Source organism: Mycobacterium sp. ST-F2 (assembly GCF_001905655.1).
In the GTDB taxonomy this organism is placed as follows: Bacteria; Actinomycetota; Actinomycetes; order Mycobacteriales; family Mycobacteriaceae; genus Mycobacterium.
On sequence record NZ_JMHT01000061.1, the window covers coordinates 1 to 56,327 of the forward strand.

57 protein-coding genes (1 of these 57 running past the window's edge) are annotated in these 56,327 nt (G+C 65.9%); 25 read left to right on the top strand and 32 right to left on the bottom strand.

Features of this window, described 5'->3' with window-relative positions; genetic code table 11:
• Positions 1-27: 27 nt before the first annotated feature.
• Complete coding sequence (locus EB75_RS28950; RefSeq protein ID WP_286150273.1) at positions 28-156, bottom strand: ADP-ribosylglycohydrolase family protein; 129 nt, start codon at positions 154-156, stop codon at positions 28-30.
• Between the two features lie 88 nt (positions 157-244).
• Between EB75_RS28950 and EB75_RS20910 the strand changes: the two genes are divergently transcribed.
• Both EB75_RS20910 and EB75_RS28955 read left to right on the top strand, forming a co-directional pair.
• Complete coding sequence (locus EB75_RS20910) at positions 245-907, top strand: NUDIX hydrolase (RefSeq protein ID WP_073697190.1); 663 nt, start codon at positions 245-247, stop codon at positions 905-907.
• A gap of 281 nt (positions 908-1,188) precedes the next feature.
• Positions 1,189-1,539, top strand: coding sequence for a hypothetical protein (locus EB75_RS28955; RefSeq protein ID WP_142239739.1), 351 nt, complete (start codon positions 1,189-1,191; stop codon positions 1,537-1,539).
• A 29-nt stretch (positions 1,540-1,568) separates the two neighbouring features.
• Here the strand turns inward: EB75_RS28955 and EB75_RS20920 are convergent, their stop codons facing one another.
• The 6 genes from EB75_RS20920 to EB75_RS29380 form a co-directional block, all read right to left on the bottom strand.
• Positions 1,569-2,573 carry a hypothetical protein gene (locus tag EB75_RS20920; RefSeq protein WP_073697192.1) on the bottom strand — a complete coding sequence of 335 codons (1,005 nt, stop codon included), beginning with the start codon at positions 2,571-2,573 and terminating at the stop codon, positions 1,569-1,571.
• Positions 2,566-2,979, bottom strand: a complete 414-nt coding sequence (locus EB75_RS20925) for a helix-turn-helix domain-containing protein (RefSeq protein WP_073697193.1) — start codon at positions 2,977-2,979, stop codon at positions 2,566-2,568. The genes EB75_RS20920 and EB75_RS20925 overlap by 8 nt, the downstream gene beginning before the upstream one ends.
• Entirely contained in the window at positions 2,948-3,469 is a 522-nt protein-coding gene (locus EB75_RS28960; protein WP_073697194.1) for a hypothetical protein, read from the bottom strand. The genes EB75_RS20925 and EB75_RS28960 overlap by 32 nt, the downstream gene beginning before the upstream one ends.
• A 181-nt stretch (positions 3,470-3,650) precedes the next feature.
• Positions 3,651-4,178 (bottom strand): GNAT family N-acetyltransferase, encoded by a 528-nt coding sequence (locus EB75_RS20935; protein WP_073697195.1) that lies wholly within the window; start codon positions 4,176-4,178, stop codon positions 3,651-3,653.
• Positions 4,179-4,188: 10 nt separating this feature from the next.
• Complete coding sequence (locus EB75_RS20940) at positions 4,189-4,491, bottom strand: type II toxin-antitoxin system TacA family antitoxin (protein ID WP_073697196.1); 303 nt, start codon at positions 4,489-4,491, stop codon at positions 4,189-4,191.
• Between the two features lie 288 nt (positions 4,492-4,779).
• Entirely contained in the window at positions 4,780-4,920 is a 141-nt protein-coding gene (locus EB75_RS29380; protein ID WP_166428199.1) for a hypothetical protein, read from the bottom strand.
• Between EB75_RS29380 and EB75_RS20945 the strand changes: the two genes are divergently transcribed.
• From EB75_RS20945 to EB75_RS20960, 4 genes are all read left to right on the top strand, one after another.
• Entirely contained in the window at positions 4,919-5,575 is a 657-nt protein-coding gene (locus EB75_RS20945) for a DUF2510 domain-containing protein (RefSeq protein ID WP_073697197.1), read from the top strand. The two genes, EB75_RS29380 and EB75_RS20945, sit on opposite strands and share 2 nt — an antisense overlap.
• A gap of 65 nt (positions 5,576-5,640) precedes the next feature.
• A complete protein-coding gene (locus EB75_RS20950) occupies positions 5,641-5,979 on the top strand; it encodes a hypothetical protein (protein ID WP_073697198.1) in 339 nt (112 codons plus the stop codon).
• Between the two features lie 66 nt (positions 5,980-6,045).
• Positions 6,046-6,498: a hypothetical protein gene (locus EB75_RS30055; RefSeq protein WP_286150274.1), complete on the top strand. Its 453-nt coding sequence runs from the start codon at positions 6,046-6,048 to the stop codon at positions 6,496-6,498.
• A 294-nt stretch (positions 6,499-6,792) separates the two neighbouring features.
• Positions 6,793-7,602, top strand: a complete 810-nt coding sequence (locus EB75_RS20960) for a hypothetical protein (protein WP_073697199.1) — start codon at positions 6,793-6,795, stop codon at positions 7,600-7,602.
• Positions 7,603-7,636: 34 nt separating this feature from the next.
• Here the strand turns inward: EB75_RS20960 and EB75_RS20965 are convergent, their stop codons facing one another.
• Positions 7,637-8,839 (bottom strand): Fic family protein, encoded by a 1,203-nt coding sequence (locus EB75_RS20965; RefSeq protein WP_073697200.1) that lies wholly within the window; start codon positions 8,837-8,839, stop codon positions 7,637-7,639.
• Positions 8,840-9,031: 192 nt separating this feature from the next.
• Positions 9,032-10,972, bottom strand: a complete 1,941-nt coding sequence (locus EB75_RS20970) for an SEC-C metal-binding domain-containing protein (RefSeq protein WP_073697201.1) — start codon at positions 10,970-10,972, stop codon at positions 9,032-9,034.
• A 36-nt stretch (positions 10,973-11,008) separates the two neighbouring features.
• Here EB75_RS20970 and EB75_RS20975 point away from each other — a divergent pair, with 36 nt between their 5' ends.
• Positions 11,009-12,022, top strand: a complete 1,014-nt coding sequence (locus EB75_RS20975; protein ID WP_073697269.1) for a hypothetical protein — start codon at positions 11,009-11,011, stop codon at positions 12,020-12,022.
• A gap of 189 nt (positions 12,023-12,211) precedes the next feature.
• Here the strand turns inward: EB75_RS20975 and EB75_RS20980 are convergent, their stop codons facing one another.
• Positions 12,212-12,454, bottom strand: coding sequence for a hypothetical protein (locus EB75_RS20980; protein WP_142239740.1), 243 nt, complete (start codon positions 12,452-12,454; stop codon positions 12,212-12,214).
• A gap of 232 nt (positions 12,455-12,686) precedes the next feature.
• Between EB75_RS20980 and istA the strand changes: the two genes are divergently transcribed.
• Entirely contained in the window at positions 12,687-13,928 is a 1,242-nt protein-coding gene (istA, locus tag EB75_RS20985) for an IS21 family transposase (RefSeq protein ID WP_073697203.1), read from the top strand.
• The gene (gene istB / locus EB75_RS20990) at positions 13,928-14,731 is read left to right on the top strand and encodes an IS21-like element helper ATPase IstB (RefSeq protein ID WP_073697204.1); all 804 of its coding nucleotides are present in this window, start codon (positions 13,928-13,930) and stop codon (positions 14,729-14,731) included. The genes istA and istB overlap by 1 nt, the downstream gene beginning before the upstream one ends.
• Positions 14,732-14,779: 48 nt before the next feature.
• Here the strand turns inward: istB and EB75_RS28965 are convergent, their stop codons facing one another.
• From EB75_RS28965 to EB75_RS21010, 5 genes are all read right to left on the bottom strand, one after another.
• A complete protein-coding gene (locus tag EB75_RS28965) occupies positions 14,780-14,983 on the bottom strand; it encodes a hypothetical protein (RefSeq protein WP_142239741.1) in 204 nt (67 codons plus the stop codon).
• Between the two features lie 114 nt (positions 14,984-15,097).
• The gene (locus EB75_RS20995; RefSeq protein ID WP_142239742.1) at positions 15,098-15,622 is read right to left on the bottom strand and encodes an Imm61 family immunity protein; all 525 of its coding nucleotides are present in this window, start codon (positions 15,620-15,622) and stop codon (positions 15,098-15,100) included.
• A 9-nt stretch (positions 15,623-15,631) separates the two neighbouring features.
• Positions 15,632-18,226 carry a glycohydrolase toxin TNT-related protein gene (locus tag EB75_RS21000; RefSeq protein ID WP_073697206.1) on the bottom strand — a complete coding sequence of 865 codons (2,595 nt, stop codon included), beginning with the start codon at positions 18,224-18,226 and terminating at the stop codon, positions 15,632-15,634.
• A gap of 3 nt (positions 18,227-18,229) precedes the next feature.
• Entirely contained in the window at positions 18,230-18,517 is a 288-nt protein-coding gene (locus tag EB75_RS21005; protein WP_073697207.1) for a WXG100 family type VII secretion target, read from the bottom strand.
• Positions 18,517-18,819, bottom strand: coding sequence for a WXG100 family type VII secretion target (locus EB75_RS21010; RefSeq protein ID WP_073697208.1), 303 nt, complete (start codon positions 18,817-18,819; stop codon positions 18,517-18,519). Before EB75_RS21010 ends, EB75_RS21005 begins: the two co-directional genes overlap by 1 nt.
• A gap of 252 nt (positions 18,820-19,071) precedes the next feature.
• Between EB75_RS21010 and EB75_RS21015 the strand changes: the two genes are divergently transcribed.
• Positions 19,072-20,028: a mechanosensitive ion channel family protein gene (locus EB75_RS21015; RefSeq protein WP_073697209.1), complete on the top strand. Its 957-nt coding sequence runs from the start codon at positions 19,072-19,074 to the stop codon at positions 20,026-20,028.
• 39 nt (positions 20,029-20,067) lie between these two features.
• On the opposite strand, the gene EB75_RS21020 is transcribed toward EB75_RS21015, so the two are convergent.
• A complete protein-coding gene (locus EB75_RS21020) occupies positions 20,068-20,481 on the bottom strand; it encodes a GreA/GreB family elongation factor (protein ID WP_168176086.1) in 414 nt (137 codons plus the stop codon).
• Positions 20,482-20,652: 171 nt separating this feature from the next.
• Here EB75_RS21020 and EB75_RS21025 point away from each other — a divergent pair, with 171 nt between their 5' ends.
• Both EB75_RS21025 and EB75_RS21030 read left to right on the top strand, forming a co-directional pair.
• The gene (locus tag EB75_RS21025) at positions 20,653-20,868 is read left to right on the top strand and encodes an antitoxin (protein WP_073697211.1); all 216 of its coding nucleotides are present in this window, start codon (positions 20,653-20,655) and stop codon (positions 20,866-20,868) included.
• Positions 20,865-21,248, top strand: a complete 384-nt coding sequence (locus EB75_RS21030) for a type II toxin-antitoxin system VapC family toxin (RefSeq protein ID WP_073697212.1) — start codon at positions 20,865-20,867, stop codon at positions 21,246-21,248. The genes EB75_RS21025 and EB75_RS21030 overlap by 4 nt, the downstream gene beginning before the upstream one ends.
• 172 nt (positions 21,249-21,420) lie before the next feature.
• Here the strand turns inward: EB75_RS21030 and EB75_RS21035 are convergent, their stop codons facing one another.
• From EB75_RS21035 to EB75_RS21060, 6 genes are all read right to left on the bottom strand, one after another.
• Entirely contained in the window at positions 21,421-23,400 is a 1,980-nt protein-coding gene (locus EB75_RS21035) for an OPT family oligopeptide transporter (RefSeq protein ID WP_073697213.1), read from the bottom strand.
• A gap of 145 nt (positions 23,401-23,545) precedes the next feature.
• Complete coding sequence (locus tag EB75_RS21040; RefSeq protein WP_073697214.1) at positions 23,546-24,859, bottom strand: plasmid pRiA4b ORF-3 family protein; 1,314 nt, start codon at positions 24,857-24,859, stop codon at positions 23,546-23,548.
• A 199-nt stretch (positions 24,860-25,058) separates the two neighbouring features.
• On the bottom strand, positions 25,059-26,669 hold the full coding sequence (locus EB75_RS21045) for a peptide chain release factor 3 (protein WP_073697215.1): 1,611 nt from the start codon (positions 26,667-26,669) through the stop codon (positions 25,059-25,061).
• 42 nt (positions 26,670-26,711) lie between these two features.
• Complete coding sequence (locus EB75_RS21050; RefSeq protein ID WP_073697216.1) at positions 26,712-27,905, bottom strand: Fic family protein; 1,194 nt, start codon at positions 27,903-27,905, stop codon at positions 26,712-26,714.
• 85 nt (positions 27,906-27,990) lie between these two features.
• Positions 27,991-29,802, bottom strand: coding sequence for a sulfatase-like hydrolase/transferase (locus tag EB75_RS21055; protein WP_073697217.1), 1,812 nt, complete (start codon positions 29,800-29,802; stop codon positions 27,991-27,993).
• A 195-nt stretch (positions 29,803-29,997) separates the two neighbouring features.
• Positions 29,998-31,821 carry a fatty acyl-AMP ligase gene (locus EB75_RS21060; protein ID WP_073697218.1) on the bottom strand — a complete coding sequence of 608 codons (1,824 nt, stop codon included), beginning with the start codon at positions 31,819-31,821 and terminating at the stop codon, positions 29,998-30,000.
• A gap of 206 nt (positions 31,822-32,027) precedes the next feature.
• Here EB75_RS21060 and EB75_RS21065 point away from each other — a divergent pair, with 206 nt between their 5' ends.
• The gene (locus EB75_RS21065) at positions 32,028-32,411 is read left to right on the top strand and encodes a DUF6153 family protein (protein ID WP_073697219.1); all 384 of its coding nucleotides are present in this window, start codon (positions 32,028-32,030) and stop codon (positions 32,409-32,411) included.
• Positions 32,412-32,459: 48 nt separating this feature from the next.
• Positions 32,460-33,098: a DUF305 domain-containing protein gene (locus EB75_RS21070; protein WP_073697220.1), complete on the top strand. Its 639-nt coding sequence runs from the start codon at positions 32,460-32,462 to the stop codon at positions 33,096-33,098.
• 165 nt (positions 33,099-33,263) lie between these two features.
• On the opposite strand, the gene EB75_RS21075 is transcribed toward EB75_RS21070, so the two are convergent.
• Entirely contained in the window at positions 33,264-35,627 is a 2,364-nt protein-coding gene (locus EB75_RS21075) for a lysylphosphatidylglycerol synthase transmembrane domain-containing protein (protein ID WP_073697221.1), read from the bottom strand.
• Positions 35,628-35,675: 48 nt separating this feature from the next.
• Positions 35,676-37,457, bottom strand: coding sequence for a penicillin-binding transpeptidase domain-containing protein (locus tag EB75_RS21080; RefSeq protein WP_073697222.1), 1,782 nt, complete (start codon positions 37,455-37,457; stop codon positions 35,676-35,678).
• Positions 37,458-37,583: 126 nt separating this feature from the next.
• On the opposite strand from EB75_RS21080, the gene EB75_RS21085 reads away from it, so the two are divergent.
• Complete coding sequence (locus tag EB75_RS21085) at positions 37,584-38,321, top strand: SDR family NAD(P)-dependent oxidoreductase (protein WP_073697223.1); 738 nt, start codon at positions 37,584-37,586, stop codon at positions 38,319-38,321.
• A gap of 73 nt (positions 38,322-38,394) precedes the next feature.
• Here the strand turns inward: EB75_RS21085 and EB75_RS21090 are convergent, their stop codons facing one another.
• Positions 38,395-39,720 (bottom strand): hypothetical protein, encoded by a 1,326-nt coding sequence (locus EB75_RS21090; protein WP_083612479.1) that lies wholly within the window; start codon positions 39,718-39,720, stop codon positions 38,395-38,397.
• Positions 39,721-39,870: 150 nt separating this feature from the next.
• Here EB75_RS21090 and EB75_RS21095 point away from each other — a divergent pair, with 150 nt between their 5' ends.
• The 3 genes from EB75_RS21095 (at position 39,871) to EB75_RS21105 (ending at position 41,622) form a co-directional block, all read left to right on the top strand.
• The gene (locus tag EB75_RS21095) at positions 39,871-40,143 is read left to right on the top strand and encodes a DUF4235 domain-containing protein (protein ID WP_073697225.1); all 273 of its coding nucleotides are present in this window, start codon (positions 39,871-39,873) and stop codon (positions 40,141-40,143) included.
• A 200-nt stretch (positions 40,144-40,343) separates the two neighbouring features.
• Positions 40,344-40,757: a hypothetical protein gene (locus EB75_RS21100; RefSeq protein WP_073697226.1), complete on the top strand. Its 414-nt coding sequence runs from the start codon at positions 40,344-40,346 to the stop codon at positions 40,755-40,757.
• Between the two features lie 61 nt (positions 40,758-40,818).
• Entirely contained in the window at positions 40,819-41,622 is an 804-nt protein-coding gene (locus EB75_RS21105; RefSeq protein WP_083612486.1) for a transglutaminase-like domain-containing protein, read from the top strand.
• A 52-nt stretch (positions 41,623-41,674) separates the two neighbouring features.
• Here EB75_RS21105 and EB75_RS21110 read toward each other — a convergent pair whose 3' ends face one another.
• The gene (locus EB75_RS21110; RefSeq protein WP_073697270.1) at positions 41,675-43,852 is read right to left on the bottom strand and encodes a glutamine synthetase III family protein; all 2,178 of its coding nucleotides are present in this window, start codon (positions 43,850-43,852) and stop codon (positions 41,675-41,677) included.
• 132 nt (positions 43,853-43,984) lie between these two features.
• Entirely contained in the window at positions 43,985-44,764 is a 780-nt protein-coding gene (locus EB75_RS21115; RefSeq protein ID WP_073697228.1) for an alpha/beta fold hydrolase, read from the bottom strand.
• Between the two features lie 90 nt (positions 44,765-44,854).
• Here EB75_RS21115 and EB75_RS21120 point away from each other — a divergent pair, with 90 nt between their 5' ends.
• Positions 44,855-46,609: a GNAT family N-acetyltransferase gene (locus EB75_RS21120; RefSeq protein WP_073697229.1), complete on the top strand. Its 1,755-nt coding sequence runs from the start codon at positions 44,855-44,857 to the stop codon at positions 46,607-46,609.
• Positions 46,610-46,616: 7 nt separating this feature from the next.
• Here EB75_RS21120 and EB75_RS21125 read toward each other — a convergent pair whose 3' ends face one another.
• Positions 46,617-47,756 carry a sensor histidine kinase gene (locus EB75_RS21125; protein ID WP_073697230.1) on the bottom strand — a complete coding sequence of 380 codons (1,140 nt, stop codon included), beginning with the start codon at positions 47,754-47,756 and terminating at the stop codon, positions 46,617-46,619.
• Positions 47,756-48,484 (bottom strand): response regulator transcription factor, encoded by a 729-nt coding sequence (locus EB75_RS21130; RefSeq protein ID WP_083612480.1) that lies wholly within the window; start codon positions 48,482-48,484, stop codon positions 47,756-47,758. Before EB75_RS21130 ends, EB75_RS21125 begins: the two co-directional genes overlap by 1 nt.
• A 138-nt stretch (positions 48,485-48,622) precedes the next feature.
• Between EB75_RS21130 and EB75_RS21135 the strand changes: the two genes are divergently transcribed.
• The 3 genes from EB75_RS21135 to EB75_RS21145 are packed head-to-tail and all read left to right on the top strand — an operon-like array spanning position 48,623 to position 51,346.
• Entirely contained in the window at positions 48,623-48,922 is a 300-nt protein-coding gene (locus EB75_RS21135) for a hypothetical protein (protein ID WP_083612481.1), read from the top strand.
• Positions 48,923-48,969: 47 nt separating this feature from the next.
• A complete protein-coding gene (locus EB75_RS21140) occupies positions 48,970-50,205 on the top strand; it encodes a CaiB/BaiF CoA transferase family protein (RefSeq protein ID WP_073697231.1) in 1,236 nt (411 codons plus the stop codon).
• On the top strand, positions 50,198-51,346 hold the full coding sequence (locus EB75_RS21145) for a thiolase family protein (protein WP_073697232.1): 1,149 nt from the start codon (positions 50,198-50,200) through the stop codon (positions 51,344-51,346). The genes EB75_RS21140 and EB75_RS21145 overlap by 8 nt, the downstream gene beginning before the upstream one ends.
• A 107-nt stretch (positions 51,347-51,453) precedes the next feature.
• Here EB75_RS21145 and dmpG read toward each other — a convergent pair whose 3' ends face one another.
• The 3 genes from dmpG to EB75_RS21160 are packed head-to-tail and all read right to left on the bottom strand — an operon-like array spanning position 51,454 to position 53,536.
• A complete protein-coding gene (dmpG, locus tag EB75_RS21150) occupies positions 51,454-52,461 on the bottom strand; it encodes a 4-hydroxy-2-oxovalerate aldolase (RefSeq protein WP_502689388.1) in 1,008 nt (335 codons plus the stop codon).
• Positions 52,458-52,913, bottom strand: a complete 456-nt coding sequence (locus EB75_RS21155; RefSeq protein WP_073697234.1) for a hypothetical protein — start codon at positions 52,911-52,913, stop codon at positions 52,458-52,460. The genes dmpG and EB75_RS21155 overlap by 4 nt, the downstream gene beginning before the upstream one ends.
• On the bottom strand, positions 52,910-53,536 hold the full coding sequence (locus EB75_RS21160) for a TetR/AcrR family transcriptional regulator (protein ID WP_073697235.1): 627 nt from the start codon (positions 53,534-53,536) through the stop codon (positions 52,910-52,912). Before EB75_RS21160 ends, EB75_RS21155 begins: the two co-directional genes overlap by 4 nt.
• Before the next feature lie 76 nt (positions 53,537-53,612).
• Between EB75_RS21160 and EB75_RS21165 the strand changes: the two genes are divergently transcribed.
• The 3 genes in view from EB75_RS21165 to EB75_RS21175 are tightly spaced (each overlapping or abutting the next) and all read left to right on the top strand, a layout consistent with a single transcriptional unit that may run on beyond the window.
• Complete coding sequence (locus EB75_RS21165) at positions 53,613-55,127, top strand: bifunctional 3-(3-hydroxy-phenyl)propionate/3-hydroxycinnamic acid hydroxylase (protein ID WP_073697236.1); 1,515 nt, start codon at positions 53,613-53,615, stop codon at positions 55,125-55,127.
• Positions 55,124-55,993 (top strand): alpha/beta fold hydrolase, encoded by an 870-nt coding sequence (locus EB75_RS21170; protein ID WP_073697237.1) that lies wholly within the window; start codon positions 55,124-55,126, stop codon positions 55,991-55,993. Before EB75_RS21165 ends, EB75_RS21170 begins: the two co-directional genes overlap by 4 nt.
• Positions 55,990-56,327, top strand: the start of a protein-coding gene (locus EB75_RS21175; RefSeq protein WP_073697238.1) for a VOC family protein. 646 nt of this gene lie beyond the right edge of the window; 338 of the gene's 984 nt are visible here — the first part of the coding sequence; it begins with the start codon at positions 55,990-55,992; its stop codon lies beyond the right edge, outside the window. Before EB75_RS21170 ends, EB75_RS21175 begins: the two co-directional genes overlap by 4 nt.

Below are 56,327 nucleotides of genomic sequence, written 5' to 3' on the forward strand. Positions count from 1 at the left end.
GCCAGTCAGGCCGCGTGACCGAAACTGTCACCTGATCGTGCAGCAGACCCGACGTTCGGGACCGCGGGGCGGCTGGAACTCGTAAGGCGCACCCAGGGCGTCGCCGGCGGCGGTGCCGAGCAGCACCCCTTCAATGCGGTCGTTCAGTGATGCCATGGCGTCCTCCTCGGATCAGCGCGACTATGTAACCACATTTAACGCGATATCGCGCTAATTATTTCTCACGCTACGCTAGGGCACCGACATGAGCCGCAAAACGCACGTAGACACCAGCGGGAATAGCCTCGAGGACTACCCGCGGCCGTCGGTTGCCGTCGATACCGCGGTACTCGCACTCGATCCCGATCTCGGGCTTGTGGTGCTGGAAGTGCTGCGCCCAGACGGCGAACATTGGGTGCTGCCGGGAACTTTTCTCCACGAACACGAGACGCTCGCGAATGCCGTGGAGCGGTCACTGGCGGATAAGGCCAACGTCCGCGGATTGCGGCCGCGGCAGCTTCACGTGTTCGATGACCCTCACCGCGATGATCGGGGCTGGGTGCTGTCGGTCGCGCACATCGCGGTCGTGCGACTCGACCAACTCGTTGGCCTTACACCAGGTGTCACACGGATGGTGCCGGTCGTCCCCACCGGTCGCCTGTACGGCCACGACGACATCGTCGAGCGCGCGGTAGCAGAGTTGCGCAGCCGCTATCGGGATAACGCGGACCCGGACCGTCTGCTCGGTGACACCTTCACGCTGCGCGAGTTGCGGCACGTGCACGAAGTGGTCTCAGGAAAGCGATTGCAGGCGGACAACTTTCGTCGTGCCATGGAGGGTCTGGTCGTCGGTACTGACGAGCTGGCATCTGGTGGCAGAGGAAGGCCGGCCGAGTTGTTCCGCCGCAGGGCCACTGCCGCCGGGTGACCGGCTGCCGTGGGTTCGGGCAATTGCCATCCCGTCAGGCGGCGAGTACTGGCCTGTGCCAGACCGTCGGGGTGCTGCACGCAGCACTGGACTTTCACCAGCATGCCGGCGACACGGGTTGTCCGGTCTGTGGCGGCGGTCAGCTCGATGCTGATTGGGTGGCACGGACCCGGAGCGCTGTCGCCGAAGCTGAAACCGCACTGGCGGAGTACCGTTCTGCAACAGCAAAACTCAAGTCAGCGCGCCAGACTGCGGCCGGTGTGGTCGGTGGGTTTCGTCAGGTGGCCGCTGTTCCCGCCGTCGAGTTGGCCGGGCTCGAGGACTACAACAAAGCTGCCATCAAGGCCGGCGAGGTGCCGACCGACGATCTGGAACTCGCCGATCATGTGGAATCAGTCCTTGTCGACGCAGCCGGTGCCGCGGACGTATTACGTGAACAGGCCGCTGCCGAGCTGTCCCGGCGCGAGGATGTCTGGGCGCCTGTAGCGGAACAGATCGCGGCCTGGGTGCCCGCCGAGCGGCATGCCCGCGAATCCGACGACCAGCTCAAAGTGCTCACCGCGGCCAAGAAATGCCGGACCGCTGAGGTCGAGCATCTCTGCGGGGTGGTGGCGTCGCTGTTGCCGGCGTGATGGTGGACGGCGATATCGTCAACGGCCGGTTAGTGATCTGGCAACAGGGTTGTGTCCATCACGCGTTTCCAGCCGTCGCGAACCTGTTCGGCCGCAGCGATCAGCGCCGCCTCGGCGTTTGACTTGTCGTCGGATCCGGTCGTGCCGTGATTGCCGAGAATGCTTTGTGCCGCTGAGATTTTGCCGTTCAGGTCGTCGACCGCCTCGTTCAACGCGCTGAATGCGTCTGTCATCGCGATTGTCGCGGCGGCTTCGTCAATCTCGGTCAGCATGGCATCGGTGGCGGCGTCGCCGTTGGCCTCACGTAGGTCTTCGACGGACTGACGGATTGACGATTCGCCGTGCCGGCGCACCACGTCCTCCCAGGTCATGTCTTCCGGTGACGGCATATCGGCTATCGCGTCGAGGAATTCGTCGAACTCGGGTACCTGTCCCTCTGCGCCGATGCGGGTAACCAGACCCGTTGACTCGTCGATGAAGAACTCACCGATCTGCTCGGGATCGCCGCTGTCGTTGGTAACCGCCAGGGTGCCGTGCGCAAGCGCAGGCGACGGCTCCTGCTCGACGACGGGTGCGTCGTCAAGTGCGACTCGCAATTCGCCGGCTCGCAGCAATGGCAGTGGTGATGCAGGCACTGCCATCTGGGCTGCGAGTGAGGCAATGGCGGCACGTACATAGGGAAAGACGGTGACGGCACCGGCTTGTTCGATGAACTCTGCGATGAGCGGTCGCTTGCTGGCTGGCAGTGGAGCTGGGAGGAAGAAGACGGCCTCGCCGTCGGCCAGAAAGCTGCAGTACGCATTGCGCGTCTCGACGCGGCATCGCACGCCGAGCTTTTCGTCCTCCAACCGAACAAAGAAACTCACCGCGGCATCGTCGTCGGTCGAACCGGGTGCATGTAGCTCTTCGGGCGGCAAGCCCAGCGCGTGCGGGTCCGGCGTTGTTTCCCGGCGAGCTACAAGATCGTGAATAACGAAGTGGCGCAGTTCCGCAACATCGACTAGGTCTGCTGCTGTCTCGATTTCGTCAGTCACTCGACGTCCTTACGCGCGAACGTTTCTGCATACGTGCCACGTACCGGCTCTCGGTAACTATGGGTTGCGGTTCGCGAACTGGGCGACTGCGGGTACCGCGGGGCAGGGCCGGGCGATCTGGGGTGAGCGGCGTCGCCGAGAGTCGCGTTTCGTACCCAAGCGCGCGGAGATAACGCGCAACCGCTGCGACCTTCATGTTGCCGTCGCCATTGAGCACCTGAGACACACGGCCCTGTGTCACACCGAGCTTCTCGGCGAGTGCTTTCTGGTCGAGCCCGGAGGCTTCCAGCGCCTGATGCAGGAGTCGCATGACTTGACCGGCTAGGTCAGCGGCGGCCAACCCCTGAGCCCCCGCGTCGGTGGCCTGTTCTTCATCAATCAGCGTCAGATTGTCCTGGTTGGTCATGGGCGAGGTCCTCCTCTCTAACTTGCTGAGATTGCCGAAGATCGTGTTTCGGCGTTCTCTGGCTGACCTTCGTGAATGCATGCCCAACGCGGATCAGGTCGTCGAAGTACGGAATCTGCCAGTACTCGCTGTCGGGTGCTTCAGCTTCCTCGTAACGAAGGATCGGCAGTTTAGCGGTGTATCCGCCTTCGCCGTCGGTATCGAAGAATGTCAGTCGCTTGTCGCCGTGGCGGAACTCCCAAACACCGTTATCGAGGGCCTTGACGGCATCTCGGTAGACCGGCTCGCCTGTGTTGGCCCAGTGCCTCATGGCATTGAGAAACCAGTGGTAGTCGGTGATCTGCTCGTCCTGAGCGTCGGCCGATGTCGGGTGCTCCCATATCCCGCTCTTCAAGGAATCGAGGAACTGCGCGGCGGGCGAACTTCCGTCGGCGCGGACCGCGCAGTCAATCTGATGAAATCGCCCTTTCACAATCGCCCGCCTCAGCACGTTCCCCTCCTTGAGTTTAGTGAATGCTAAACCATGGTGCAAGATCCCCGCGTGAACGGCGCGATGGACTTTTCCCGAGCATGACAGCGCCCACCGACATTTCAGTCAGGCCCAGCTCGCGGTCCACCATCGCACGGCGTGCGTCGATCACCTACCGGCAGCTGGGTGCACCGGAGCTCCCCTAGCGGTGCCGCCCGTCGTCCAGCACTGCCGCTGCGATCGCCTTCATCGGAATGAGCAGATGCAGCGGGTCCACTGGGGACTGTACGTATTCCGCATGGTGCAGGTAGAACTCGCGGGCCGCGTCGTCGCGAGCATGAACCAGCAATGCCGGTGCTGCCACTGACTGTGACAACATCAGAACTCGGAGCATCGCATCCCGCAGTAGCCCCCATCCGAGCCCGCGGCCGTGCCATTGCTGGTCGACCGCTAGCCGGGCCAACAGGTAGCACGGGACGGTTGCTGGTGCGGTCTTGGCGATTGCCGGGGGAGCGGAGTCGCGCTCGTATCCCGCGACCGTGATGGCGTAGTAGCCGACGACTCGTCCTTGGTGCGCAGTGATGTAGGTGGTTGCGTTGTTGGCGCGCTGATTCTGCCAGCTGTACTTTCGGAGCCAGTCATCGAGTTCTGTTGCACCGGAGGAGAAGTGGGTCCGGTCGTGGTGCTTGGCAAGTTTCTCGGGCGGAGCTGGCTTGTGTTCGCTGGTCAACGAGCGTCGGTCACTCGGTCGTCGCGAATGGATTTTCGCGCATCAGCAGCCGTCGCAGTTTTGGCATCGGTTGCAGCGGAGCGTCCAGTAGCGCTTCAAATTCGGCCCACTGGTGATCGTCGGCGACGAACCATCGGCGGTCGGCGAGTACGCGCTCCGCGCTGTCGAGGACACTGGCGAGGATGAAGTCGGTGACGGTGGTGTCGGTGGCCTCTGCGGCCTGCCTGATCAACTGCTGCTGGCGCGCGCTGACTCGGACGTTCAACCGCTGGTCGCGCGCGGTTTTCGCGGTGGCGATATCGACCCTGGGCATGAGAACCTCCGTCAGTTCGTATGTACATGGTACATACAAGTTGAGGGAGTGTGTGGTCGAAAATGCCGACGCATGTCATGTTCGACTAGCGAGCTCGGGTCGCTGATGCAGAGTTGGCGGACCGGTTGTTTCGAACAGCGCCGGCCACCCGCGCCTTCGCAATGCCGCACGGGCCAGGGTGGCTGCTACGGGACTGATCCGATTGTGCTCGGTCCGCGACGTCGCCGCTCCGAGATTGCCTCGCGTCGTGCCGATCAGGGCCAAGCTGTCGGTATACGCCCCGCGCGGTTAGGTCTGCCGCCGGGCCGCCACGGCGATCCGCACTCCGAGATCGTCCAGCTCGCCGAGGCCCGCGTCCGGCGGTGCCAGTTGTCGGTGGTCGGTGTCATTCTGTTCGGCTGCTTGAAATGCGCCGAGAGGAACCGACATGCCGAATCACAACTATCCGACCCCCGCGCCGGGTTGGTACCCAGACCCCAGCGGCCAACCTGGCCAGCGCTACCACGACGGCCGACGCTGGACGGAACACTTCGTCCCCACCGCGCCCGCCGCCCCGGCGCCTGCGGTGGCGGTCGCAGTATCAGCCGGCGGTGGACCCAACCACGCGCTGCACGCCATTCTGACCCTCATGTCCTGCGGGCTGTGGCTACCGATCTGGGTCCTGATGGCGATCTTCGGCGGAGCATCCTCCTCGTCGGTCGCGATTGCCAACGGCGGCAATGGCCTTGGTGCCGTGGCGCGTGCCCCGGGGCGGCGCCCTGCAGTCGGAGTGGCTGCGGTCTTCGGCGGCTTATTCCTGCTGGGCACTGCTCACGAGCACCCGTGGCTGTACGGCGTGCTGATCGCTCTGGCGGTGCTGTCGCTGTTCGCTGCCTGGACGCTCAAATCGGCACAAGCGCGCGACGCTGAACTGCGCAGGGAACAGTTCGAGCGGGACATGATCGCCAACCGTGCCGACCGCGAGGACCGCTTCTACGTCCAAGGCGATCCGCGCGGCACCTATGGCGGCTACATGCCGCCGGCATTCCCGGCGGACACCGGTATTCACGGCGATGGCCGAGATTCTGGGTCTGGCGGGCGATGAGGGTGCAGCCCTCCAGCTAATCAATGATGGCCTGAATTGTCGTACCCCCCTGCGATAATTGACTCATGTCGCAAACGATTCACCACCGCCTGCACGTCCTCGAAGCAGCCGATTGGAAAGACGGCGTCATCACGCTCGAGCCCCAGTCGCCCTACCGGCCGTGGCGTTATGCGTTCGGCGAGTCCCGTCCCGGCGACTGTGTTCTGCTGGTGTTGGGGACAGATCCGATGTCGGTACTGACGGTCCTCGGTCGTATCGATCACGAAGGCGGATTCGGCGGGGCGCTGGTGGATGGCACCTCGCGATACCTGGCCCGCCTCGTGGATTTGACCACATTGGCGATGATGCTCGATCTCAGCGATCCGTTCGAGACGTGGCGCTTCGATGACGACGACGCCGAGTAGCTGATCCTCGCGTTACACGAGAGTCGGGTACGCGGAGGCATCCACTATCGATGGGGACACTCATCGGTGGTCGCGGCACGAAATCTGTTGTCCTTCAATGGTAAATGCGATGGCTGTGGTCAAGAGATCGACTTGACCGATGTTGACGCGCGGGACGAGATCCACGTCTATACCGTCGACCCGCTGCAGCGTCCCGCGGCACCTTCGCCGATCCGGACGTCGAACGGCCCAAGCGGACAGACGTACCGCGGCTGGCTGCGGCATTCAGCAGACGACTGGCCGGCGGTGCTCTGCCGTCGGTGCTGGGACCGGATGTGCAACGGCACCTACCGGTCTTTCATCGATTTTCGGTTCGCCCAGAACCCCGGCTGTCCTCGGTGTGGTGGCCAGCGGACTCAGGTGATTCGCTACGGCATGGTGATGAGCCCGGACGAATGGGCACCGTGGCTCGATATGGGCGGGTGCTGCAGGAAAGACGAGAAATGGCATTGCGAGCCGTGTGGTCATGAATGGTACTGAGGGGGCGGTTCACCGTTCGTTGGGTCGCGACGCACATTGCGGTGTGGGCAGAAACGCCGGGGACCTGATAGATCCCTCGTGATCGCGGTAGCCCCCCCGCGTCCGCGCAACCCGACTTGTCGGTGAGCTGTGTCATTCTGTTCGGCTACCTGGAACGCGGGTAGCGACAGTGAGTGCGAGACAGGTGTGCACCATGTTGATGAGGACGGCCGTGGTGGCTGAATCGGCCCGATTGGTATCCGGCCGTGCGTGCCCAGGGAGTGACGTTCACTCCCGTGCAGACGTGGGTGCCCGATGAGCAGCAAGCGTTCATCTGATGGGTCGAATGCCTTGGGCGGCTTCATCTTCTTCGTCATTCTGCTCGTTGTGATGATCCCCAAACCGGTCTGGATCGCCTTCGGGGTCATCGCCGCCGTCGGTGTTGTGATCTGGGTTGTCTACGCGCTCGTCGCGGCTGCGGACAAGCACCGCATCGAGGCCGAGGAACAGGCCCGCGTCGAACAGGCAGCACGGGCCGCGGCCGCCAAACGTCAACGGGAAGAACAGGTCCGCAAGGAAGAACAACACCGCGTCAATACGCTGGGCAAACAGAACGCCGCGCTTGTGGAATCCGCGCTCAGCGCAGTGAAGCGGATAGCCGCGTCCGAGGCCGCTCGCGCCGGATGGTTGGGGGAGGTCGACTTCAGCGTCGATATCAAAGGGATTACCGACAACTTCACGAAGGCGTACGCCCTGCGCAAGGTGGCGAACACGCTGTCGGCGTTGGACAAGCCAACGAGCGAGGACCGAAACATCTTGGCGGAAGCCAAGAGCACCATCGCAGGTCTGGAAGCCGCTGCGACCGAGCGGGTGGAGCTCATTGGCAAATGTGCCATGGAAGCGCAACGTATCGACAAGTCGTTGCGCACCGAACGTGAGGATGCTCGGGTTGCCGAGCAGCGTGCCGAGCTGCACGCGAAATTGAGCGCCATGCTGTACGGGATCGAGGCCACTCAGGATGTCGGCCCAACGGATTCGGCGGTGGATGCGGTGATGGCGCGGGTGCAGGCCTACCGGGAGATCAAGAACCGGATTCTCGTAGCCCGCGGTGATGGGGCCGCGTAGCCGTAGTCTCGAACCGTCCCGGGCAGTGGGAGCGCTACCGACGGGCGGACGACGCGATCCGCACCCCAAGATCATCGAGTTCGTCCAGGACCAGGCCGGCGCCCCACACTTGGTTCCGCTTGCGCTCCGTCAAGGCCCGGAGCACACCGGCGTCGCGGAGCCGGCCAATCGCGTCGAACACGCTGCTACGGGGAGCGTCGACCAGTGCGATCGCATCATCGGAAGACATGATGGGAGTTCCCGGCAATAGGGCCAGCATCTTGGCGATGGCGCTGCCGGCGCGCATCGGTCCGGTCAATTCCCGCCAAGCGCTTGGGATTTCGCGAAGACGGTCCGCGGTGGTCCGCGACTCGGCGGCAGCGATCCTGGCCGAACGGGTAATCGTGCCGAGCAGGGGAGCGAGCTCGCCTGAGCGGTAGCTGCCCAGGACGTCGAAGTAGTCCTCGCGTCGGGCGACCAAGGCCGACGCGAGTGGCACCACAACGCGAGTCGTTGCCCCCCTGCGTCGCAAAATCGCGTTGATGAGGGCACGGCCGATGCGGCCATTCCCGTCGGTGAACGGGTGGATCGACTCAAACTGCGCATGTGCGACCGCGGCCTGCAACAGTGCCGGCATGTCGTTGCGACGGGTAAAGGCGATGAGGTCGTCCATATACCCGGGCACGGTTTCTGGGGGCGGGGGGATGTAGAGCGCGCCTCGTGGTGAGAAGTCGCTTCCGCCGATCCAGTTCTGCACGGTACGGAGTTGGCCCGCGGACGAGGACTCCAACGGATCGTCGCGCATGAGCGCCGCGTGCGCCGAGGTAATGGAGGACAGCCCGATGTGCTCTGCTGTGCCAACCGTCCCGATCATGTCCTCCAGCGCAGCGGTCGCCGCGGCCATGGCAACAGCAGAGGAGTTCGCACGGACGCCATGCAGTGCGCGGGCGTAATCGTCGACGCTTGCTTGGATCTGCTCGATCTTCGACGACGCTACCGACTCAGTACGAAGCAGCAGCGTGTTCAACGCGGAGAGATCATCAGCGTGACTGCTATCGAGTTTGGTGATCTCGGAGGTGGCCGCCTCCAGATCGGCTGCGGTCTCGGAGTCGAGGGCTACGGTTCGATCCGCAATGAGCGGAGGTAGCGAGACTGTGATCGAGCGGAGCGTCCGATCCTCTCGCGTACCACTGCGGTGCGTTTGTGCCCACGGGCGCGCTTCTTGGTCATGCGGTGGCCACGGTGTCGCTGGCTCCATGCGTCTCCTAACTCGGACTAACTGTATCACTAATCCGAGTTATGGATAAGAAGTCGGATTATTGACCAGGTTGGTCCGGGCGCACACCACGCCGCAACGCCGCGCGTGCGAGTGTGGCGGCCATCGGACTGATCCGGTTGCGCTCGCCTCGCGACGCCGGGCGGTCGGCATGACGAGGATTTCGAGAGTTGCCTAGACGTGCGTCGGCCGGGTGAAGAACGCCACCAGCTCCACCGGTGACGGCTCGCTGTCGAGCAGCTCGATCAGTTCGTCGACGTGGTGCGGCTGCACCTCGATGACGGCCCCGACGAGTTCCAGACCGTCGCCGACCGGAAGCGCTCGGCCACACAGGAACTGGCCAACTCTCAGCTGTGCGCCGAGCGCGCCACGGCCCAGCTCCAGCGCGACTTTGCGCCGCAGATCGTGAACGGTCACATGATCGTCGATGCTGTCGACGGCGTACACCGATCGCTCTTCGTCTACCCAGGCTTCCAGCAGTTCGCGCTCGTCGTCCGGCAACAGCACCCCACGTTGCTCCAGGAACTCCGCGAACCCGCCGCCTTCGACCAACACGCTGTCCATGACAAGGGGGTCGGACCTCAGCTTCTCGGCCAGCTCCTCGTCGTGGCCGGCGGGCAGTGCGCGGATCAGCCGCACCGCGGCCAGCAGCTCCTCCCAGTCGGCGGTGAGCACGTGCTGAGCAGCCTTGGCGTACAACCAATCTGAACGTTCCGGCAGCGACTTCCCTTCGCGCCCCAAGTGGCACTTCTTGTACTTGCGGCCGGACCCGCACCAGCAGGCATCGTTGCGCCCGATGTCCGTGCGCGGCGCTGCGACGTAGCCTTGCAGCAACCGGACCAGATAATCGTCGGGATCAGCGCCGGCACGCCGTAGCAGCGACAGCCCACGTTCGGCCTGCCCGCGGTCGGAGGCGAACCGGGCCAAGTCGAACAGTGCCAGTGTGCAGTTCGGATCCATCGTCTCGATGGCCAACAGCTCGCGTTCGGCCTCCTCGACATCGCCGAGCCGCTCCAACGCCGCCGCGCCCAGCCACCGGCAATTCGCCTGGGCCGCACGCGGCACGTACTGCAACAGCGTGTCCGCCAGCATTCCCAGCGCGGCTGCACCGATGCGCCCAGACTCGGTCGCCTCGCGAAACAGCACTTCCGCGAGCACCGGGTCGGCGAGCTTGGCACCGAACTCGGTGTAGGCCCCGGTGAAGACTTCCGCCGTCTCGGTGTCATCGTCGTCGGTCTCGAATTCGGCGCCGGTGTCATCGAGGTCCGGATCTTCAAGCGCTAGCTGGAGCGAGCTGTGGACCAGCAACAGCGAGCTGACGGCCAGCGCATCGTCGGCCGAGAGTTCGTACTCGTCCGCCAGTGCACGGAGTTCCGAATCGAAACGCCAAGCCCCGAAATCGAATTCGCCCAATGCGACCAGGTGTTCGTCGCGCGTCATCCCGGCCGCGTCGATGATGTCGCTCAATGGCGCCAACGGTTCGGTGAACAACGTCGGGTCCTGACTGCAGGCGGCCCACGTCACCGATTCGACCTCGTGGGGATCGTCGGGCTCGAGCACTGCCGCCATCAGGGCGCCGGCGTTCGACTCCGCGACAGCGTCGACCTTCTCGACCGTCAACCCGTCCACGGTGGCGCGGACGCCGACCAGGTCGCCCTCGGACACGCCGAGGGTATGCAGCGTCCCGACAGTCAGGATCAGCACACCGAACTGGTCGCCGCCGTCGTAGGTGATGCGGCCGGCCTCGATCAGGTCGTCGCGGTTGTGCGTGACGCGGGGTGCCAGCGGGTCCGCACTGGCGGCCAGATTCGGGCTGCCGGACCACGCCACCGCTTCCAGGTCGGGCGTGACCGTCAGCACGTCGTCCGCGATCTCACCGGCGCTGAGCCGGTGGGTGAACACCTTGCCGGCCAGCAGCGCGGGTAACCAGACGGTGCGCTCGTCGGGGAGAAAGCCTTGCGGTGCGTCGTAGGCGGAGCTGAACTCGTCCAGGACCGACTCCGGATCAGCGACGCCGGCGGCCTGGAGCTTCTGCACGATGTCGTCGTCGCTGAGCGGGCCGTGCTCGGTCAACAGCTTCACCACGGGATGCGTCGCGTCGAGGGGTTGTGGCATACCCGAACGATAGTGCCGCTGTGCCACGATGACGCCATGCCCTCCACTGATTGGTTTGAGCGCCTAACCGGCTTCGCTGAATCCGACTACGACAGCACCCGGTCGCGACTGAGTGTCGACGGGAACCAGCTCGTCTCGTCGGTGAACGGCGCGCGGTACGTCATCGGGACGCTGCGGACTCCGAGCCTGGCTGAGTTGCGCACGACGGTCGCGATTCCGGACCGCGGCCGCACCACCGTCACCTGCACGGTCGGCGACGTCGGCGCGATGCATAACGAGCCGGAGTTCGAGGGCGCGCTGTTCCAGGTGGCGTCGCAGTTCAACCTGCTGGAGATGACGCACTACACCGTCACTCCCGAGGATGGGGTGACCCGCTACGCCCACGACCACACGCAAGGCCCTGCGTGTGCGCTCGCGGCTGGTGCCGGGGCCATCTACCGAAACTACTTTGCTCCCGTGAACGGAGTGCGGGGGCAGACCGCCGAGCGTCAGTTGAACATGCTTGAGCGAATGGGGCTTTCGCTGTCCGAGCACCTCGGTGTCCCCGTGTTGTCGCTGTGGCGCATGGAAAACGGGTACGCGCTGTGCACCGCGGACGGGCTGACTGCGATCGCTGACGCGCTTGTCTCGCCGGAGACGCGCGATGCTCTTGCGGGGGAGCTGGCCATCGGCCTGCATCTCGGCGTGGAGGTGACGGCGACACCGCGTAAGCCGGGGCAGGTCGTCTCTCAGGCGTATTGCTCGGCGCTTCCCGTCGCCTATTCGAATGTGCCGCGACGGCACTGGGAGGCATTCGCGCGATTAGTTCTGGAATCCGCTTATGAGGCAACCTTTTTGGCGGCTGTCGAGGCGGCAGCCAACGGCGGATCGAACATTGTCCTGTTGACCCGGTTGGGCGGGGGAGTGTTCGGCAATGACGACGAGTGGATCGACACCGCCATCCTCAAGGCGCTGAAGATCGTGGAACCTGCCGGCCTCGACGTTCGGCTGGTGAGCTATGGCGGCGTCCACCCGAATATGCGTGCCATAGCTGAGCGCTGGGTCGCGTAACTCGGCGCGGATGGCTGCTGGGTTGCTCAGGCGAGACGGGTTGTCCTGGACTTGGATGTCGGTCAGTTCGTCTGGATCGACCAGACCAATCCAACCCGTGTCCTCTGAACCAGCCGTTAGGGAGTATCCGGCGAGCTTGGCCAGTCTTGCGGCTCTTGAGAAACAGACATACCCGGTCTTCCGTGCCAGCTACAGCTTCGATAGCACTGATTCGGGCATGCCGGCGAGCAACTGGGCGTCCAGTTCGTCGTAAGTCAAAGGCAGTAAATGATTTTCGGGCTGTACACCGCCCCTGCGCAAGATGAAGTACTTGCTGGGGTCCGACTTCAGCTGGAATTTGGACACGAATTTCCCGAGTGATGTCTGCTGGACGCGCGGGTCCAGTCCGGCGTCCTGCCACGCCCACATGGTCGGGTCCAGTCGACTTGACATTCGGAGGTAGTCGCCGATGTGCCAGAGGATGTATTTCCCGGCATCATCGGCGTCAGTGAAGAATCCCGATAAGCCCTCGCTAGGTGCGTTCCGGCGCTCAGCGGTAGCGGTCAGGACGTTGAACCCTCCGTCGTGTCAGCGGCACGTGAATTCTGACCCCGGCGCGGCAACTGAATTTTGACCCCCTGGTCCGGTGGCCTGGCTCTAGTCGAGCCAGGAGGGCCAGAAGGGAATGTTGTCTGTGGAAGATTGGGCGGAGATTCGCCGTTTGCACCGGGCTGAGGGGTTACCGATCAAGGTGATCGCTCGGGTGCTGGGCATCTCGAAGAACACTGTCAAAGCGGCGCTGGCTTCTGATACGCCGCCGAAATATGAACGGCCGCTGCGGGGTTCGGTGGTCGATGAGGTCGAGCCGCGGATTCGCGAATTGTTGCAGGCCTATCCGCGGATGCCGGCGACGGTGATCGCCGAGCGGATCGGTTGGACCCGGTCTATCCGGGTTTTGTCGTCGCGGGTGGCCGAGTTGCGGCCGGTGTATCTGCCACCGGACCCGGCCTCGCGGACCGCCTATGTGGCCGGGGAGATCGCGCAGTGCGATCTGTGGTTCCCCGAGGTGTCGATACCGGTCGGGTTCGGCCAAACCCGCACCGCGGCCCGGTTGCCGGTGCTGACGATGATCAGTGCGTACTCGCGATGGCTGATGGCCATCTTGATCCCGACTCGGCGTTCTGAGGATCTGTTCGCCGGCTGGTGGGAGCTGATCTGCCGACTCGGGGCGGTGCCGCGAGCGCTGGTCTGGGACGGCGAAGGCGCGATCGGCCGGTGGCGGGGCGGACGGGTCGAGCTGACCAAAGAATGCCAAGCGTTCCGCGGGGTACTGGCCACCAAGGTCATTGTCTGCAAGCCCGCCGACCCGGAAGCCAAAGGCCTGATCGAGCGGTCCCACGACTATCTGGAGCGCTCGTTTCTGCCCGGGCGGACCTTCGCTTCTCCGGCCGATTTCAACACCCAGATGACCGACTGGCTGGCGGTGGTGAACACCCGCACCCGCCGCGCTCTGGGGTGCGCACCGACCGAGCGGATCGACGCGGACCGAGCAGCGATGCTGGGGCTGCCACCGGTGGCCCCGGCTACCGGCTGGTCCTCATCGTTGCGGCTGCCGCGCGATCATTACGTCCGCTTGGACGGCAACGACTATTCGGTGCACCCTGCCGCGGTGGGGCGTCGGGTGCTGGTGCGCGCGGATCTGGATCGGGTGCAGGCGTTCTGCGATGGGCAGACCGTCGCTGAACACACCCGTATCTGGGCCACCCACCAAACGATTTCCGATCCAGGGCATGTGGAGGCGGCAAAGATATTGCGGCACAGACGAACCCAAATCTCACCACCGCCGATGGAGTCAGAGGTGCCGGTGCGGGACCTGTCGTCCTACGACGCGGCGTTCGGCGTCGATCTCGATGGCGGGGCCGCTTGATGGCCACCACCCACAACGCCGGCCCCGGCCGGGACGTGACCGCCGAACTGGCCTACCTGACGCGGGCCTTGAAGGCACCCACGCTGCGGGATTCGATCACGCGACTGGCCGATCGGGCCCGGACCGAGAACTGGACGCACGAGGAGTACCTGGCCGCGTGCCTGCAACGTGAAGTCTCGGCGCGCGAATCCCACGGCGGCGAAGGGCGCATCCGCGCCGCCCGGTTCCCCGCACGAAAGTCGTTGGAGGAGTTCGACTTCGATCATGCGCGCGGACTCAAGCGCGACACCATCGCGCACCTGGGCACCCTGGACTTCGTCACGGCCCGCGACAACGTCGTGTTCCTGGGCCCGCCCGGTACCGGCAAGACCCATCTGGCGATCGGACTGGCGATCCGGGCCTGCCAGGCCGGGCACCGGGTCCTGTTCGCCACCGCCGCCGAATGGGTGGCACGACTGGCCGAAGCCCACCAGGGCGGGCGCATCCAGCACGAGCTGACCCGACTGGGCCGCTACCCGCTCATCGTCGTCGACGAGGTCGGCTACATCCCGTTCGAACCCGAGGCCGCCAACCTGTTCTTCCAACTGGTCTCCAGCCGCTACGAACGCGCCAGCCTGATCGTCACCTCCAACAAAGCCTTTGGCCGCTGGGGTGAAGTATTCGGCGACGACGTCGTCGCCGCAGCCATGATCGACCGCCTCGTGCACCACGCCGAAGTCATCACCCTCAAAGGAGACAGCTACCGACTCAAAGACCGAAACCTGGGCCGCACACCTACCGCGGCCACCACCACCGAGGAATAATCACCAACCACACCGGCAGGGGGTCAGTTTTCACCTGCCGCCAGGGGGTCAATTTTCAACCGCCGCCGACACGTCGGTTGGCTCCACGATGTACGCCGTCCAGTCCGGATACGGATATCCCTCACGGAGATGAAGTCGATCCGATTCCCAAACGGGTGCATTACCCGCAGGCCGCCCTGCACAGGCGTAGATGCGTTGCCACTTCTCGTATCGGTTGACCAGTTCTCTCAGCCGATCGTCCATTTCAGTCATGCACTCCACGCCTTGACGATCCTGCGAAAGCGTGGGTAGGGATGCCCATAGTCCTCATGCGGAAGGCTCCAAGCCGATCCCACTGAACTGGATCGAAAAGATGCTCGGCACCAGTTAGTCGAGGACGCTGAAAAGCGGCTCTCCGCCCTCGTTGGTAAATGAACGCATAATCTCTGCTGGCGGTACACTCAAATAGGTCGAGAGTGGAACAAGATCGCTTGCAGCTGAGATCTCCCCGCCGCTCGAAACCGCCACGACAGTGCCATCAGGATTGATAAGCACGTACCGATCGACGCCGTCAATCTGACGCGTTGCCAGTTGATATCCGGTCGCAAGTTGCTCAGGCGATATCGGTGTGTCCAGCAGGGGCATGCCGCGATTGGACCTCATGGTGTTGCCGAACCAACCGAAAAAGAATCTCTCGACTACCTCAATGGTTCTACCAGCGAAATAGAAATACTCCGGTTGGAGACGGTCGGAGCAGGTGACGTTGATCCAACCATCTTGAGCCTCTTTGATGAAATATCGGATCTCACCGCCCTGATTCCAGAACATATCCGCGGGGCCGTCCGAGGAGTCAACACTCAGCGAGTAGCCAGCGAGCTTCGCCCAATCTTTCAATTCTTGGGAAATAGACATGGTCCTCACTTATCGCTGTCCCAGTATGCGGAGTCGGCGCAATTCATCGACTGGCTTAACCATGCCCCGATCATCTAATATCCGAACTTGAAGGCTGCCTCCGGGCTGTCCAAGGCCGGGCGCAATTTCTGATACCTCTACCTTCCATCCCGGAGGCAGGCTTTGCAGTGTGTAGCTGTTGTAGGGCGACTTGAGCGAATCAACATGCAGCGCTCTCTCTTCCCATGACGCCGGTTGGCCATCCTCCATAACACCGAGATACTTGCCATTCTCGCCGACCCGGTCAAGAGCATCACCGTAGTGCTTGATGTATTGATCGAGATCGTCGAACGCGACCTTCGTGCCTGGTACTGCTCCGTCATTCGCTGGAAAGTTGTTCCAGTGTTGTCCGGTCGGACCTTCCATATTGAATCGTTCTGCGTATTCCTGCGCGCTGTAAGCATGACCGTTCGGATCGCGGCCGAAGGGTGCGTCAGGGTCACGAATCAAGTCCTGCACCTTGGGATTAACGTTCGCGGGGTCCACCGGGTCGTTGTCGAACGGCCAATGATGCTCCAATGGTTCCCCGTAGTGCGGATCCAAGGGTCCGTCCGGCAGGCGGTTCCAGCCATCGCCAGATTGCTCACCGGAGTGCACGGGGTCGTGTCCATTGCCCCCTCCGTGTCCGCCGTCGTTGACGTGCGAACCGGATCCGCCGTGGTCACCGCCCGAATGTGGACCGTCTGTACGGTGATCGCTCGCGCCTGGGTGCGAAGGCTCGTGGACGGAACTGTTTGGCTCGCTGTGGACTTCGGGACCGGGTGACGGAGAGTGCGTGGGCTCATGCGTGGCTGGGGGTACTGGCTGCGCAGGTGGGGGCTCCGCGTGCGGAGAGGGTTGGGCTTCAGGGTGAACCGGCGCTGTTGAATGCGGCTCGGCAGGAGTTCCGGCGCTGTGCTCGATTGGGGCCTGAGTATGCGGGTCGCTCGGCGCGGTCGGCTCGGCTGCACGCGGTGCGGGTGTGTCTGCTTGTGGCGCCGGCTCTACCTTGGGTACCGGCGCTGCCTCCGGTTTCGGTGCAGCAACCGGAGGCTCGACCGGTGCCTTCCCCGCAGCGGTCGGCCCAGGAGCCGCCTCGGGCACACCAACCGTGTCTAGGCTCTTCGTGATGTTTCCCGCCCTGGTTGCCACCTCGTCGGCCGCGGCAGCGGCCGCGCCACCCCGAGACGCGACCGCACCGGCATCGCGCGCCACGGTCCCACCCGCCCGAGCCTCTGCCGCACCGACGCGCGCCGCCCCGCCGGCAGCGTCGGCTGCTGGTGCCGCCTCGCCCACGCCGGGAATGGCGAGTGTCCCGAGTTGTGCTGCGTTGAAACCGACTGCGCGGAGTGGGTGACCGTTCTTGAAGTCCTCGACGTCGAACATCGACTTGCCGAGGTTCGTCAAGTCCTTGCGGATGTCAGGGTCCGCCAGCGCGAACGGAGCGGTCAGGGGGTTGCCGGCCAAGGCCATCTCGCCCAGCGTCTTGGCGGTGCCTTCCCAAGCCTCGGCCGCGCCTTCGGGGTCGTAGAGAAAGCGGTCCGGCGAGAGTTGGTCGAGCCCTTGCGCGGTCTGGGCCACGAATTTGAAGCCACCTTCTTCGAGGTCGGCCAGAGCGGTGAAGTTCATCGCCAGCACGCCACCGACCTCTGGGCCGAACACCTCGACGAACTCCTTGTTCGCCCAGTTTTCAAGCTTGGTGGTCAAGCCATCGAGGTCGTTGATGCCTTGGCTGACAGCCTGATCCATGGCGTTGGCTTCACGCTTCATGTTGTTCAGGACCGTGTCGATGTCGTGGGCGATCTGCTTGATCTTGTCGAGGGGATTGTCACCCTCGAACATGCCTCCGATGGTGCTGAGAATGCCGCTGGGACTGAGCTGGTGGAGCAGATCGCGAATGGCGTTCTGCGCATTCTCGACAGTGGTTGCGAATGAATCGATCTGGCCGGCCAGCGCCTGTGCCTGCGTGTCGATGTTCGTCAGTCCGCCGCCGATGTCGTTGGCGGCCTTTTGCATCTGCGGCGCTTCGGGTATCTGGAATCCGCCCAAAGTTGTTCCCGCAGCGGTCATTGCGCCCGAACCGCCACTGATCGACGAGCCGAAGGTCCGCCATGCCGCGGCTGTCGCGCGCATCTGCGCGGGATCGCCGTCCGGCCATAACCCGCCGACAAAGGCCTCAACCAGAGTCCAGCCGAGCGGGGCAGCGACGGCACCGCCAAATACCGACGGCACGGCCGGTGCCGAGTATTTTCCGGGATCGCCCGGTTTCGGCACGGGCGACTCGCCGCCCCCGACCGTTGAGTGGGCGTTCGCCGTTCCGTAGTTGTAGGCCGACATTTGGATGCCCTGCCCGGTGCGACGCGACGCGTTGACCGCCGACGCAGCCGAATGCAGCAGTGCGAGGGCAGCGTTGTTGTAGCTGCGAGAGAAAACCAGCGCCGCGGCGTCGTGACCGAAGCCGGACTCGTGCCCCGACAACGCGGCGGTCAGCGTCGAGATGGCGCTGGTGACGGCGTTGGATTCAGCGCCGACTGACGCCCCGGTCGAGTTGAGCGCCGTCGGATCGACCGTGATCGGGCTGGTCACAGGTCAAGACCACATCTGCTGGTTCTTGCTCGCAGCGGACGAGTAGTTCTCGTGAGCACCCTCCGCGATCTGCCGGAGTCGCGCGAGTGCTTCCCGCATTTCCCGGGCGCCCTCGTCCCACTGCGCCTGCGCTGACCGTTCCGCCTCACCGGCGTCGCCGTACCAACTGGAGCCCAGTCGGGCGACCGAACCGGCCGCGTGCGCCAGATGCGCTTCCAGGTCGCTGTCGAACGCCGTCATACGGTCGATGACCGCGGCCAGTGCCGCGGGGTTGACGCTGAACTCGCTCATCAGAGGCCCGATCCCGCGATCTGGCCGGCACCTGAGGAGTCGGTGCTCGTGTAGCGGGCCGCGGCGTCGTTGAGCAGGGCCGACATCCGCGTCAGGCCGGTGACCACCTGCGTCGCACCTTCATGCCATTCCTTCCACACGTCCCCGTATGCGGACGCCGCCGAACCCGTCCATCCGGTGCCCATCAGACCGGCAACTTCGCTGTCGAGGGAACCGATTCCGGACCGGAGACCGTCGGCGACGGTGGACAGTTCGTGCGACACCGCGACCAGTTCCGACGGTTCGACCTGTAGTTCGGCCATGCGACACCCCCAACGCGATTGGCTTACGGTTGGAGCTTACCGAGCCTGACCCGGGGGCGACCGACGCGAATTTCCTTGTCGTTCACAGGTTTCAATCAGCGTTCTGCCAGAATGCGGGCAGAATTGTGAGCCGGGCAACGACCAGCCCCATCTACCGACTGGATCTCTCGGGCGCACAAAGCCGCTGGTCCGGGCTGCAGCCGCGAATAGCCGTGGCCAGGTATTTCGACGACCTCTCGTAGGGTCGAAACCGTGCATGTCTACCAACTGGCTTTCGAATGGACGGAAACGAACCGACACTGGCTGATCGAGGTCCCGATCCGCATCGTGTCCTACGGCGTCATCGCCCTCATCGCCCGGTTGGTGCTGCACCGCCTGATCGACAGCGCCACCACCGGCCGGGCCGGCAAGGCTGCGGCCGTCGACGAGGAGTCGCAGGCCAGCCGTCCGCCGCTGCTGCGCTACCTGCGCGACCGGACGGCCTCGTCGAACGCGCGCAAGGCCGCCGAACGGCGCCGCCAGCGCGCCCAGACCATCGGCTCGGTACTGAAGTCGACGGTCTCGATCCTTCTGCTCGTGTGGCTGGTCCTCGCGATCCTCAGCGTGCTGGGCGTGAACATCGCGCCGTTCATCGCCTCGGCCGGTGTGGTCGGCCTCGCGATCGGTTTCGGCGCGCAGAACCTGGTCCGTGACTTCGTCAGCGGCATCTTCATGCTGCTCGAGGATCAGTACGGCGTCGGCGACAATGTCGACCTCGGCGACGTCACCGGCGAGGTGCAGAGCGTCGGCCTGCGCATCACCACCGTGCGCGGCAGCGACGGCACCATCTGGTACGTCCGCAACGGCGAGATCAAGCGCGTCGGCAACATGAGCCAGGACTATGCCGTTGCGCATGTTGAGGTTCCGGTCGCCCTGACCGCGGATCTCGACCGGGCCGAGCTGGTGGCCATCGAAGCGGCGGAGGCCGCGATCATCGACCCGGCGATCGCCGCCCACGTCTTGGATGATCCGGAAATGCTTGGCGTGCACGAGCTCTCGCCCGATCTGCTCACCCTGCGCATGTCGGTCAAAACCCGGCCGAACATGCAGGGCCCGGTGCAGCGCCGGATCCGCCGCGCGATTCTGCGCGCCTACGACGAACACGACATCGCGCTGCCGTACCCGCAGGGGCGGATTCACGCGGTGGTGGGCGGCCGGCCTGCGGATTAGTGCCCTGGGCTCCCCGAACAACATTGGTCGGGGAGCGGACTAGAGGCCCGCCCTCGGATCCACGTTGTCCACGGCCAAAACCGTGATCGCCATGGCTCGTCCGGATTCTGTCACGTATCTGCGGGTTTCGCCGACGTGAGTGGCAACGAGCGCTCTCCCGAGCGGGCAGTCGATCGAGCAGGTGTCGCCCAGCGCCTTGGCATGGGCGGGAAGGACGAGCTGGAAGACGTCGGTGTCGTCCGGGTCGCCGTTGAACGACACGGTGACCCACGCGCCCGGCACGGCCTGTCCGTCGAGGATCAGTTGGTCGCGGGCGTCGATTCTGTTGGTGGATGTGGATTCTCGCGGGTGCCGGTCGGCGATGACCGCACCGTGTTGTTCAGCAGCATTCGGTGACACCGGGTGTGGGGGCGGGACCCTTGACGCGGTGTTCGGGTGAAGTACAGCGTCCACACTCTTACTATCGGTCGCCGCGCCGGTCGCGACCGCGTCACACGAACTTGTTTGCCGTGATGTCACGTGATGTACGTCCGCGTGTCAGGGGCTAGTGGGCCACCAAATCAGCTCTTGCGATCTGCTAGCAAAATGCAAGCAATTCGCATGCAATCTGGGTACAATGGTCGCATGCGGACACTGCATCTACGTAACGTCCCTGACGATGTCATGGATCGACTCGAACGGATGGCGCGCGCAGCGAGCACTTCGGTGACAGCGGTCGCGATCCGTGAACTCGATGCTGCGACACGTCGAGTGGACAATGCAGCGTTGCTCGCCACGTTGCCCGATCTCGACATTCCGACGGAGACCATCGTCGAGCAGTTGGAGTCCGAACGCCGATGATTGTCGTCGATGCATCGGCGGCTGTCTCTGCGCTGCTGCACGATGGTCAAGCGCGTCGATTACTTGCTGACGAACCAATTCATGCGCCGCACCTGGTAGATGCGGAAGTAGTAAGTGCGTTACGTCGTCAGGTTGCCGGCGGACTGCTGACATCAAAACAGGGCCGCCAGGCGCTGCATGTCTGGAGCAGGCTCGGGCTGATCCGTTACGCCGCTCCGCCTCTCCTGGAACGCATCTGGGAACTTCGAGAGGCTGTGACGGCCTACGACGCGATGTGCGTCGCCCTCGCTGAGAACTTGGACTGCGCCCTGGTGACCGCGGATGCGCGGCTGTCAGGGGCCAACGGGCCACGGTGCACCATCACGGTCGTACCACGCTAGGAGATGCGTCGTCGGGGTATTGGCCCTCCTGTGGCACATGTGATTTGGAGCGGTCAAGGATCCTTGACCGCTCCAAATCGAACATGTCAGGAGAGCTCGCCTGGCACGCAGCGGGCGTGCGCAGGGATCGCGAAAACCGAAGCGGTGACGCGCCAGGCGCACGCTCGAGCGATCAGCTCACAGCAGAGACCGGCTCGCTATCCGCAATCTTCTGCGTCCGCTTGTACATCCACGTCAACGCCGCCGCGAAAGCCACGACGCCGATCACTTCAGAAACAGACCCGTTGAAACCAGAGAACACCGCAAACGGCTCGTCGCTACCGGTGCCGGCGACGAACCCGGCGAAGACGACGCCGTACAGGCTCTCGCCGACGATCATGCCCGTCGCCAGCAGCACACCAATCCGCTTCTTGCGCTCGACATCTCCGCCCGTCCGCGAAGCCCAGCGGTTGTAGAAGTACCCGAGCACGGCCCCCAACGGAATGATCAGCGTCAGGCTCATCGGCAGGTACATGCCCATCCCGACGGCCAGCGGCGGCAGGGCGAAACGTGATGTGCGGGTGAGAAACTCGTCGGCCACGATCGCGGCGACCCCGATCGCCGCGCCCAGCCCGATGAGCCCCCAGTTCAAGGATCCGCCGAACACGCCCTTGGCCAGCGACGAGATCAGCGCGGCCTGCGGGGCGGCCAGGGCGTGATCACCAGCACCTGGAGCGCCCAGGAACCCGAACGCACGCTGCATCAGGTTGAGCACCGGCGGGATGATCGCCGACCCGAACACCACGCCAATCACCAACGCCACCTGCTGTTTCCACGGCGTCGCCCCGACCAGCTGACCGGTCTTGAGGTCCTGGAGGTTGTCGTTGGAGATGGTGGCGACACCGAACGTGATGGCCGCCGCGAACAGGGTGAACGCCACCAGCGCGGTCGCTTGGCCGCTGTCGGCGCGCCCGAACACCACCTTGATCAACACCGCGGCGATGAGCACCGTCAGGATGCCGACGCCCGAGATCGGGCTGTTCGACGAGCCGATGAGTCCGGCCATGTAGCCGCACACCGACGCGATGACCATGCCGATGACGAAGATGAACACCAGGCTCGCCACGATGATCCCGGTCGAATGCCCTTGCAGCGCAGTGCCGCGACCGAAATCCCACAGCAGCGCGGCGATCGGCAGCAGCAACACCACGACGGTTCCGATGACCATGGGGAAGGGGATGTCGCGTTCGGTGAGGTCGACGAGTTGGCCCTGCCGCCGGTTGCGCGCTGACGTCAGCGCCTCGGTGATGCCCTTGATGATGGGCCGCAGGATCTTCAGCAGTGTCCAGATGGCGGCGACGGCGATGGCGCCGGCTCCGACGAACCGCACCTCGTGCACGAAGATGCCGTCGATGATGTCGCCGATCGGTTCACTGCCCGTAAGGGCGCCGTTGGTGCGGATGGGCAGCAGTATCCCGAACGAGATGACCAGTCCGACCAGCATCGCGATACCGACCGTCATCCCGATCAGGTGCCCGACACCGATCATGGCCATCGACAGGCCGGCGCTGAACATCGTCCCGCCGGCACCGATACGGGCATACGCGGTAACCGAATTGGCGAGCAGCTTCATGTTGGCCAGCAACCCGAACGCGGCCGAGACCAGCGAGCCGAAGATGATGACGCGCAGCCCGGTGCGGTTGGCTTCCGCGCCGCCAGTGCTGTCACCGACCTTGAGAACCTCGGCGGCGGCGACCCCTTCGGGATACGGCAGGTCTGATCCGGTGACGAGTGCCCGCCGGAGCGGGATGGAGTACATGACGCCGAGGGTGCCGCCGACCGCGCAGACCGCGAGCGTGACCCAGTACGGGAATCCGGTCCACCAGCCGATCATGATCAGCCCAGGCAGCACGAAGATGATCGCGGAGAGCGTGCCCGCCGCGGATGCGATGGTCTGCACGATGTTGTTCTCGACCACGGAGTGGTTGGCGAAGCTGCGCAGCACCGCCATCGAGATCACCGCGGCCGGGATGGACGTGGCGAACGTCAGCCCGACCTTGAGACCGAGGTAGACGTTGGCAGCGGTGAACACCAGCGTGATGACACCGCCGAGCAGGATGCCGCGGACGGTCAGTTCGCGCAGGGTCGGGGTGGCAGGGGTCGCGACGGCCAACTCGTCGTCCTCTCAATTCAGCGCACTACGCCGCGGTCCCACGGCGTTCGGGTTCCTAAACCGTAGGCTCTCGCAGGCCCATGCGTTCGATGGATTGGCCCGAAATTTCGGCGACGGGGTCGAAATCCTTGTTGACGGCCACGTATCAGTGCTGGTGACGCAGGGCCGCACGTGCCAGCGCGGATGCGCCTGAACTGATGCGGCGTTGGTCGGCGCGGGACCGGGGGTGTTTCGCGACGTTGATGAGCGCGCTGTACGTCGGGAGCCGGTAAAGGTCGTAGGACGACACTGGCGAATGGTCCGGGTGGCGCCAACCCAACTCATTGAGCGCTGCCGCGACGTCGTCGAGAGGTAGTGACCCGTCTTGGGCGCCTGCGGCGTAGATGAGCAAGAGGAAGCCGGCGTGTGCCTCGAATGTGTCGTCGTTCGCAGGGGAGAGGCGTGCCGCGAGGTGATCCCACAACGCGGCGGGGTCGCGCTGAGCGCCGGCGCCGGCGCGCGTCAGAAGCAGTGTGCCTTTGTGCTTTCGAAGCAGCCCCATCGATTGCAGTGACTCGCGAAATTCAAGCAGCGGAATGCAATTCACCTCGCGATTTTGCGCACCGTACCAATCGCCCATCGCGGGAACCACTTTCGAAGCAGCCTCAACGTCAGCGGGTTTGAGGTAGCCGGCCGCAGTGAGCGGGATGCCGGCGTTGCCGGCGCGGTTGAGGAACCATAGGTACGCACTCAGGTATTCGGCTGGCTCGTCGACAGTCGTGCTCGTGGAGATCAGTTGTGCTGCCCGGCCGGACAGGCTATCGCCAACCGGACCACCTTGAAGGCGTCGTATCAGATCGATCGCGCGACGGTCGATACCGGTGGCGAACATCGCGAATAGCGGCCCCTCGAGTGCTTGGCGAATCGCGACTGCGTTGAACCGAGCGGGATCGTCGAGGACCCTCGCGAGGTCCTCCGCGTAAGTCAATCCGCCGCAATCTTCGGGCGGGGCGGCGCGCTCGCCGTCTACCAGCGCCGCCGCGGGCACCTCGTCGAGCGCGGTTGCCACCTCCTCGAGGGTGAGCGTGAGATCCCAGTTGTCGCCGTAGTCGTAGACATACTGAAGCTGGTCGCCAGGATTCTGCAGTATCTCGTCCAGGTGCACTTGTGCCGCGGGGAGAGCATCTTCGTCGCCCTCGATCTCCGGGTTCTCCGCGTCGTATTGGCACAGGAACACTTGGCTGTCGGAGTCAAACGCTGAACCGCCCAGCGAGAACCGGTACAGGTGGCGATCTTCCCAGCCGAATGCGGCTTGCAGTGCCTGATGCACCACGTCCAGAGGGAGATCGCTGCGGAGATCCAGTCGACGCCAGATCGGCGGCCGGGCATTGTCGAGGTCAATGCGAACACGGTAGACCGCCTGCTCGGCGCGTCGCGGCCGGCGAAGATCTGGATGAACTGACGGGCGGGGAGCAGGCACGTGCTCACCGTACTGCCGCCGCCGGCTTCGAGTTGCGGCGCGCCGACGCGAGCCGATGACAGTCGTGTCGACCAACTCAGGCGGTTGCCCGCGTGGTGCATGGGACTTGGGTCCCGGTGTTTGTCTGGTGCGCTGAGCGAGCCCGCTATGGGGTGGCCTGCGGCTCAAAGAGATTCGACTGAGCCATGTCGGCCCGAGCCTATCCCTCCGCTGCCGCCACCAGAGACCGAAGCTTGATAGACGGGTTGTCCCGCTGGAAACCTTCGAGCCGCCACGGCGTCGAGAAGAGCACCAGCAGGACGCCGTCGGTGCGGGTCAGCACCTCGCATGACACCTGCTTGCTCATGAACTCGGCGTCTTCGGGCTCGACGATCCGCGCCACCTGGTACGGCAGAGATTCCAGCGTGATGGCCGCCCCGATCTCGGTCTCCATCCGGTGCGAGGCCACCTCGAACTGCATGGGGCCGACGGCCGCGAACACCGGCGCCTGCTCACCACGCTTATCCGAGCGCAGCACCTGCACCACGCCCTCTTGGTCGAGCTGCTCGATGCCCTTGCGGAACTGCTTGTGCTTGCTCGGATCCTTGCCGCGGACCACCGAGAAGTACTCGGGGGAGAAGCTCGGGATCGGCGGAAAGCTCACGGGCACATCGCGATACAGCGTGTCGCCGGGGCGCAGCGCCGCCGCGTTGGCCAGGCCGATCACGTCACCGGGCCACGCGTCGTCCAACGTCGAGCGCTGCTGCCCGAACACCGACTGCGCGTACTTGGTCACAAACGGCTTGCCGGTCCCGGCGTGCGTCAGCACATCACCGCGCTCGAACGTGCCCGAGCACACCCGCGCGTAGGCGATCCGGTCGCGGTGTGAGGTGTCCATACCGGCCTGCACTTTGAACACGAATGCGCTGAACGGCGAATCGACCGGACGTGGCTCACCGGCGACGTCGACGATCGCGCCTGGGGAGGGCGCCAGGTCGACCAGCACGTCGAGCAGCTGGTTGACGCCGAAGTTCAGCGCGGCCGAGGTGAACAGCACCGGCGACGACTCGCCGGCCAGGAACGTCTCGCGGTCGTAGTCCGAGCCGTCCATCGACAGCAGTTCGGACTCTTCGACGGCGGTGTCCCAGTCACCCTCGGCGGCATCGTGCGCCTTGTCGGCGGGAATGTGCTCCTCCGGCGCGGCGGTGGCGCCACCGGCGGTGCGGGTGAAGCGGATGTAGTGGCCCTTGCGGCGGTCCATCACACCCTTGAAATCGCCGGCGATGCCGACCGGCCAGGTCAGCGGCGTGGTCCGCAGCCCGATGCGCTCGTGGATCTCGTCCATCAGCTCCAGCGCGTGCCGGCCCGGGCGGTCCCACTTGTTGATCACCGTGATGATCGGGATGCCGCGGTGCTTACACACCTGGAACAGCTTCAGGGTCTGCGGCTCAAGGCCTTTCGCGGCGTCGATGAGCATGACGGCGCAGTCGACGGCCGTCAGCACCCGGTAGGTGTCTTCCGAGAAGTCGGCGTGGCCGGGGGTGTCGAGCAGGTTGATGACGCAGTCGCGGTACGGGAACTGCAGCGCCGTCGACGTGATCGAGATGCCGCGGGCCTTCTCCATCTCCATCCAGTCCGACACCGTGGACTTGCGGCCCGCCTTGCCGTGGATGGCACCGGCCTCGTTGATCACCCGGGCATGCAGTGCCAGCGCCTCGGTCAGCGTCGATTTACCCGCGTCAGGGTGGCTGATGACGGCAAACGTGCGGCGACGGGCGGCTTCGGCGGCGACCCGGCTGGTAGAGCGGGTTTCTGGGGCGGTGTCGGTCATGGCACCTGAGATGGTATTGGCCCAAGTAGGCAATCGGTAAATCTAGGCGAGCCGGCGCCGCCCAGCACGCTCGGCGAATGCGTCCAGAGCGGCCAATACCTCGGTGGATTGCCACATCCGGTTACGTCCGAAGCCGGTGAATTCCGTGAGTATGCCCGCGTCAGTCAGGGCCCCGATGGATCGCAGCGCATTCTGCGTCGTGACGCTGAGTTCAGCGGCGACGGTTGCGGCATCGACGACGGGCTGCCGAGGCAGAACCTCGATCAGCCGCCATGCTCCCGAACCCCGCCGGGCGCGCAGTCGATCGCTCCAACCATCCCGAATCGTGCGCAGGTCGAGTACCAATTCGCGCCCGTTGGCGATGGCGCTGAGGGCGGCGTGGGCGAGTTTCTCCACGATCGGAGCCGGCTCGCCGCCCCGGTAGGCCGTCAGCGTGTCGAAGTAGCCGTTGGTATCCGTCAGGAGTCCGGCCGAAACCGGGACCGTGACGTTGTTGGCCAGTCCGTGGCGGCGCAACATGGCATGGATCAGGGCGCGGCCGGTACGTCCGTTGCCGTCTGCAAACGGGTGGATGGTTTCAAACTGTGCGTGGGCAATCGCGGCTTGGCTCAAGACCGGGAGTCCGCGGCGGCAGCTGAAGGTGACCAGATCCGCCATCAATTCCGGAACGTGATCCTGGTGCGGAGCAATGTATTTGGCGCCGTGCGGGCTGATCGAATTCCCGCCGATCCAAACTTGCTCGTCGCGCCACCTCCCGGCGATATTGGGTTGGGATGCGGCCAGCAGCGCGTGATGCATCGACAGAATCGCGCTCGCGTCCAAGCGATCGGCGAGCTGGAGCGCCGCCTTCATCGCGGCCACGTTGCCGACGATCTCGGTGGCGTTCCGCTTTTCGGTACTGCCCAGCTCAGCGAGCGCGATCGATTTGGCTCCCGAAGTGAGGTTCTCAATTCTCGAGGACGAGGCCGATTCTGACCGGAGCAGAACCGACGAGAAGGGAGCCACCTCGGCCCCGAGTTCGGAGTCGAAGCGAGCGATCGCCACCGTGGCATCTTCAGCGAGGGCTGTGACGTCGTTGGGCAGTCGTGGGGTCAGCGCGGCGATTGGACTGACAACGGCAGCTCGGTAATGGCCGCGCGCGGCGGTGCGTTGTCTGGCGGGTAGCACGTCAGATGGCAGCCGAGACACCCACGTGTGCTCCTCGGAGCCAACTGCGGGCCAGTCATCTGACACCATGCATTCAACATACGCTCACTTATGGGCATAAGTGAAACTATGGATTGGGCGAATTGTCGGATGCTTCAACCGGCTGGCCGCAGCGCTACTGGCGGAACCGGCACAGCAGCGTGCGGATGGCGCTGCCCGGCTCCGGTGGCCGCCGGCTCACATACGGCCACGGCTCGTTGCGTTCCGGCACCGACGCCGTGCGGACCTGCTTGAGGTGTGTCCGCAGGTGTTGGCGGAGCTCGTGCAGGTCGGGATCGGCCCAGCGGTTGACGGCCTCGATGGGATCTGCCGTCAGGTCGTAGAGCTCCCACTGGTCGTCGAGCGGGTCGGAGCGGTAGGTGTCGCCGCCCCGCTTGTTGGCCGCCAGATGCCGGACGCCCGGTTCGGTCCAGGTCGCCGGATCGTCGAAGGTGCGGACCAGCTTCCACAGGTGCTCGGCGCCGCCGGGCGCATCGCTGTCGGAGACCCGCGCGACGAGCCCCTCGAAGTTGGCCGCGACGTTCGCCGGCACCCGGATGCGGAGCAGCGCAGGGGGATTCGTGTTCGCCCCGATGGCCTGCGCGGCACCTGACGCCCCGGTGTCGCCCTCGAGGATGTTGTCGCGGGTCATGATGTAGATCGGCCGATCATGGTCGGCCGCAGCACCATTCACCACCGGCATGAGGTCGCGGCCGGGCAGGGGATGCACCTCGCTGAACGAGGCGGCGAGCATCTCGGCGGTTGCTTCGACGTCGACGCCGGCGGCGCCGAGCAGCGTCGGCACCAGATCGACGTGTGACGTCGGCGCCTCGACGTCGCGGGCCGCGGTCGCGTCGGCTCCGATCCGGGCGATGACGAACGGCACGCGGGTGGCCTCGTCGTACAGGTTGAACCACTTCTGGTGCAGCCCGCCGTGCGCGCCGAGCAGATCGCCGTGATCGGAAGTTCGTACCAGAACCGCGTTTTCGGACCCGTTCTCGGTGACGGCCCGGCGTACCCGGTCCAGCGGGCCGTCGACTTCGGCGTGCAACCGGTAGTAGAGGTCGCGGTACTGCTGCGCGTTGCGGCGGTAGGTACGTTCGATGACCGCGGCCGGGCCGTAGCCGGAGTAGTAGGCCTCACGGAAGGCGGCCTGCGCGGCCGGCTTGTCGCTCAGGTCCTCGGTGGCCGTGGGTGCCGCGGGCACGTGCGGGGGTTCCAGGACGGGGTAGTCGAGCAGCGGGCTGCTGCGCACCCAGCCCGGAAACAGCACGATGTCATGGGGATTGACGAAGCTGGCCACCAACAGGAACGGCTTCAGCGCGTCCGCGTCGCCGGCGCGCCGCCGGGCGTAACGGTCTTCGAGCCAGGCGACGACGCGATCGGCGACCAAGGGGTCACGCCGAAACCCGCTGTTGGACATGGCCGCTCCGTGCGGCTCGGGTCCGACCCAGCCGGAGAAGCCGTACGGTTCCAGCGAGTCGGCATCCAGGTACGCCTGCACGGCCACCGGGTCGACGACGCCGTCGGAGTCATTGGTGGCGAGCGGCTTTCCGGTCTTCGGGTCCTCGAGGTCTGCGTGCGAGATGTGCCACTTGCCGTCGTAATGCGTGTCGTATCCGGCGGTGCGCAGCCAATTGCCGAGCGTCGGCACCTCGCCGCGGCGCAGCCACCGCAGCCGCGAGTCGTCGTAACGCTTTCCGAGGCCGTCGGTCTGGGTGACGCCGTGCAGATCGGGGTACTGCCCGGTGAACAGCGTCGGTCGGCTGGGCGCGCATGCCAGGGATCCGGTGTAGTGCCGGTTGAAGCGGACGCCGTGTTCGTCGAACCACCGGCGGCCGGTGAGGGTGCGGTGGCGCCAGTCCAGGACGTCGTCGGCCTCGTACGGAGGGATGGCGCGCTCTTCGTCGGTCATGAGGATGACGATGTCGGGCCGCAGCGGCGTCATCTCGGTGCTCCCATCGGCGGAAAATGAGCCCTACCCGGGGGCTACACCCGACATCCAACACCAGCGGAGACTGTGATGGCGCAAATTGGCGCGATCGACAAATAACGTTCTGTTAACTTCTGACAACTCGCGCCCCACTAGATTGCGATGGTCCCAAATCGACAGTGGCGCAACATTTGCCGAGCCAATTGACGGCTATTCGAATTGACCGGAGAGAAACTCCGCTCGCGCCGCGCTGCGGGCCAACTTTCCCGACGTCGTCCGCGGGATGCGCCCGGCGGCAACGAGCCGCACCTCGGCCACGCGAACCTGATGGTGACGCGACACCGCAGCCCGCACGGCCTCGGCGACAGGCTCCAACTCGGCGCGCCCCGCACCCACCGCGCGCTCGGCGATCACGACCAGTTGCTCGCCCGAATCTCCTGGCACAGCAAAGGCTGTCACGTAGCCGGAGCGCACCGCGGATGAGGCGCGGCTGACCGTCGCCTCGATGTCCTGCGGGTAGTGGTTGCGACCGTCGACGATCACGAGGTCCTTGATGCGGCCGGTGACGAACAGCTCGCCGCCCACGTAGACGCCCAGATCGCCTGTCGCCAACCACAATGCGTTGTCTTCGGCGCCGTCAGCGTGGCTGACGGTCTGCCGGGTTTGCAGCTTGTTGCCGAACACCCGCTCGGACTCCTCGGACCGGCCGAAGTAGCCCTGCCCGATGTTGTTGCCGTGCAACCAGATTTCGCCGACCGTGCCGTCGGCGGCCTCGTCGCCGTCGGGCGTCACGATGGTCACCCACTGGTCGGGGATGGCCCGTCCGCACGAGACGTGGGGGACCGCGCCGTCGGCATGCCGGCCCACGACCACGGCCCGGCCCGCCGCGAGCTCCTCGCGATCCAGGTATGTGGCGCACGGCTTTTCGTCGGCGCCGATGCTGGCCACCGACAGCGTGGCCTCGGCCATGCCGTACGACGGCTTCACCACCGTTTCGGGCAGCCCGTAGGGCCGGAAGGCTGCCATGAACTGCTCGATGGATGGCAGCGTCACCGGCTCGGAGCCGTTGAGGAGCGTCACGACATTGCTGAGATCGAGGGCCTCGCCCGCGGGCGGCAGGCCGCGCTGTGCACACAACTCGAACGCGAAATTCGGTGCGGCGGCGAACGTCCGGCCGTGTGTGGCCTCGTCGGCCAGGCGCCGGATCCACCGGTAGGGGCGGCGGACGAACGCCATCGGGTCCATCAGGCTGATCTGCCCGCCGCACAACGCGGGGAACATGATCATGATCAAACCCATGTCGTGATACAGCGGCAGCCAGCTGACGCTGCGGATGTCGGTGTCCAGGCCGCCGGCCAGGATCATCTGAATGACGTTGGTGCACACGTTCCGATGGGTGATCTCCACGCCGGCCGGGGTGCGCGTCGAGCCCGAGGTGTACTGCAGGTAGGCGACGTCGTCGGTACGGGAGCCCGGGTCGACATGCATGTCCGCGAGGGAGTCGGGCACGGCGTCGACCGCGATCACGCGCGGGCGCTCAGCTGCGGGCAGGGTCTTGATGAACGCGCGGACCGCTTCGGCGGCCGCGGTGGTGGTGAGGACCGCGGACGGCTTGGCGTCGGACAGGACGGCGGCCAGGCGTTCGGTGTGGCCGGCGAGCGCCGGTGCGAACAGTGGCACGGCGATGTTTCCGGCGTGGACGGCCGCGAAGAATGCCGCGACGTAGTCGACGCCCTGCGGGGCGAGGATCGCCACCCGGTCGCGGGGCGCGGTCACCTGCTGCAGGCGGGCCGCGACGGCGTTGACCTGAGTCCAGAGGCCGTTCCAGCTGAGTTCGATGATCTCGCCGTCGGGATTCTGCGCGTAATCGATGAACCGGTACGACGGGCTGTCGCCCATCGCCGCGCGGTTGCGTTCCAGGAACGACGTCAGCGTGATGCCGTCCGGTATGACGATCCTGCCGTCCGGTTGAACGTATTGCTCCAGCGACTCCGCCGCCCCAATAATGCTGTGACTCAAGGCTTCCCGACCCATATGTCGACACTAATAGCGAATCTAACTAACCGACGAGTCAGACAATTATGAAAGTCGCCACTGCGGGAAGGGCGATGTGACGCGGCCCACCGGTGATCTGTGGTGGGACGGCGTCCCGCCGCCACGGGCCGCGGAATTTGTTCCCGGAGATATACCCCCCTCGGGTACTATGGCTGGCGATACCCATACCCGAACCGGAGGCCGACGTGACGCATGGCAACACGCGGTTGCGCGTCGTCGGCATGCTCGTCCTCATCGCGGGCATCATCGGCATGCATTCGCTGACCGTCACGCCGACGCACGGCCCGTCGCATCATGCGCAGGTGGCTGTCCATCAGCACGCGGGTGTCCCGGCCGCGCATACGTCCTTGTCGGACGCCTGCAACTGCAACGGACACAACGGCTTTCACGCCTGTGTATTCATCATGACCGAGCTGCTGACCATCCTGGGCCTGGCTTTGCTGTACTGGCTGGGCGTCGCGCCGCAGCAGCACGTGCAGGCTCGCATTCGACAGGCGTTGCGGCGCAGGCAAAGAGCCCCGCCGTGGACCGTCCTGACCCTCGCGGAACTGTCGCTACTCCGAATCTGATGGGCCGCGCCCCGCGTCAATCCCATCCAATTCTCAAGGAGTTCAACCATGTTCAAGATCGCATCCATCGCCATTGCTGCAACCGCCGCCGCTGTCACGCTCGCTGCCTGTAGCCCGCCGAACGAGCAGGCCTCGACGCAGACCGCCACCAGCTCGTCCATGCCGATGTCGGGCCACGACATGCCCGGTCACTCCATGCCGGGCATGTCCGGCACCAGCACGGCACCGGCGGCCAACTTCAACGACGCCGACGTGATGTTCCTGCAGATGATGTACCCGCACCACGCCCAGGCCGTCGAGATGGCCAAGCTGGTCCCGACCCGTTCGCAGAACCAGCAGGTCAAGGAGCTGGCCTCGGCCATCGAGGGCGCGCAAGCGCCGGAGATGCAGCAGATGACGACGCTGCTGGCCGGCTTCGGCAAGCCCGCGCCATCGGCCACGATGTCGCACTCGATGCCGGGCCTGATGACCCCGCAGCAGATGACCGAGCTGACGGGTCTGTCCGGCGCGGCGTTCGACAAGATGTGGCTGCAGATGATGGTCGAGCACCATCAGGGCGCCATCACCATGGCCAATGATGAGCTGAAGAACGGCGCCAACCCCGACGCCAAGAAGATGGCTGAGGCGATTGTGGCCGCGCAACAGGCCGAGATCACCACGATGAACGGCATGCTCGCCAAGATGTGAGGCGATGCCAGGCCGGTAGTCAGTTTTGAAGCCGGTCTCTCTAGGTGAGTTTCGCCGGGAACCGTCAACTTTCCCTGACCCGGTCAGGGAAAGTTGACGGCTTCAGATCGCATGTGTCACAAGACAGAACGACACGCCGGACGCCGACACGCCGCGTCGGACGTCCTAGATCATGTCCTTCTCGGTCAGCCACCGCATGACCGGCCAGCCGACGAACACCGGCAGCCAGCACGTCAGTACCCGGTAGAGCAGCACCGACGGCACCGCGACAGCGGCCGGCAGCCCGAACGCGGCGAGACCACCGATCAGCGCGGCCTCCACGGCACCCACACCGCCGGGTGTCGGGGCGGCCGACGCGAGCGTGCCACCGATCATGGTCACGACGCACACCGTCACGAACGACGTCGACCCGCCGAAGGCCTCGACGCTCGCCCACAGGGCCAGAGCCGCACCCAGAGTCGTTGTGGCGCAACCCAAGATGATCAGTCCGAGGCGCTGGGGTTCGCGGGCCAGGTTGACCAGGTCGGCCCACACCTCCTTCAGCCGGGGCCGCACCGCCGTGCCCAGCCAATGCCGGGCCCGCGGTACGAGCATGAACGTGCCCACCACGCCGAGGGCCGCGCCGGCGAGCAGGTAGAGGATCGTCGACGACGGCACGAAGTGCGAGAGGTCAGCGGACGCACCGGCGGCCGCGCTGAAGAAGATCAGCAGCGCGACGTGCGTGAGCACCTGGACCGACTGCTGCAGCGCCACCGCGGCCGTCGCCCGCAGCGCGCCGAGGCCGGCCTTCTGCAGGAACCGGGTGCTGAGCGCCAGGCCGCCGACACCGGCGGGCGTCGTCGTCGCGGCGAAGGTGTTGGCCACCTGCATGATGGTCAACTTCCAGAAGTTCACCGATTCCGAGGTGCTGGCCCACAGCGCCATGGCCGCGCCGGGATAGGTGATCGCGGACACGGCCAGGCCCAGCAGGGCCCACCACCAGTTGGCGGTCCGCAGCTCGGAGAAGAACGTCGGCACCGTGCTGATGAACGGATAGGCGACGTACACCAGCGCGACGAGCAGCACCAGCTGGATGACCTGGTTGCGGGTGAACCGGGTGATGGTCTCGGTCTGGATGCGGTCGGCGCCGGTCTGGTGCTTCACCTCGTCGCGGGCCGCCGTGATGACGGCGCCGGAATCGGGCACGGACTCGCGCAGCCGCAGCGGCATCGCCGACTTGGTCAGCCGGCCCGACGCGGTCAGCACGGTGTCCTCGCCGAACTGCTCGATGGCCGCGGCCACGGCCGGCCCGGCGCCGTACATGGCCGTCGTCGTCACCAGCAGTTGCGCGACGTCGGACTGCAACTGCACATCCGACGCGCCGTATTCGGAGTTGCCCAACCCGCCGAACACCACCGAACGGTCGTCGACGGTGATCTCGGAGACCCGCAGATCACCATGGGCGATCTGATGGTGGTGCAAGGCGTGCAGCGCCCGCCATACGTCGGCGACCGGTGTCTCGGTGTTCAGCGGAACTCCGATCGCCGGGCTGTGCGCGAACATCGTCCAGCCACGGTCGAGGGCCGCGAGCGCCACGGTCCGGGTGTTCGCGAGCTCGAGATCGCCGACGGCAATGGTCATCAGGGCGCGGTGCTCGACGGCGCGGCGCATGGACGTCTGCAGGGGCGCGGTCTCGTCGTTGCGGAGGGTGATCTTGCGCCAGAGCTGGCTCATGGCGCCGCCCACGCGCTGGTTCGGTCCGTACAGCTCGACGACGGCGCGGGTCCCGTCGGCGGAGTCGGCGCTGAGCACCAGGGGCCCGGTTCCGGCCGGGCGGACGACCGTCAGGGCCGAGACGTCGAACTGGCGGCGGGCCAGCGCCTGCACCGCGCCGGCGAGCGGAACTTCGAGCGCCGGGGTGCCGCTGACCAGAACCACCAGGGCCCCGACGAACCAGCCGACGGCCAGGCCCAGAAGCGACCGGGCCGGCACGATGGCGCTGACCACCAGATGGATCGGCACGAACGCCAGCAGCAGCGTCCACCACCAGCGGCGTAGCCGCGCGGGCTGCCAGGGGCCGGACACCGTGAGGACCGCGGCCAGCAGGGCGATCCAGCGCGGGTCGTCGAGGAACTGGGAGAAGACGGTGTTGAGGCGGTCGGACAGGTCGAAATGCCAGTTCGGGGCCGCGATGCCGTTGGAGTTGATGGACAGCGACAGCACCGCGATCAGCCCGGCCGCGGCATACGGACCGAGCAGCTTCCACTGCCTGGTCACCAGCAGGCTGAGCAGGATGACGAACGGCAGCGCCAGGATCGCGATGGCGTAGGCGATGTAGACCAGGTTCGACTGCGTCGGGGTGAGCACGCCGACGATCCGCGACACCGACCGTTCCAGCCGGACCCAGTCGTTGCGGGTGATCAGCGAGCTGGTGACGACGGTGATGAGGAACGCCGTCGCGGCCACCAACCGCAGGATGTCGTTGGTCCGGCGGGTGATCGGTTGCAGCAGGCTGCCCGAGACCGCGACCTCGCGCCCGTCAACCCGCATCAGCCAAGAATCCCAAGCGCCGGGCCAGTTGGCGAAATTGGCACGCCGTCACCCGGCCAGCGCGGGCCGCAGAAAGTCCCCGCTGACCGCCACCGCCGGCGCCGACGAATCCCCGCCGACCACCAGCGTCGCGAACGCGAGGTCCCCGACGATTCCCGCGAACCAGCCGTGTGAGTGCGTGTTGTCGCCGAATTCCGCGGTGCCGGTCTTGCCGCCGAGGCCGTCGACGTCCTTGAGCGCGGTCGCGGTGCCCTCGGTGACGGTCAGGCGCATCATGGCGCGCAGCGCGTCGGCGGTCGCCTTGTCGACCGGGGTCGACGGCGTGCTGGCGGTGGTCTCCTGGCCGGGCAGCAGCGTGGGCGTGATGGTCGCGCCATGCGCGAGGCTGGCCTCGGCGACCGCCAACCCGAACGGGCTGACGGTGACGGTGCCCTGGCCGATGCCGTTCTCGACGCGCTGCGCTGGAGTGTCGGCGTTCGGCACCTTGCCCGTCACGGTCGTGATGCCGGGGATGACGAAGTCGACACCGATACCGAGGGTCCTGGCGGTGTTGGGCAGCGCGTCGGCGGGCAGCTTGTCGGCGAGCGCGGCCATGGTGGTGTTGCAGGAATGCGCGAAGGCCTGCTCGAGCGGCACGGTGCCGAGGTCGAACTTGTCCTCGTTGGGGATGGTGCGGTTCTCGATGGTCACCGTGCCCGGGCAGGGCTCGGGGGTGTCGGCCTTGGCGAGTCCCTTCTCGAGGGCCGCGGCGGTGGTGACGGTCTTGAACGTCGACCCCGGCGGGTAGAGGCCGGTGAAGGCAACGGGTCCCTGCGCGTTGGCCGCGTCGTTCTGGGCCGCCGCCAGGATGGCACCGGTGCTGGGCGCGATGGCGACGAGGACGGTCGGGCGGGAATCGGTGGACACGGCGTGCTGCGCGAGGAGCTGTAGCCGCGGGTCCAGGGTGGTGCGAACGGGTTTGGTGTCTTGTGGGGCGGTGGTTGCGAGCTCATCGGTCGGCTGGCCCTGGTCGTCGACCAGATCCACCGACCAGCCGGCGGTCGCGTCGATGGCCTTCTGCCACACCTCGGGCAGCCCGGCGATGGCCGGCGAGTGCAGGTTGGGATCGACCGTCAGCAGCGCGCCCTGCTTGGTGACGGTGACGCCGGGAATCTGGGTGAGCTCGTCGGCGACCTGCGCGAGGTCGGCCTCACGGAGCTTGACGACGGTGACGCGGTCGTCCTGATTGCCGTTGAACTCGCCTGCGATGGACTCGGCAGTGATGGTGTCGTCGAACCGGGCAACCACCGGAGCCAACGCCGCGGCGGAGTCGAGATGGTCGCGGCCGAGGGTGATGACGCCGACGGTCTGCCAATTGAGCAGGGGTTGGCCGTTGCGGTCGACGACGGGCGTCAGCAGAGCCTTGTCTTCGCTGAACTGGAACGTGCTGCCCTGACGGAGCTTGGCGTGCAAAAGTGCCGGGGCCCAGCGGATTTTCCAATCGTCGCCGACTTTGGTGGCAATTGCCGTTGTGTCGTAACGAAATTCGCGGCCGGGACCGAGTGTCCAGGTGTAGGCGAGCTTGGCGGTCGACTTGTTGTCGCCGTCGCCGGGTGTGGCCTTGACGTCCAGCGTGGCGTTTTTGCCCATGCCGTCGAACATGGACTTGATGACGGGTTCCGACGCGGCGGCGTCGGTGGTGTCCTTGGCCGCAGCGCCGGAGTCCTTGCGGTGCAACGCATCAGCAAACGCGTTGAAGGCATCCTCGGGTTCCGGGCCGCCAAATATCGAGCATCCGGTAGAGCCGAGGAGCAGCGTGCAGGCCAGTAGCAGCGCAATACGTTTCGTCATGACCCTTCGAGCCAACCATGAGTGGCTATGAATTCCGGCGTTGAAACGCTGGGGTGGCCCGGTATCGCGTAGTGTCCGGGGCGGCGGGCATTCCGCTACACGTCGGAGCGTATTGAAAGGTCTGGCATGAGTGGTGTGGTGGTTACCGGTGGCGCATCGGGTATCGGCCTGGCGTCGGCCAAGGCGCTGATCGCCGACGGTCGCGCGGTGTCACTGTTCGACATTTCACCGCAGGTGGTGGCGGTGGCTGCATCGCTTGGCGTGCACGGCGTCGTCGTCGATGTCAGTGACACCGACTCCATGGCTGCCGCCGTCGAAATGGCCGCCGCCGTCATGGACGGCATCGACGGACTGGTGCACGCCGCCGGCCGTGTACTGCCGGAACCCGTCGGCACTTTCACGGCCGAATCCTGGGACGCCGTCCTCGACGTGAACCTGCGCGCCCAGGCGCTGCTGTCTCAGCTGCTACTGCCGCATTTCGAGAAGGCGCTGGCTGCCGGTGCGGCTCCGGCGATCGTGGGGATTTCGAGCATCGAAGGGCTGGTCGGCAATCCGTTCATCCCGGCCTACTGCGCGTCGAAGGCCGGGCTTCTGGGGCTGACCCGGTCGATGGCAGGTCAGTTGGGCCCCTTGGGAATTCGCGTCAACGCGGTGTGCCCGGGCTTCATCGAAACCCCGATGCTGGCCGACGCCCTGGCCGTTCCCGAGGTCAAATCGGCGTTCGTGGCGGCGGCGCCGCTGGGTCGGTTGGGGCAGCCTGAGGAGATCGGGGCGGCGGTCGCGTTCCTGATGTCGCCGAAGGCGTCGTTCATCACCGGGACCCAGATCGTGGTCGACGGGGGAGTGACGTCGCGGCACGCGTAGGTGGCGCTGGGTGCAACATGCGGGCCACAGCGGCACCAGGCTGAGGTGGTCGACACGACTTCGGAACCCGATGTCACCGGGTATCGGAATGCCAAATCCGGTCGTGCTCCGCGTGGGTCGACAGATACGCCCCCGGCTGGAAGTGTGTGTCGTAGAACCCGAGGTCGATGTGTTGTGCCTGAAGGTAATTCATGATGTGGACGGTGGGTACGGTGCCGGGAAACTTGCCGAAGGTGTCGTCGATGTACTGCGCGGCGATGGTCAGCAGGGTGATGAACTGCTCATCGTGTCCGGCTGCGGCCGAGCGCACGGCTCGCGAATCCCGCCACGGGCCCGGAGTGTCAGGGTGAAACGGTCCGCCGGGACCGAATTTTCTGTCGGCGAAGGCGCGCACGGCGGCGGCGAGGTCTGGGTAGTGAGGGCGGCTGTAGGTTTCGAAAACTCCGGGTAGCCCAGTGGGATTGGGCAGTGCCCACCGTTCGTCGGTTTGGACGTGGAAGCCCAGCCCGGGAACGTTCGGGTCGCCTGACGCGCCGAGAACGGTGAGCCGGTCGATACCGTCGAATGTCCAGCCGCCCAGGCCGAGTGCTCCGAGTAGTAGGTGCCCGTTGTAGACGCTGGTCATCAACTCGGCGGTCGCTTCGGTGAGTGAATACTGCTCGACGAAGGTCAACGGAAACGGGTCGTCGTCCCGGTGCGCCAGACCTGCGGCCGCCTCCTTCAGTCCAGGGATCGGCCGATTGTGGACGTCGTCGTAGATCAGGTAACCGTTCTGCAGAAAGAACGCCAGATTGGCCAACAGATGCTGAGCGATGTCGGCGACCGGGATGACCAGCAGCGAGCCGGGGTGATTGGCGATCCACGTGTTGTGGCCTTCGAGGTAAGGCTCGGACCGTGGAATGTGGATGCGGTCGGTCGAGAGTTGGCGGTAGGAGGACACCGTCGCTGCCAGCCAGTCGTCGATGTCCACCACGCCGTCGTTGACCGGCACCGTCGGTGCGGTGTCTCGGGAGGACAGGAAGTAGGTGCCCGAGTCGTCGGTGAAGAAGAACTCGGCGATCTCGAAACCCGCGGCTGACGGGAACGTGCGACCTGATGCCGACCCGCTGTAATTCGGGAAGGCCGGTGCATATCCGGGGTGGTGGCTGATCCCGAAATGCCAACCGGTGACGCCGGTTACCGTCGCCAGGATCACGGCGCGCTCGACCTCGTCGAGTGGTTCCACATCCCGAGTGCTGGTGTAGGCCAACGGGCCCGACGGGATGGAGCCGCCCACGGGGAAGCGCCGCGATCGCCGGCCCTGAATTGCGGTCAACAGCGGAAACCGTGCCGCCGCTGCCAGCGCTTCGCGTTGTTGCGCGGTCAAACTCAAACGGGGCGAGGGTGTTTGGGTCGTCATGGTTACCCAGATGCTAGGGCCGCCGCGCGCGTCGGGACCACAGTTCGGCGCAACCCGATGCCAACTTTGGGCGATTGGCGTGGGCGCGGCCGGGGTACCTCTCGGCCACGGCTCGGATCAGTCGGGACCGTTGGACATGCAAGGAGCGCGATGAGCAAGTTATCGAAGTCGCTGTATCTGCCGTTGTCGGCTGCGTTCAGCGTCGTGGGCGGCCTGCTGGCAGGCAAGATCTTCACTGTGGTGTGGGAGCGGTTCGACGATTCGGGGGAGGGACCTCCAGACCCCAAGGATCTGAACCGCTCGGGCGGGCAGGCACTGTTTGCCGCGGGTGTGCAGGGCCTGGTCTTCGGCTTGGTCAAGGCGGCCGTGGACCGGGCAGGGGCGCGCAGCTACCGTGCCGTGGCACACGAGAATCCGGTGTAGGCAGCGCGCCGGACAGCGGCACTGGGCCTACACCGCGCACGGGATCTCATCCATGGCTCGCGTCTGTCCAGCGCGCACGCCGTCCCGGAGTCGGCCCGAAATCCGGCCAATCAGTGTTTGAAGGACGCGCAGAACGAGCAATGCAGAGGCCATGGGTGAACGTAAAGGTCTGATCGATTGTTGACAATCAAGGAGATATCGTGAGCATCATCGAATTGCCGTTGCGGGTCTTGCGAGCGCAATACCGTCTGGCCCGCCTTCCTCTTCAGTTCATCGAGGACCGGTGGATCGCCAACCTGGACACCGAAGCACCTGCCCGCCTGATCTATGAGCGATCGCTCGGGGGCCTGGACGCTGCGGTCGGCGGAGTGCTGGGCGATGCCACGTTGCGAAGGCGCGGCGCGGCTTTGGCCCGGCGAAGCGAAGTTCGCGGTGACGCCGCTGTGCGGAGCTTGGCTGCTGCCCAACGGCGTCGACAGGCGGGCGCGCAGCTGGAGGATTCGCTGGAAGACGCCGCCGACGACCGCGACGAAGCCGTCGCCGCCAAGCAGAACGCTGTGACCGAAGTGCGCAAGCGCGCGCAGCAGCGCAACCGGCGGGCCGGCAACGTCTGATCGCGCATGAATGAAGGCGTGCACGCAGCGGCACTGCTCGGGTGCTGGCATCATCTGCGGTATGCAGCGCCAGGTGAGTGCCCGACTCAACATCGACGTGACCGCCCCGACGACTCTGGAATTTCAGATCGCGGTCGCACCCCACCCAGGCGCCTCGGTCGAGGAATCGCTGTCTTTTACGTTGGACGGCAACGAGATACAGGCTCACGAGATCTCTGGCGCGCACGGCACCCGCATTCACACGTTCGATGCCCAGGTCGGCAATGTCAGCGTCCAGTACTCGGCCACGATCACCGGTCGAACGGACCCGGCGCCGGTCACCGAATACGACAGAACCCTGTACCTACGGCCGAGCCGCTACGCCGAAGCGGACAGGCTCTACGGCTTCGCGGCGACGGAGTTCGGCCAGCACTCGGATGCGGCAACGTTGCTGGAGAAGGTGTCCTACTGGGTGAGGTACCGGCTGAATTACGTTCCGGGCTCCAGCGATCCGATCGACGGCGCGGTGGACACGCTGCTGGCGGGCAGGGGAGTCTGTCGTGACTACGCCCACCTGGTGGTCGCGCTGCTGCGCGCTGCGAAAGTCCCCGCTCGTCTGGTCGCGGTCTACGCACCAGGGTGTACGCCCATGGACTTCCACACCGTCGCCGAAGCGTTGGTCGACGGGCAGTGGTGCGTAGTGGATGCGACGGGATTGGCCCCGCGACAATCCATGGTGCGCATCGCAACTGGCCGCGACGCTGCCGATATCGCGTTCCTGGACAACCACAATGGCGCCATCATGCTGAACTACGTCGAAGTCAACGCGACTGTCGACACCGACCTGCCCATCGACCCCGTCCATGAGCTGGTATCGATCACCTGACCGGGCGCCGATGCCGCCGATACCGGCGACATCGGCTCCGTCGTAGTTCGACTCAGAGGATGTAGAGCATCTCCTGGTAGGTCGGCAGCGGCCAGAGGTCGTCGGCCACGATGCTTTCGAGGGTGTCACTGGCAGCACGGACGGCGTCCATGGCGGGCAACAGCGCCTCTTGGGCGTGCTGGGCCTCTTCGAGGGCCGACGCTGCCGAATGATCGGCCAGTGCGGCCTTCAATGTGGCCAGTGCGTCGGTGAGCGCGGTGATCGGCTCCGAAACCGCTTGCAGGAGAGACAAACTCGGTGTCACACCGGCCGCCGTCAACGCCGCGGCATTCTGTGCGAGCTCGGTTTGGTAGCGGATGGCTGCCGGCAGGATCGTGGTCGAACCGATCTCCAGCGCCAGCTTGGCCTCTACACCGATGGTCAGGGCGTACTGCTCCAGGCGCACCTCGTAGCGGCTGTGCAGCTCGCGCTCGTTGAAGACCCCGTATTTCTCGAAGACTTCCACGACCTCGGGCTTGATCAGCTCCGGAATGGCGTCCAGCGTGGTCTTGAGGTTGGGCAGTCCGCGGGCGGCGGCCTCGGCCTGCCAGTTCTCCGAATAGCCGTCCCCGTTGAAGACCACCGCGCCGTGTTCGGTGATGATGTCCGTCAGCAGCTTCTGCACCGCGGTGTCGAAGTCCTTGCCGTCGGCAACCGCGCTCTCCAGCACCGTGGCCATGTAGTCGAACGAATCGGCCATGATGGTGTTCAGGACGATCATCGGCACGGCGACCGTCTGCCCGGATCCCGGTGCCCGGAATTCGAATCGGTTGCCGGTGAAGGCGAACGGGCTGGTGCGGTTGCGGTCGCCGGGATCGGTGGGGAGTACCGGCAAGGTATCGACGCCGATGATCATGCTGCCCTTGCCTTTTGACGACGTCGCAGCGCCCTTGGCGATCTGCTCGAAGACGTCGGCCAGCTGGTCGCCGAGGAAGATCGAGATGATCGCGGGCGGCGCCTCGTTGGCACCGAGGCGGTGGTCGTTGGTCGCCGATGCCACCGAAACCCGGAGCAGGCCACCGAATTTGTGCACCGCGCGGATGACCGCCGCGCAGAACACCAGGAATTGGGCGTTCTCGTGCGGAGTGTCACCGGGCACCAGCAGCGAGCCCAACTCGGCGTTGCCCATCGAGAAGTTGACGTGTTTACCCGAACCGTTCACCCCGGCGAACGGCTTTTCATGGAACAGGCATTCCATGCCGTGCTTCTTGGCGATGGTCTTGAAGATGGTCATCAGCAACTGCTGGTGGTCCGAGGCGATATTGGCCCGCTCGAACATCGGCGCGATCTCGAACTGGCCGGGCGCAACCTCGTTGTGGCGGGTCTTGGCGGGAATGCCGAGCTTGAACAGCTCCCGCTCGGTATCCATCATGAAGCCCAGCACGCGTTCGGGGATGGCACCGAAGTAGTGGTCGTCGAACTCCTGCCCCTTGGGCGGCTTGGCTCCGAACAGGGTGCGGCCGGAGTTGATCAGGTCCGGTCGCGCGAGGAAGAAGTGGCGGTCGACCAGGAAGTACTCCTGCTCGGGACCACAGAAGGAGACCACCTTCTCCAGGTTCTCGTGGCCGAACAGTTTCAGAATGCGCTCGGCGTGCGTGCCCATGGCCTGCTGGCTGCGCAGCAGCGGGGTCTTGTAATCCAGCGCCTCACCCGTCATCGAGACGAACACGGTGGGGATGCACAGCGTGTTGCCGTTCGGGTTCTCCAGGATGTAGGCCGGGCTGGTGACATCCCAGCCGGTGTAGCCGCGGGCCTCGAACGTCGACCGCAGGCCGCCCGACGGGAAGCTGGAGGCATCCGGCTCGCCCTGGATCAACGTCTTGCCGGCGAACTCGGCCAGGGTCTGACCGTCGGAGACCGGCTCCAGGAAGCTGTCGTGCTTCTCGGCGGTCAGGCCCGTCATCGGGTAGAACACGTGCGCGTAATGGGTCGCGCCGTTTTCCAGAGCCCAGTCCTTCATCGCTGCCGCGACCGCGTCCGCGACGGTCGGATCCAGCTTGGCGCCTTTTTCGATTGTCGCCACCACCGACTTGTAGATGGCCTTCGGCAGCCGTGCTCGCATCTCGGATTTGGTGAAAACATTGGCCCCGAAAATCTGGCCTGGTGCCTCGGCAGGGTCGAAGCTGACGGCAGGGGGCACATAGGCCTCGACCTGTGCAATTGCCTGCGCGCGAGTGATGTTGCCGGTCAATGGATTTTCCTTCACTGCCTGTAACTGCACTTTTGAACCTTCGGCAACACCCTAGAAATCCTCTGTGGCATGGGTGTTACGGACGTATCAACGGCAGAATCCGATTCCGGCCGCAGTGCGCGGGTGCCTCAATCAGCCTCGGCGGGCGACGTCCTCGCTCAATACGGTCGGCCAGGTCTCGACGTCGGCCGGGGTGTGCGCCACGGTGAGCGTGGACTTCGGCAGCAGGGCGTGCAGTGATTCCGCGGTCGACAGCGGATGTGCCGGGTCGTCGATCCAGGCCAGAATCGTCGTCGGCACGTCGATTCCGGCGAGGGCCTCGCGCGGCGGCAGGTCGCTGAGGGCCGCTCCGCGGAACAGTGACGGCAGCAGCGCATCGGCGACATCGGGAACCGTTTCCGGCGCGCCGACGGTGGCCGGCGGCGGCGTCGTCCCTCGCGCCGATGCGATGAACGCCCCGACTCCCTCCGTTTCGATGAGTGTCGCCGCAGCCTGGTAATGCGCGGCCTGTGCGACCCGGGTTTCCCACGCGGTGGCCGGCACCATCAACGTGAGGCCCGCGAAACGGTCCGGCTCGCGGGCAGCCGCATGCAGCAGCGTGCCGGTCCCCATGGACGGGCCGACTCCGTGCACGCTCTCGCCGGGAAACCACCGGTCGAGCAGCCGCAACAGGTCCTCGGCAAGGCGTTCCCACCGGTAATCTTCGGGGACTTTGCGTCCCGTCGATTTGCCGTGCCCGCGGGCGTCGTACCGCAACAATCGAGTTCCGCTGAGGCCCCTCCCGAGGTCCAGATTGAGCACCCGGTCGCGCGCGCGACTGGAGGTGAGCCCGTGCAGTTGCACCACGGGATGTCCACCTTCGTCGCTGAGTTCAACAGCAAGTTCTGCGCCGGGAACCACGAAAGTGGGCATCAAACAACTCTTTTCATGACCGACCGCCTCAACCCCGAGCCGACCGCGCTGACCGAGCATTCAGGCTAGCCGGGGCGTTAGGGTACCGCCATGCGGCTCACCAACGTGGCGCACCTACGGCTGCCATTCGGACGACTCTGGGGCTATGACGTCTCGGTTTCCGATCTCGGTCGGCAGCTGCCGGTGTCCTTTGACCAGCGCATACACGTTGGCGCGGGCACGCGACCAGGCTCCTGGATGGCCTTGTCCATCCGGCTGCCGGCTCAGGTCAGCCGCGAATCACTGGCCGAGGCGTGGCTGGCGGTGATCGCCCGCCACGGCACCCTCCGCACCGCATTCACCCCCGGGCCGGACGGCGATCCAGAGTTGCACGAGATCGGCATTCGTCCCGGCCGATGGGTCGAACATCAGATCGCGGAAGGCCAAGCGGTCAACGACGCCCTGCAGGCCGTCCTGAATGCGACGTGCTCGCCATATCAGCGGCCCTCGCACCGGCTCTGTGTGCTGGAGACCGCCGCCGGACTGACGGTGGTCATCGCGGCCGATCACGCTCACGTCGACATGTGGTCGATGTTGGTGATGGCTCGGGACCTGCTGTCGATGCTGACAGGGCGCACGCCGGCACTGGAGCCCGCCCCGGCGTTCGTCGAGCACACGCAGGCACTCCTGGACCGGCCCACGGCGCCGGACCACGTGCGTGACCGGTGGGCACAGATCATCAGCGACAGCGGTGGGGTCATGCCGCGATTTCCACTGTCGCTGGGTGAATCGGGGACGCATCCCGAGCGGGTCGAAGTGCGTGACGTGTTCGATGTCGACGACGGCGCCGCGTTCGCCGCACAGGCCCGCAACGACGGCGTCTCGACGCTGGCGCTCGCGGTGGTCGCGATGACGGCGGTCACGCTCGAGTTGGCGGGGGCACCGCTGCGCGCAGTGTTCCCGGTGCACAGCCGGTACGAGGAGATCTGGCACGACTCCGTGGGCTGGTTCATCACCAATTCTGTCCTGGAGTCGGCGGTCGCCGAGCCGCGTGCCGCGGCTGACGCGGTCAAGGAAGCGGTACAGCTCGGATCCTGGCCGCTGGCCGACGTGCTGGCTCCGTGGGGCGGAATGCCCATGGCCCCAGGCATGTTCGCGATCTCCTGGCTGGACCTACGCAAGCTCCCGGTGCGTATCGACGCGGTCGGACTCGACGCCCAGTATGTGGGCGCGAGCATCCAAACCGACGGTGTCATGCTCTGGTTCATCCAGGACCAGTCCGGGCTCCATCTGCGCTGCCGCTATCCCGACACCGCCGAGGCACGCGCCAATGTGGGGGCGTGGCTGGACCTCTTGGTGGCGCGTCTCCAGGCACTGGCGCAGTCCTCGGTGCGCGGACTGCTGCACGTTGCCGGCCGCACCTTCCGGGTGCAGCGCGCGACGCGCGAGCACGTGGGCGTGATTGCCGCGCTGCTGTCCGACGACGAGTTCGCCCGGGATCGCGAAGGCGCCGACCTCGAACGCTACGAGGGGGCCTACGACGCCGTCGTGCGCAATCGATCCAACTACCTCGGAGTCGTTCTGAACGATTCTGATGTGGTGGTCGCGACCATCCAGCTGACCGTCATCCCCGGCCTGTCCCGCAGCGGCGCCACCCGGTTGCAGATCGAGGGACTGCGCGTCGCCAAAGCTGAACGCGCACAAGGCCTTGGCACGGCACTCGTCGAGTGGGCCCACAACTACGGCCGCGCACACGGGGCGCAATTGGCGCAGGTCACCACCGACGAGGTGCGCGAAAGGGCGCGGGCCTTCTACAGCCAGCTCGGGTACGAGGCCGCCCACGTCGGGCTGAAGCGCACCATCTGAGTCCGGATCAGGCCTCGCGCGCCGCGGCGAGCGACGTTGCGCGGCTGGGCAAGTCGACAGTGAACGTCGCGCCGCTGCCGACGCCGGCGCTGGTCGCCGTGATGCGGCCGTGGTGGGCCTCGACCAGGGCCTTGGCGATCGCGAGCCCGATACCCGAACCGCCGTGCGCGCGGTCGCGCGCCGAGTCGGCCCGGTAGAACCGCTCGAACAACCGCGGCAGATGCTCGGCGGCGATGCCGTCGCCGTCGTCGCACACCTGGATCCGTATCGACCCGCCAACATTCGCCGCCGCGACCCGCACCGTGCCGCCGGCTTCGGTGTGCCGCAACGCATTGGTCAGTAGATTGGCGAGGACCTGGTCGAGCCGCTGCGGGTCGGCCCACAAGTCGGGCAGGCCGGGCGCAATATCCGACGTCAGCGCAACACCTTTGGCGCGGTACGGTGCGGCGAAGGCGTCGACGGCCGTGGCGATCAGCGTCGCGGGCGCGACGGACTGCGTATCGACGAGCGCCATGTCGCGTTCGGCGTCGGACAGTGCGCGAACATCGGAACTGAGCCGGGCCAGGCGGCGGGTCTGGTCGCGCAGCACGCCGATGGTGGTCGCATCGAGCGGATGGATGCCGTCCTCGATCGACTCGAGATACGCGTCGATGACGGAGACGGGCGTGCGGAGCTCGTGCGCCAGGTCGGCCAGGAGCTGACGCCGCGTCGTCTCGACGGAGCCGAGCTGCTCGGCCATGGTGTTGAAAGCGTCTGCAATGGTGTCGAATTCGGTACCCAGGTGTGGTGGCGACACCCGGATGTCGTAGTTCCCGTCGGCGACGGCGGTTGCGGCGGCAGCGAGCTCGGAGGTCGATCGGTGCATCCGCCTACTCAGATACCAACTCAGCGCGAGTGCGGTGGTGGCGGCCACCGCGAGTGACATTCCCACGGAGACGGCCGTCGCCTGACGGAACACGTGCTCGTAGGGGTGCGGACCGGTGCGCCCGGGGACCAGCACGTCCTGCATCACCTTCCGGAACATCGGCGGCCCGATGATGAGGGCAACGGTCGTCGTGGTGGCGATGGCCGCGACAACGACGACCGCGTTGGTGACCAGCAGGCGGCTGCGAATTCCGTGCTTGCTGCGCGGATGTGCCTGGGCCATCACCCTTCTCCCATCCGGTATCCGACGCCGCGCACCGTGGTGACGTAGCGCGGCTCGGCCGAGTTGTCGCCCAGCTTTCGGCGTAGATGGCCGACGTGGACGTCAACGACGTTGTCGTTGCCGAACCACGATTCGCCCCAGACCGCTTCCAGCAATTGCTGCCGCGTCCACACCTGCCGCGGGCGTGACGACAGCGCCGCCAGTACGTCGAACTCGGTGCGGGTCAGCATGATTGGTGCGCCGCCGAGCAGCGTCTGTCGGCTGTCGGTGTCGATGTGCAGGTCCCCGAACACGCGTGGCGGGGTTCCCGTTGCCTGGCCGGGATCGGGGGCACGCCGGGGCCGGCGCAACATGGCGCGGATCCGGGCGACCACCTCGCGGGGACTGAACGGCTTGGTGACGTAGTCGTCCGCCCCGACCGACAGGCCGACGATGGTGTCGATCTCCGTATCGCGGGCGGTCAGCATCACGACGTACGCGTCCGAGAACACCCGGAGCTGTCGGCACACCTCGATGCCGTCGAGCCCGGGCAGCCCGATGTCGAGAATCACCACGTCGGGATCGAGTTCGCGGGCCGCGACCAGGGCCGACGGGCCGTCGTTGGCGATGCGCACCTCGAACTGTTCGCGCTTGAGGTAGCTGGCCACGACGTCGGCCAGTGCCGCCTCGTCGTCGACAACCAGCGCGCGCAGCGTGGGGTCAGTGCCGTTCACCTGCTCATAGTGCACCCGCGAGATGGCGAGGTCGACCAGATGACGTGGTCAGCGCAGCGTTCTTTAACGAATCTTCATCGTTCCTCCGGGGAACCCTTGTCGGCCGATTCGAGGCTGGAAGCCGTCAGCAACCCACCGTGAAGGGACACCGAAATGATCAGCAAGATTGCCTTCTTCTCCACCGCTGCCGCAGCTCTGGCGGCGGCCACCCTGACGGCTGCCGGCCCGGCGCAGGCCGCCAGTGTGTCCGGCAACAACGGTGCCGACGTCGTGTCCACGCTGCGCAGCGAGGGTTACAACGTGCAGGTCAACGGGTTTCCGAGTGCACCGCTGTCCGCGTGCACGGTGACGGACGTGCACGGATTGCCCAACCCGGCAGACCCGACCCAGCGTGCGGACTCCCGCGTGGTCAACAACGTCTACGTCGATGTGACCTGTGCATCGGACTCCTGAGCGGGCCCGCAGCCTGCCGGTTGGCACCGGCATGGTTATGTGAGGGGGTGACCGAAGCGCAGTCGCTGCCGCTGGCCGGGATCACCGTCGTCGCGATGGAGCAGGCGGTGTCCGCGCCCATGTGCACGCGCGTGCTGGCCGACTTCGGTGCCCGCGTGATCAAGGTCGAAAATCCCCAGGGTGGTGACTTCGCCCGCGACTACGACGACGTCGTCCGCGGCCAGGCCGCGCATTTCGTCTGGGCCAACCGGGGCAAGCAGTCGATCACCCTGAACCTCAAGTCCGACAAAGGCATTGCGGTTCTGCACCAATTGTTGGACGGCGCCGACGCCTTCGTCTCCAACCTCGCACCAGGTGCCACCGCACGATTGGGGTTGTCGCCGGACGACCTACGCGGGCGGCACCCGCAGGTGATCCCCGTCGAGATCTCCGGATATGGAGCCACGGGCCCTCTTTCCCAAAAACGTGCGTATGACCTTCTGGTGCAGGCGGAATCAGGGTCCTGCGCGGCGACCGGATTTCCGGGGATGCCGGCCAAACCCGGTCCGCCCGTCGCCGATATCAGCACGGGCCTGTACTCGGCGCTGTCGATCATGGCGCTGCTGTTGGGCCGGGAGCGTGGAGTGTCGACCGGTGCGGCGCCGGCGGTCGCGGTCAGTCTGTTCGACACGATGACCGACATCATGGGTTACCCGCTGACCTACACGCAGCATTCCGGCGTCAACCAGCAGCCGCTCGGGATGGCGTCGCCGGCCGTTGCACCGTATGGCGCCTTTGCGACACGGGACGGCCAGCGGGTGGTGCTCGGCACCACCAACGACAGGGAGTGGCAGCGGCTGGCCCGGGAGATCATCGACCGGCCCGACCTCGCTGACGATCCCCGGTTCGCGAGCAACTCGGACCGCTGCGCACACCGCGACGAACTCCATGCCGTGATCGAATCCTGGTGCACAGAGCGCGATCTCGATGACATTCAGCAGATCGCTGACGCCGCCGGGATCGGCAACTCACGGTACAACGTGCCCAGTGAGGTGATCGCGCATCCGCACCTCAAGGCCCGCGACCGGTGGCGTGAGGTCAGCACACCGCGCGGCCCCATCCAGGCGTTGTTGCCGCCGCCGGTGATCAGCGGACTCGAGCTCGGCATGGGTGCAGTTCCCGGGCTGGGTGAGCATACGGACGTGATCCTCGGCGAATTGGGTTACAGCGCTGAGGAGATCGCCGGCCTGCGGGCCGACGGTGCCATCGGAGATGTCTACGGAGCAGGGAGCGGCCATGCGTGAAGTCGTCATTGTTGAAGCTGTGCGGACCGCTGTCGGTAAGCGCAACGGGGGATTGGCGGGCCAGCATGCCGCTGACCTGTCCGCGGTGGTTCTCAACGAATTGATGGAGCGCTCCGGCGTGGCACCGGAACTCGTCGACGACGTGGTGTGGGGCTGCGTCTCGCAGGTGGGTGACCAGTCTTCCAACATCGCCCGCTGGTCGGTGCTGGCCGCCGGCTGGCCCGAGTCGATTCCGGGGACGACCGTCAACCGGGCGTGCGGATCATCGCAACAGGCATTGGATTTCGCGGTGCAGGCGGTGATGTCGGGTCAGCAGGACGTCGTGGTGGCCGGTGGCGTCGAGGTGATGAGTCGGGTGCCTTTGGGCGCGGCCAGGCAGACGGGCCAGCCGTACGGACCCAAAGCACTTGCCCGGTATGACGGTTTCGGTTTCAACCAGGGCATCTCAGCCGAGATGATCGCGCAGAAGTGGGGGCTGTCGCGGGCCCGGCTCGACGAGTACTCCGCGCGGTCGCACGAACTCGCCGCGGCCGCACAGGATTCGGGCGCGTTCATCACACAGATCGTTCCGGTGTTCACCTACGATGGCGGTGTGGTGCACGAGGACGAGGGCATCCGGCGGGGGACTACGGTCGAGAAGCTGGGCGGCCTCAAGCCGGCGTTCCAGGAGGACGGTGTGATCCACGCCGGCAACTCATCGCAGATTTCCGACGGTGCGGCAGCACTTTTGGTGATGACGCTGGAGAATGCGATCCAGCTCGGACTCACCCCACTGGTGCGGTACGTCGCCGGCGCGGTGACGGGCGCCGACCCCGTGCTGATGTTGACCGGCCCGATTCCGGCGACCCAGAAGGTGCTGCGAAAGACGGGCGTGGGTATCGGCGAGATCGGCGTGTTCGAGGTGAACGAGGCCTTCGCCCCGGTGCCGCTGGCCTGGCTGGCCGACACCGGTGCTTCCGAAGCGGCGCTGAATCCTCTCGGTGGGGCCATCGCGCTGGGGCATCCGCTGGGGGCGTCCGGCGCGGTGCTGATGACCCGGATGATCAACCATATGCGGGACAACGGAATTCGCTACGGCCTGCAGACCATGTGTGAGGGTGGCGGCACTGCCAACGCGACGTTGGTGGAGCTGGTCGCGTAGGGAGTCCCGCACGTCTGCTTCCCGGGTGTGTCGAGTTGTCAGTTGCAAGGCCGAGCGCGCCCAGGTGGTGCGAGACGGAGCTCGGGCGCCACCGGCCCGCGGCTCGCTCAGACGCTCTCGGCGTGGGTGAGATCCAGCGCGATGTCGACGAGCATGTCCTCCTGGCCGCCGACGAGCCCCCGGCGCCCCGCTTCCTCCAACAGCGTGCGCGCGTCGACATCGAAGCGCTCGGCGGTGATCTCCGCGTGCCGCAGGAAACTCGAATACACGCCCGCGTAGCCGAGCGTCAGCGTCTCCCGGTCGACCCGGACCGGGCGTTCCTGCAGCGGCCGGACCAGATCGTCGGCGGCATCCTGCAGCGCATGCAGATCGCACCCGTGCTCCCAGCCCAGCTTGGTCGCCGCGGCGATGAAGACCTCCAGCGGTGCGTTGCCGGCGCCGGCACCCATCCCGGCGAGGGACGCGTCGACCCGAGTGGCGCCATGTTCCACCGCGGCCAGCGAGTTGGCAACGCCCAGCGACAGGTTGTGGTGCGCATGGATACCGATTTCCGTTGCGGCATTGAGTGTTTGGCGTAGGGCATCGACGCGGTCGGCGACGTCACGCATCGTCATGGCCCCACCGGAGTCGACGACGTAGATGCATGTCGCCCCGTAGCTCTCCATCAGCCGGGCCTGTTCGGCGAGTGCAGTGGGGGTGGTGAGGTGGCTCATCATGAGGAAACCGACGGGGTCCATGCCGAGCTCGCGGGCGGTGGTGAGGTGGCGCGCGGACACGTCGGCCTCGGTGCAGTGAGTTCCGACGCGGACGACGGTCACTCCGGCGCGATGGGCGTCACGCAGCTCTCGCACCGTGCCGATGCCGGGCAGGATCAGTGTGGCGATGCGTGCGCGGGACACCGCGGAGGCGACGGCCGAGATCCACTCCAGGTCGGTGTGCGCGCCGAAGCCGTACACGCAACTTGACCCGCCCAGCCCGTCGCCGTGTGCGACCTCGATGGACGCGACGCCCGCGGCGTCGAGTGCGGTGGCGATCGAGACTGCGTGCGCAATGCTGTACTGGTGGCGCACGGCGTGCATGCCGTCGCGCAGGGTGACGTCGCTGATGTAGATCATGTTGGGAATCCGGCGCTTTCGGCGGCGATCTCGACGAGCGCCGTCACCTTGGTGCCCACGAACGTGCCGATTTCCGGAATGCGCAGCGGACCGACGCGTTCGAACTGCACGGCTTGCTTCAGGCGGAAGCCGGGAACTCCGCTGACGTCCACCGCGGCGTGGATGTCACGTTCGATGGCACGGTGATCAGCGTCCCCATCGATCAGGCAGTAGACGGTGTTGCGTATCGACGCGGGCTCGGCCGGGCTGAGTAGCGAGATGACCTTCGCGCGGCGTGCTCCCGCGTTCTCCATTGCGGCAGAGGTGGTTTCGATGAGTTCGTCAATGCGGTCCCGGGCATCCGGACCGGCGGAGCGTGCCGGGATCGACGAGACGATCTCGGCGTACGTCACCGTCGCCGTCCGGGCGACGGCGGCGACGATGGGCACGGTGGCCCCGACGGTCGTCGTCATTGCGTGTTCTCGGCGAGCATCCGCAACGCGGTGTCGTAGATGGCGTTGGCATGCATCTCGAACAACTCCAGCAGGTCCACGGAATCGCCGCCGAGTTCCTTGGCGATGAACAGCCCGTCGGCGCCGGCGATGGAGTAGTTCACCAGCAGCCGGACCTGGGCGTCGGTGAGGCCGGGGGCCAGTTCGCTGAGCGCCGCGGTGAGCGACCCGGTGGCCTGCGTGCGCGCCTGCAGGAACCGCGCGCGGGCACTCGGTTCGATGGGCCGGCGCTCCAGCGCGAGCATCAGGCCGAGGCGCAGGAAATCGGGATTGTCGAGCAGGCCTTTTGCGAGCTGCTTCGCCAGGCCGATGACGCGTTCGCGCGGCTCGCCGTCGGAGGGGAGTTCCCAGACGCGTAGCCAGGTCTCGAAACTGCGGTCTATCACCGCGGCCAGCAGGTCGTCCTTGTCCTTGAAGTGCCAATAGATGGAGCTGGCGGGCAGGCCGCACTTCTTGCTGACCAGTCCGATGCTGGTGCCCTCGTAACCGCGTTCGGAGGCAATCTCGTTGGCAGCATCCAGGATTCGCTCGCGCGACTGTTCGCCGTCGGCCCGCTTGCGGCGCGGCTTGGGTGTTTCTGCCATTTTCACTCCCGACTCTTGACTCTGTAGCGATCACTACATTACCGTAGCGATCACTACAGAACAAGCGGAGGCCCTAATGAGTAGTGAAGACACCTACGACGTCGCCGTCATCGGGTACGGACCCACCGGCGCCACGGCAGCCAACCTGTTGGGCCAACTGGGCCTCAAGGTGCTGGTGGTCGAGCGCGACCCGGATATCTACAGCCGGGCCCGGGCGATCTCCACCGACGAGGAAGTGCTGCGGGTCTGGCAGGCGGTGGGCCTGGCCGAACGGCTGCAGCGCGACATGCTGCCCGGCCGCCCGGTCGCCTTTGTCGACGCCGATGGCCGTCCGTTCATCGAAACGGTGATCTACGGGCGCGGGTGCGGGCATCCGTCGCAGCAGTTCCTGTACCAGCCCGCGGTCGACTCGGTGCTCCGTGAAGGCGTGGCCAGGTTCGCCAACGTCGAGGTCCTCCTGGAGCACGAATGCCTGCGGGTGACCAACCGGACCGACGACGTCGAACTGCTCCTCGCCGACCTGCGCGCCGACACGTTCAAGCGGGTGACGGCCCGCTACGTCATCGCCTCGGACGGTGGCTCGTCGGCGACGCGTGGCGTGCTCGGCGTCGGGTACAGCGGACGCACCTACGCTGAGCGTTGGGTCGTCATCGACACCAAGGTGATCAAGGAGTGGGATGCCCACGACCGCTTGCGGTTTCACTGCAATCCCGCACGGCCGACGGTCGACTGCCCGACCCCGCTGGGACATCATCGATGGGAGTATCCCGCCCGGGCGGGGGAGGACGAGACATACCTCACCAGCCATGACGCCGTCTGGAACGTGCTGCGGGAGCAGGGCGTCACACCCGAGCATGTGGAAGTGCTGCGCGCCGTCGTCTACAGCCACCATGTGCGGGTAGCGGACCGCTGGCGGGTCGGCCGGGTGTTCCTGGCCGGTGATGCCGCGCACGCCATGCCGCCGTGGATCGGCCAGGGCATGTCTGCAGGCGTACGCGATGCGGCCAATCTGTGCTGGAAGCTGGCCGCGGTCCTACGCGGTCAGGCTCCGGACTCGTTGCTGGATTCCTATGCCGCAGAACGCAAACCGCACGTCACCGAAGTCACCCGCCGCGCGGTGCTGGTCGGGCGGATCATCACCGAGCGGCGGCCCTGGCTGGCCGCCATCCGCAACCATGTCGTGCGGGCGGTGACCCGGATCCCCGGCGCCAACGCCGTGGGCCAGAAGTTCTGGTGGATTCCCGACGCCCACTACGACGACGGCTTCTTCGCCGCGGCGCATCCCGCGGTGGGCTGGCAGATTCCGCAACCCACGGTGGATGGCACGCCCCTTGACGAACTGCTCGGTGGGCGCTGGACGGTGCTGCATACCGGCGCGGTGCCGGCCGGGGCGGCGGCCTGGACAGCGGCCGGCGCGTCGATCCTGCAGATCACCGAACCGAGCCTGGTGCGGTGGCTCGGTGACCGCAAGGCCGACGCGGTGGTGATCCGGCCGGACGGATTCATCTACGCCGCAACGTCATCCGGACAACCACTCCCGGCCCCGCCGGCCGGGCTGAACCTCACCACCCTGACAGGAGCATCCGCATGACCACCACCCTCACCGAACACACCGTCACCGTCGGCGGCCGGAAGATCTTTGTCGCCGAGGCGGGTTCGGGCCCCGCGGTGGTGCTGCTGCACGGCGGCGGCCCGGGTGCCTCCGGCGTCACCAACTACTCGCGCAACATCGACGCCCTCGCCAAGCGCTACCGCGTCCTCGTTCCCGACATGCCGGGATACGGGCGCTCGTCGAAGAGCATCGACAAGTCCGATCCTTTCGGCTCTCTGGCCGACGCGATGCGAGGGATGCTTGACGAATTGAGCATCAGCACAGCACATCTGATCGGCAACTCGTACGGCGGCGCCGCGGCGCTGCGGCTGGCGCTGGACACCCCGGGCCGCGTCGGCAAGCTGGTGCTGATGGGCCCCGGCGGTATCGGCACCACGCGCGGGTTGCCGACGGATGGCCTGAACAGCCTGCTGGCGTACTACGGCGGCTCGGGACCCAGCCGCGAGAAGCTGGCCACGTTCATCCGCAATTACCTGGTCTACGAAGGTGATTCGGTGCCCGACGAGCTGATCGACCTGCGCTACGCGGCATCGATCGACCCGGAGGTGGTGGCCAACCCGCCGCTGAGTCGGCCGTCGGGACCGTTCGCGCTGCGGACGCTGTGGCGTATGGACCTGACGCGCGACTCACGGCTGGCATCGCTGCAGACGCCAACCTTGATCCTGTGGGGACGCGACGACAAGGTGAACCGGCCGTCGGGCGGACCCATGCTGCAGAACATCATGCCCAACGCCGAACTGGTCATGACCAGCCGCACCGGGCACTGGATGCAGTGGGAGCGTGCCGATCTGTTCAATCAACTCGTCGACGAATTCCTCTCGGAAAGCACGGTATTCCGGCCATGAGTATCTTCGGCAATGTCTCGCTCGGTTATCTGGTGGTCGAAACGGAACGGTTCGCCGACTGGCGACGGTTCGGCCGCGACGCGATCGGCATGCACCTCGACGACCTCGACACCGACGCCCTCCGCTTCCGGCTCGACGAACAGGAATGCCGGTTCCTTCTGCGGCGCGGGCCGGCCGAGGATGTCACCACGCTGGGCTGGCAGATCGACGACCACGAAACCTTCGACGAGGTCCTCGGCCGGGTGCACCGGTGCGGCGTGCCTGTCACCATCGGCACCGACGAGGAGGCCGCGCTGCGCGGCGTCGAGCGCCTGGTACGGATCCCCGGTCCCAA

Bases quoted from the DNA above. Each gene is read 5' to 3' on its own strand.
- EB75_RS28950 (WP_286150273.1), bottom strand. From the start codon at position 156: ATGGCATCACTGAACGACCGCATTGAAGGGGTGCTGCTCGGCACCGCC.
- EB75_RS20910 (WP_073697190.1), top strand. From the start codon at position 245: ATGAGCCGCAAAACGCACGTAGACACCAGCGGGAATAGCCTCGAGGAC.
- EB75_RS20925 (WP_073697193.1), bottom strand. From the start codon at position 2,979: ATGACCAACCAGGACAATCTGACGCTGATTGATGAAGAACAGGCCACC.
- EB75_RS20940 (WP_073697196.1), bottom strand. From the start codon at position 4,491: ATGCCCAGGGTCGATATCGCCACCGCGAAAACCGCGCGCGACCAGCGG.
- EB75_RS20945 (WP_073697197.1), top strand. From the start codon at position 4,919: ATGCCGAATCACAACTATCCGACCCCCGCGCCGGGTTGGTACCCAGAC.
- EB75_RS29380 (WP_166428199.1), bottom strand. From the start codon at position 4,920: ATGTCGGTTCCTCTCGGCGCATTTCAAGCAGCCGAACAGAATGACACC.
- EB75_RS20950 (WP_073697198.1), top strand. From the start codon at position 5,641: ATGTCGCAAACGATTCACCACCGCCTGCACGTCCTCGAAGCAGCCGAT.
- EB75_RS20960 (WP_073697199.1), top strand. From the start codon at position 6,793: ATGAGCAGCAAGCGTTCATCTGATGGGTCGAATGCCTTGGGCGGCTTC.
- EB75_RS20965 (WP_073697200.1), bottom strand. From the start codon at position 8,839: ATGGAGCCAGCGACACCGTGGCCACCGCATGACCAAGAAGCGCGCCCG.
- EB75_RS20970 (WP_073697201.1), bottom strand. From the start codon at position 10,972: ATGCCACAACCCCTCGACGCGACGCATCCCGTGGTGAAGCTGTTGACC.
- EB75_RS20975 (WP_073697269.1), top strand. From the start codon at position 11,009: ATGCCCTCCACTGATTGGTTTGAGCGCCTAACCGGCTTCGCTGAATCC.
- EB75_RS20980 (WP_142239740.1), bottom strand. From the start codon at position 12,454: ATGTCAAGTCGACTGGACCCGACCATGTGGGCGTGGCAGGACGCCGGA.
- istA (WP_073697203.1), top strand. From the start codon at position 12,687: ATGTTGTCTGTGGAAGATTGGGCGGAGATTCGCCGTTTGCACCGGGCT.
- istB (WP_073697204.1), top strand. From the start codon at position 13,928: ATGGCCACCACCCACAACGCCGGCCCCGGCCGGGACGTGACCGCCGAA.
- EB75_RS28965 (WP_142239741.1), bottom strand. From the start codon at position 14,983: ATGACTGAAATGGACGATCGGCTGAGAGAACTGGTCAACCGATACGAG.
- EB75_RS20995 (WP_142239742.1), bottom strand. From the start codon at position 15,622: ATGTCTATTTCCCAAGAATTGAAAGATTGGGCGAAGCTCGCTGGCTAC.
- EB75_RS21005 (WP_073697207.1), bottom strand. From the start codon at position 18,517: ATGAGCGAGTTCAGCGTCAACCCCGCGGCACTGGCCGCGGTCATCGAC.
- EB75_RS21010 (WP_073697208.1), bottom strand. From the start codon at position 18,819: ATGGCCGAACTACAGGTCGAACCGTCGGAACTGGTCGCGGTGTCGCAC.
- EB75_RS21025 (WP_073697211.1), top strand. From the start codon at position 20,653: ATGCGGACACTGCATCTACGTAACGTCCCTGACGATGTCATGGATCGA.
- EB75_RS21030 (WP_073697212.1), top strand. From the start codon at position 20,865: ATGATTGTCGTCGATGCATCGGCGGCTGTCTCTGCGCTGCTGCACGAT.
- EB75_RS21045 (WP_073697215.1), bottom strand. From the start codon at position 26,669: ATGACCGACACCGCCCCAGAAACCCGCTCTACCAGCCGGGTCGCCGCC.
- EB75_RS21050 (WP_073697216.1), bottom strand. From the start codon at position 27,905: ATGGTGTCAGATGACTGGCCCGCAGTTGGCTCCGAGGAGCACACGTGG.
- EB75_RS21055 (WP_073697217.1), bottom strand. From the start codon at position 29,802: ATGACGCCGCTGCGGCCCGACATCGTCATCCTCATGACCGACGAAGAG.
- EB75_RS21060 (WP_073697218.1), bottom strand. From the start codon at position 31,821: ATGGGTCGGGAAGCCTTGAGTCACAGCATTATTGGGGCGGCGGAGTCG.
- EB75_RS21070 (WP_073697220.1), top strand. From the start codon at position 32,460: ATGTTCAAGATCGCATCCATCGCCATTGCTGCAACCGCCGCCGCTGTC.
- EB75_RS21075 (WP_073697221.1), bottom strand. From the start codon at position 35,627: ATGCGGGTTGACGGGCGCGAGGTCGCGGTCTCGGGCAGCCTGCTGCAA.
- EB75_RS21080 (WP_073697222.1), bottom strand. From the start codon at position 37,457: ATGACGAAACGTATTGCGCTGCTACTGGCCTGCACGCTGCTCCTCGGC.
- EB75_RS21085 (WP_073697223.1), top strand. From the start codon at position 37,584: ATGAGTGGTGTGGTGGTTACCGGTGGCGCATCGGGTATCGGCCTGGCG.
- EB75_RS21090 (WP_083612479.1), bottom strand. From the start codon at position 39,720: ATGACGACCCAAACACCCTCGCCCCGTTTGAGTTTGACCGCGCAACAA.
- EB75_RS21095 (WP_073697225.1), top strand. From the start codon at position 39,871: ATGAGCAAGTTATCGAAGTCGCTGTATCTGCCGTTGTCGGCTGCGTTC.
- EB75_RS21105 (WP_083612486.1), top strand. From the start codon at position 40,819: ATGCAGCGCCAGGTGAGTGCCCGACTCAACATCGACGTGACCGCCCCG.
- EB75_RS21115 (WP_073697228.1), bottom strand. From the start codon at position 44,764: ATGCCCACTTTCGTGGTTCCCGGCGCAGAACTTGCTGTTGAACTCAGC.
- EB75_RS21120 (WP_073697229.1), top strand. From the start codon at position 44,855: ATGCGGCTCACCAACGTGGCGCACCTACGGCTGCCATTCGGACGACTC.
- EB75_RS21125 (WP_073697230.1), bottom strand. From the start codon at position 47,756: ATGGCCCAGGCACATCCGCGCAGCAAGCACGGAATTCGCAGCCGCCTG.
- EB75_RS21135 (WP_083612481.1), top strand. From the start codon at position 48,623: ATGATCAGCAAGATTGCCTTCTTCTCCACCGCTGCCGCAGCTCTGGCG.
- EB75_RS21145 (WP_073697232.1), top strand. From the start codon at position 50,198: ATGCGTGAAGTCGTCATTGTTGAAGCTGTGCGGACCGCTGTCGGTAAG.
- dmpG (WP_502689388.1), bottom strand. From the start codon at position 52,461: ATGATCTACATCAGCGACGTCACCCTGCGCGACGGCATGCACGCCGTG.
- EB75_RS21155 (WP_073697234.1), bottom strand. From the start codon at position 52,913: ATGACGACGACCGTCGGGGCCACCGTGCCCATCGTCGCCGCCGTCGCC.
- EB75_RS21160 (WP_073697235.1), bottom strand. From the start codon at position 53,536: ATGGCAGAAACACCCAAGCCGCGCCGCAAGCGGGCCGACGGCGAACAG.
- EB75_RS21165 (WP_073697236.1), top strand. From the start codon at position 53,613: ATGAGTAGTGAAGACACCTACGACGTCGCCGTCATCGGGTACGGACCC.
- EB75_RS21170 (WP_073697237.1), top strand. From the start codon at position 55,124: ATGACCACCACCCTCACCGAACACACCGTCACCGTCGGCGGCCGGAAG.